Source organism: Haloferax chudinovii (assembly GCF_042663345.1).
Taxonomy (GTDB): Archaea; Halobacteriota; Halobacteria; order Halobacteriales; family Haloferacaceae; genus Haloferax; species Haloferax chudinovii.
Genome location: NZ_JBHTAB010000010.1, coordinates 1 through 55,520 on the forward strand (window position 1 = coordinate 1; position 55,520 = coordinate 55,520).

At 66.6% G+C, this 55,520-nt stretch carries 56 protein-coding genes, 1 tRNA gene and 1 pseudogene (1 of these 58 running past the window's edge); 28 read left to right on the forward strand and 30 right to left on the reverse strand.

Annotated elements, in window-relative coordinates; translation table 11 throughout:
• A pseudogene (locus ACFQI8_RS15560) lies at positions 1-184 on the forward strand (RNA-guided endonuclease TnpB family protein); the annotation flags it as partial.
• Between the two features lie 57 nt (positions 185-241).
• Here ACFQI8_RS15560 and ACFQI8_RS15565 read toward each other — a convergent pair.
• The 6 genes from ACFQI8_RS15565 to ACFQI8_RS15590 all read right to left on the reverse strand — a co-directional run bounded on the left by ACFQI8_RS15565 (position 242) and on the right by ACFQI8_RS15590 (position 6,824).
• Positions 242-433, reverse strand: coding sequence for a hypothetical protein (locus ACFQI8_RS15565; RefSeq protein WP_390246367.1), 192 nt, complete (start codon positions 431-433; stop codon positions 242-244).
• Between the two features lie 152 nt (positions 434-585).
• Entirely contained in the window at positions 586-1,704 is a 1,119-nt protein-coding gene (locus ACFQI8_RS15570; protein WP_390246369.1) for a TrmB family transcriptional regulator, read from the reverse strand.
• A gap of 106 nt (positions 1,705-1,810) precedes the next feature.
• The gene (locus ACFQI8_RS15575) at positions 1,811-2,866 is read right to left on the reverse strand and encodes an ABC transporter permease (RefSeq protein WP_390246371.1); all 1,056 of its coding nucleotides are present in this window, start codon (positions 2,864-2,866) and stop codon (positions 1,811-1,813) included.
• Positions 2,863-3,993, reverse strand: a complete 1,131-nt coding sequence (locus tag ACFQI8_RS15580; protein ID WP_390246373.1) for an ABC transporter permease — start codon at positions 3,991-3,993, stop codon at positions 2,863-2,865. Before ACFQI8_RS15580 ends, ACFQI8_RS15575 begins: the two co-directional genes overlap by 4 nt.
• Positions 3,990-5,558, reverse strand: a complete 1,569-nt coding sequence (locus ACFQI8_RS15585; RefSeq protein ID WP_390246375.1) for an ABC transporter ATP-binding protein — start codon at positions 5,556-5,558, stop codon at positions 3,990-3,992. The genes ACFQI8_RS15580 and ACFQI8_RS15585 overlap by 4 nt, the downstream gene beginning before the upstream one ends.
• A gap of 57 nt (positions 5,559-5,615) precedes the next feature.
• A complete protein-coding gene (locus ACFQI8_RS15590; RefSeq protein WP_390246377.1) occupies positions 5,616-6,824 on the reverse strand; it encodes a BMP family lipoprotein in 1,209 nt (402 codons plus the stop codon).
• 259 nt (positions 6,825-7,083) lie between these two features.
• On the opposite strand from ACFQI8_RS15590, the gene lrp reads away from it, so the two are divergent.
• Positions 7,084-7,545, forward strand: coding sequence for an HTH-type transcriptional regulator Lrp (gene lrp / locus ACFQI8_RS15595; RefSeq protein ID WP_390246379.1), 462 nt, complete (start codon positions 7,084-7,086; stop codon positions 7,543-7,545).
• Positions 7,546-7,554: 9 nt separating this feature from the next.
• Here the strand turns inward: lrp and ACFQI8_RS15600 are convergent, their stop codons facing one another.
• Positions 7,555-9,522 carry a PAS domain S-box protein gene (locus ACFQI8_RS15600; RefSeq protein WP_390246381.1) on the reverse strand — a complete coding sequence of 656 codons (1,968 nt, stop codon included), beginning with the start codon at positions 9,520-9,522 and terminating at the stop codon, positions 7,555-7,557.
• Between the two features lie 280 nt (positions 9,523-9,802).
• On the opposite strand from ACFQI8_RS15600, the gene ACFQI8_RS15605 reads away from it, so the two are divergent.
• The gene (locus ACFQI8_RS15605; protein ID WP_390246383.1) at positions 9,803-10,195 is read left to right on the forward strand and encodes a DoxX family protein; all 393 of its coding nucleotides are present in this window, start codon (positions 9,803-9,805) and stop codon (positions 10,193-10,195) included.
• Between the two features lie 30 nt (positions 10,196-10,225).
• On the opposite strand, the gene ACFQI8_RS15610 is transcribed toward ACFQI8_RS15605, so the two are convergent.
• Positions 10,226-10,348, reverse strand: a complete 123-nt coding sequence (locus ACFQI8_RS15610; RefSeq protein ID WP_390246385.1) for a hypothetical protein — start codon at positions 10,346-10,348, stop codon at positions 10,226-10,228.
• A 290-nt stretch (positions 10,349-10,638) separates the two neighbouring features.
• Here ACFQI8_RS15610 and ACFQI8_RS15615 point away from each other — a divergent pair, with 290 nt between their 5' ends.
• The 9 genes from ACFQI8_RS15615 (at position 10,639) to ACFQI8_RS15655 (ending at position 19,358) form a co-directional block, all read left to right on the forward strand.
• Complete coding sequence (locus ACFQI8_RS15615; RefSeq protein WP_390246387.1) at positions 10,639-11,946, forward strand: DUF8073 domain-containing protein; 1,308 nt, start codon at positions 10,639-10,641, stop codon at positions 11,944-11,946.
• A gap of 457 nt (positions 11,947-12,403) precedes the next feature.
• Positions 12,404-12,595: a hypothetical protein gene (locus tag ACFQI8_RS15620; protein WP_390246389.1), complete on the forward strand. Its 192-nt coding sequence runs from the start codon at positions 12,404-12,406 to the stop codon at positions 12,593-12,595.
• A gap of 496 nt (positions 12,596-13,091) precedes the next feature.
• A complete protein-coding gene (locus tag ACFQI8_RS15625; protein ID WP_390246391.1) occupies positions 13,092-13,697 on the forward strand; it encodes an acetyltransferase in 606 nt (201 codons plus the stop codon).
• Between the two features lie 275 nt (positions 13,698-13,972).
• Positions 13,973-14,173 (forward strand): hypothetical protein, encoded by a 201-nt coding sequence (locus ACFQI8_RS15630; protein ID WP_390246393.1) that lies wholly within the window; start codon positions 13,973-13,975, stop codon positions 14,171-14,173.
• A 772-nt stretch (positions 14,174-14,945) separates the two neighbouring features.
• Entirely contained in the window at positions 14,946-15,218 is a 273-nt protein-coding gene (locus ACFQI8_RS15635; protein WP_390246395.1) for a PRC-barrel domain-containing protein, read from the forward strand.
• A 103-nt stretch (positions 15,219-15,321) separates the two neighbouring features.
• Positions 15,322-15,681: a hypothetical protein gene (locus ACFQI8_RS15640; RefSeq protein WP_390246397.1), complete on the forward strand. Its 360-nt coding sequence runs from the start codon at positions 15,322-15,324 to the stop codon at positions 15,679-15,681.
• A gap of 99 nt (positions 15,682-15,780) precedes the next feature.
• Entirely contained in the window at positions 15,781-17,163 is a 1,383-nt protein-coding gene (locus ACFQI8_RS15645; RefSeq protein WP_390246399.1) for a pentapeptide repeat-containing protein, read from the forward strand.
• Between the two features lie 117 nt (positions 17,164-17,280).
• Entirely contained in the window at positions 17,281-18,180 is a 900-nt protein-coding gene (locus ACFQI8_RS15650) for a cell division protein CdpA domain-containing protein (RefSeq protein ID WP_390246400.1), read from the forward strand.
• A 140-nt stretch (positions 18,181-18,320) separates the two neighbouring features.
• Entirely contained in the window at positions 18,321-19,358 is a 1,038-nt protein-coding gene (locus ACFQI8_RS15655; RefSeq protein WP_465261726.1) for a disk-shape morphogenesis protein volactin, read from the forward strand.
• An 82-nt stretch (positions 19,359-19,440) separates the two neighbouring features.
• Here the strand turns inward: ACFQI8_RS15655 and ACFQI8_RS15660 are convergent, their stop codons facing one another.
• Complete coding sequence (locus ACFQI8_RS15660) at positions 19,441-19,869, reverse strand: zinc finger domain-containing protein (RefSeq protein WP_390246401.1); 429 nt, start codon at positions 19,867-19,869, stop codon at positions 19,441-19,443.
• Positions 19,870-19,991: 122 nt separating this feature from the next.
• On the opposite strand from ACFQI8_RS15660, the gene ACFQI8_RS15665 reads away from it, so the two are divergent.
• Together ACFQI8_RS15665 and ACFQI8_RS15670 are read left to right on the forward strand one after the other, a co-directional pair.
• Positions 19,992-21,176, forward strand: coding sequence for a tubulin/FtsZ family protein (locus ACFQI8_RS15665; protein WP_390246403.1), 1,185 nt, complete (start codon positions 19,992-19,994; stop codon positions 21,174-21,176).
• A gap of 136 nt (positions 21,177-21,312) precedes the next feature.
• On the forward strand, positions 21,313-21,708 hold the full coding sequence (locus ACFQI8_RS15670; RefSeq protein WP_390246405.1) for a histidine kinase: 396 nt from the start codon (positions 21,313-21,315) through the stop codon (positions 21,706-21,708).
• 777 nt (positions 21,709-22,485) lie between these two features.
• Here the strand turns inward: ACFQI8_RS15670 and ACFQI8_RS15675 are convergent.
• The 4 genes from ACFQI8_RS15675 to arcS all read right to left on the reverse strand — a co-directional run bounded on the left by ACFQI8_RS15675 (position 22,486) and on the right by arcS (position 25,718).
• Positions 22,486-22,875 (reverse strand): hypothetical protein, encoded by a 390-nt coding sequence (locus tag ACFQI8_RS15675; protein ID WP_390246407.1) that lies wholly within the window; start codon positions 22,873-22,875, stop codon positions 22,486-22,488.
• 187 nt (positions 22,876-23,062) lie between these two features.
• Positions 23,063-23,371: an ArsR family transcriptional regulator gene (locus ACFQI8_RS15680; RefSeq protein ID WP_390246409.1), complete on the reverse strand. Its 309-nt coding sequence runs from the start codon at positions 23,369-23,371 to the stop codon at positions 23,063-23,065.
• Positions 23,372-23,471: 100 nt separating this feature from the next.
• Positions 23,472-23,738: a DUF8103 family protein gene (locus ACFQI8_RS15685; protein ID WP_390246411.1), complete on the reverse strand. Its 267-nt coding sequence runs from the start codon at positions 23,736-23,738 to the stop codon at positions 23,472-23,474.
• A gap of 222 nt (positions 23,739-23,960) precedes the next feature.
• Positions 23,961-25,718: an archaeosine synthase gene (gene arcS / locus ACFQI8_RS15690; RefSeq protein WP_390246413.1), complete on the reverse strand. Its 1,758-nt coding sequence runs from the start codon at positions 25,716-25,718 to the stop codon at positions 23,961-23,963.
• Positions 25,719-25,830: 112 nt separating this feature from the next.
• On the opposite strand from arcS, the gene ACFQI8_RS15695 reads away from it, so the two are divergent.
• Positions 25,831-26,292 (forward strand): pyridoxamine 5'-phosphate oxidase family protein, encoded by a 462-nt coding sequence (locus tag ACFQI8_RS15695; RefSeq protein WP_390246415.1) that lies wholly within the window; start codon positions 25,831-25,833, stop codon positions 26,290-26,292.
• A gap of 105 nt (positions 26,293-26,397) precedes the next feature.
• Here ACFQI8_RS15695 and ACFQI8_RS15700 read toward each other — a convergent pair whose 3' ends face one another.
• Positions 26,398-28,413, reverse strand: coding sequence for a DUF7282 domain-containing protein (locus ACFQI8_RS15700; protein WP_390246663.1), 2,016 nt, complete (start codon positions 28,411-28,413; stop codon positions 26,398-26,400).
• 319 nt (positions 28,414-28,732) lie between these two features.
• Between ACFQI8_RS15700 and epsC the strand changes: the two genes are divergently transcribed.
• Positions 28,733-29,596: a serine O-acetyltransferase EpsC gene (gene epsC / locus ACFQI8_RS15705; RefSeq protein ID WP_390246417.1), complete on the forward strand. Its 864-nt coding sequence runs from the start codon at positions 28,733-28,735 to the stop codon at positions 29,594-29,596.
• Between the two features lie 51 nt (positions 29,597-29,647).
• On the opposite strand, the gene ACFQI8_RS15710 is transcribed toward epsC, so the two are convergent.
• The 3 genes from ACFQI8_RS15710 to tgtA all read right to left on the reverse strand — a co-directional run bounded on the left by ACFQI8_RS15710 (position 29,648) and on the right by tgtA (position 31,964).
• Entirely contained in the window at positions 29,648-29,953 is a 306-nt protein-coding gene (locus tag ACFQI8_RS15710) for a DUF8036 family membrane protein (protein ID WP_390246419.1), read from the reverse strand.
• Between the two features lie 79 nt (positions 29,954-30,032).
• Entirely contained in the window at positions 30,033-30,308 is a 276-nt protein-coding gene (locus ACFQI8_RS15715; RefSeq protein ID WP_390246421.1) for a winged helix-turn-helix domain-containing protein, read from the reverse strand.
• A gap of 69 nt (positions 30,309-30,377) precedes the next feature.
• Entirely contained in the window at positions 30,378-31,964 is a 1,587-nt protein-coding gene (gene tgtA / locus ACFQI8_RS15720) for a tRNA guanosine(15) transglycosylase TgtA (protein ID WP_390246423.1), read from the reverse strand.
• A gap of 187 nt (positions 31,965-32,151) precedes the next feature.
• On the opposite strand from tgtA, the gene ACFQI8_RS15725 reads away from it, so the two are divergent.
• Positions 32,152-32,433, forward strand: coding sequence for a hypothetical protein (locus ACFQI8_RS15725; RefSeq protein ID WP_390246425.1), 282 nt, complete (start codon positions 32,152-32,154; stop codon positions 32,431-32,433).
• Positions 32,430-33,950: a methyl-accepting chemotaxis protein gene (locus tag ACFQI8_RS15730; protein WP_390246427.1), complete on the forward strand. Its 1,521-nt coding sequence runs from the start codon at positions 32,430-32,432 to the stop codon at positions 33,948-33,950. Before ACFQI8_RS15725 ends, ACFQI8_RS15730 begins: the two co-directional genes overlap by 4 nt.
• A gap of 132 nt (positions 33,951-34,082) precedes the next feature.
• On the opposite strand, the gene ACFQI8_RS15735 is transcribed toward ACFQI8_RS15730, so the two are convergent.
• From ACFQI8_RS15735 to ACFQI8_RS15750, 4 genes are all read right to left on the reverse strand, one after another.
• Complete coding sequence (locus tag ACFQI8_RS15735) at positions 34,083-35,954, reverse strand: SLC13 family permease (RefSeq protein WP_390246429.1); 1,872 nt, start codon at positions 35,952-35,954, stop codon at positions 34,083-34,085.
• 48 nt (positions 35,955-36,002) lie between these two features.
• Positions 36,003-36,776 (reverse strand): CPBP family intramembrane glutamic endopeptidase, encoded by a 774-nt coding sequence (locus ACFQI8_RS15740; RefSeq protein WP_390246431.1) that lies wholly within the window; start codon positions 36,774-36,776, stop codon positions 36,003-36,005.
• Positions 36,777-36,876: 100 nt separating this feature from the next.
• The gene (locus ACFQI8_RS15745) at positions 36,877-37,425 is read right to left on the reverse strand and encodes an NUDIX domain-containing protein (protein ID WP_390246433.1); all 549 of its coding nucleotides are present in this window, start codon (positions 37,423-37,425) and stop codon (positions 36,877-36,879) included.
• A 92-nt stretch (positions 37,426-37,517) separates the two neighbouring features.
• Positions 37,518-38,249 (reverse strand): hypothetical protein, encoded by a 732-nt coding sequence (locus tag ACFQI8_RS15750; RefSeq protein WP_390246435.1) that lies wholly within the window; start codon positions 38,247-38,249, stop codon positions 37,518-37,520.
• Positions 38,250-38,368: 119 nt separating this feature from the next.
• Between ACFQI8_RS15750 and ACFQI8_RS15755 the strand changes: the two genes are divergently transcribed.
• Positions 38,369-39,085 (forward strand): hypothetical protein, encoded by a 717-nt coding sequence (locus ACFQI8_RS15755; protein WP_390246665.1) that lies wholly within the window; start codon positions 38,369-38,371, stop codon positions 39,083-39,085.
• A 30-nt stretch (positions 39,086-39,115) separates the two neighbouring features.
• Here the strand turns inward: ACFQI8_RS15755 and ACFQI8_RS15760 are convergent, their stop codons facing one another.
• Positions 39,116-39,733 carry a class I SAM-dependent methyltransferase gene (locus ACFQI8_RS15760; RefSeq protein ID WP_390246437.1) on the reverse strand — a complete coding sequence of 206 codons (618 nt, stop codon included), beginning with the start codon at positions 39,731-39,733 and terminating at the stop codon, positions 39,116-39,118.
• Between the two features lie 253 nt (positions 39,734-39,986).
• Between ACFQI8_RS15760 and ACFQI8_RS15765 the strand changes: the two genes are divergently transcribed.
• Positions 39,987-40,181: a cold-shock protein gene (locus ACFQI8_RS15765; RefSeq protein ID WP_004041873.1), complete on the forward strand. Its 195-nt coding sequence runs from the start codon at positions 39,987-39,989 to the stop codon at positions 40,179-40,181.
• 305 nt (positions 40,182-40,486) lie between these two features.
• On the opposite strand, the gene ACFQI8_RS15770 is transcribed toward ACFQI8_RS15765, so the two are convergent.
• Positions 40,487-41,728 (reverse strand): ABC transporter substrate-binding protein, encoded by a 1,242-nt coding sequence (locus ACFQI8_RS15770; RefSeq protein ID WP_390246440.1) that lies wholly within the window; start codon positions 41,726-41,728, stop codon positions 40,487-40,489.
• A 118-nt stretch (positions 41,729-41,846) separates the two neighbouring features.
• Here ACFQI8_RS15770 and ACFQI8_RS15775 point away from each other — a divergent pair, with 118 nt between their 5' ends.
• Complete coding sequence (locus ACFQI8_RS15775; protein ID WP_390246442.1) at positions 41,847-42,107, forward strand: type II toxin-antitoxin system HicB family antitoxin; 261 nt, start codon at positions 41,847-41,849, stop codon at positions 42,105-42,107.
• Positions 42,108-42,611: 504 nt separating this feature from the next.
• Here the strand turns inward: ACFQI8_RS15775 and ACFQI8_RS15780 are convergent.
• Together ACFQI8_RS15780 and trmY are read right to left on the reverse strand one after the other, a co-directional pair.
• Positions 42,612-42,684, reverse strand: a tRNA-Pro gene (locus ACFQI8_RS15780).
• Positions 42,685-42,768: 84 nt separating this feature from the next.
• Positions 42,769-43,365: a tRNA (pseudouridine(54)-N(1))-methyltransferase TrmY gene (gene trmY, locus ACFQI8_RS15785; protein ID WP_390246444.1), complete on the reverse strand. Its 597-nt coding sequence runs from the start codon at positions 43,363-43,365 to the stop codon at positions 42,769-42,771.
• A 168-nt stretch (positions 43,366-43,533) separates the two neighbouring features.
• On the opposite strand from trmY, the gene ACFQI8_RS15790 reads away from it, so the two are divergent.
• Positions 43,534-45,432: an ABC transporter ATP-binding protein gene (locus ACFQI8_RS15790; protein ID WP_390246667.1), complete on the forward strand. Its 1,899-nt coding sequence runs from the start codon at positions 43,534-43,536 to the stop codon at positions 45,430-45,432.
• A 96-nt stretch (positions 45,433-45,528) separates the two neighbouring features.
• Here ACFQI8_RS15790 and ACFQI8_RS15795 read toward each other — a convergent pair whose 3' ends face one another.
• The 4 genes from ACFQI8_RS15795 to ACFQI8_RS15810 form a co-directional block, all read right to left on the reverse strand.
• Complete coding sequence (locus ACFQI8_RS15795; protein WP_390246446.1) at positions 45,529-46,560, reverse strand: DUF4350 domain-containing protein; 1,032 nt, start codon at positions 46,558-46,560, stop codon at positions 45,529-45,531.
• Positions 46,547-47,446 carry a S49 family peptidase gene (locus ACFQI8_RS15800; protein ID WP_390246448.1) on the reverse strand — a complete coding sequence of 300 codons (900 nt, stop codon included), beginning with the start codon at positions 47,444-47,446 and terminating at the stop codon, positions 46,547-46,549. The genes ACFQI8_RS15795 and ACFQI8_RS15800 overlap by 14 nt, the downstream gene beginning before the upstream one ends.
• Positions 47,447-47,587: 141 nt before the next feature.
• The gene (locus ACFQI8_RS15805) at positions 47,588-48,364 is read right to left on the reverse strand and encodes an ABC transporter permease (protein WP_188424640.1); all 777 of its coding nucleotides are present in this window, start codon (positions 48,362-48,364) and stop codon (positions 47,588-47,590) included.
• The gene (locus tag ACFQI8_RS15810) at positions 48,361-49,314 is read right to left on the reverse strand and encodes an ABC transporter ATP-binding protein (protein ID WP_390246450.1); all 954 of its coding nucleotides are present in this window, start codon (positions 49,312-49,314) and stop codon (positions 48,361-48,363) included. Before ACFQI8_RS15810 ends, ACFQI8_RS15805 begins: the two co-directional genes overlap by 4 nt.
• A gap of 349 nt (positions 49,315-49,663) precedes the next feature.
• Here ACFQI8_RS15810 and ACFQI8_RS15815 point away from each other — a divergent pair, with 349 nt between their 5' ends.
• The 5 genes from ACFQI8_RS15815 to ACFQI8_RS15835 all read left to right on the forward strand — a co-directional run bounded on the left by ACFQI8_RS15815 (position 49,664) and on the right by ACFQI8_RS15835 (position 53,769).
• Positions 49,664-49,918 carry a hypothetical protein gene (locus tag ACFQI8_RS15815; protein ID WP_390246452.1) on the forward strand — a complete coding sequence of 85 codons (255 nt, stop codon included), beginning with the start codon at positions 49,664-49,666 and terminating at the stop codon, positions 49,916-49,918.
• Entirely contained in the window at positions 49,915-50,952 is a 1,038-nt protein-coding gene (gene aceA, locus ACFQI8_RS15820; RefSeq protein WP_390246454.1) for an isocitrate lyase, read from the forward strand. Before ACFQI8_RS15815 ends, aceA begins: the two co-directional genes overlap by 4 nt.
• Positions 50,945-52,246: a malate synthase AceB gene (gene aceB / locus ACFQI8_RS15825; RefSeq protein WP_390246456.1), complete on the forward strand. Its 1,302-nt coding sequence runs from the start codon at positions 50,945-50,947 to the stop codon at positions 52,244-52,246. Before aceA ends, aceB begins: the two co-directional genes overlap by 8 nt.
• A gap of 211 nt (positions 52,247-52,457) precedes the next feature.
• The gene (locus ACFQI8_RS15830) at positions 52,458-53,039 is read left to right on the forward strand and encodes a DUF4112 domain-containing protein (RefSeq protein WP_390246458.1); all 582 of its coding nucleotides are present in this window, start codon (positions 52,458-52,460) and stop codon (positions 53,037-53,039) included.
• 100 nt (positions 53,040-53,139) lie between these two features.
• Positions 53,140-53,769 (forward strand): twin-arginine translocation signal domain-containing protein, encoded by a 630-nt coding sequence (locus tag ACFQI8_RS15835; protein ID WP_390246460.1) that lies wholly within the window; start codon positions 53,140-53,142, stop codon positions 53,767-53,769.
• Between the two features lie 134 nt (positions 53,770-53,903).
• On the opposite strand, the gene ACFQI8_RS15840 is transcribed toward ACFQI8_RS15835, so the two are convergent.
• Entirely contained in the window at positions 53,904-54,881 is a 978-nt protein-coding gene (locus ACFQI8_RS15840; protein WP_390246462.1) for a DMT family transporter, read from the reverse strand.
• Between the two features lie 247 nt (positions 54,882-55,128).
• On the opposite strand from ACFQI8_RS15840, the gene ACFQI8_RS15845 reads away from it, so the two are divergent.
• A protein-coding gene (locus tag ACFQI8_RS15845) for a tRNA pseudouridine(54/55) synthase Pus10 (protein WP_390246464.1) crosses the window boundary here: on the forward strand, positions 55,129-55,520 show its 5' end (the start). It continues 892 nt past the right edge of the window; 392 of the gene's 1,284 nt are visible here — the first part of the coding sequence; its start codon is at positions 55,129-55,131; the stop codon falls past the right edge of the window.

Below are 55,520 nucleotides of genomic sequence, written 5' to 3' on the forward strand. Positions count from 1 at the left end.
CGATAGGGACGCGAACGCGGCGTGGAACGTCCTTTCTCGCGGTGTGAAGAAGCGGTTAGGAGCGGGACGCTCCGAATCAACGCCTGTGGAGACTGCGCTCCCTGTGGATACCTCGGTATCTGCAAAGTGCGTCGTGGAAACAGGAAGCCCCACCCTCAAGCGCGAGCCGTCAGGCGAGCGGTAGGGTGGGGTAGTTCACTCCGTCCCCGCCGGCAACGCCTCGCACGGGAATGCCTCCGCGTCACTCCGTCCGCGACTGCCGACGGAGTTCGTTGACTACCGTGGGACGCACGATACCCACGCCGAACAGCGCGACGAGTTCCACGACCTCGTCGTGCAGATATTGCTGTGCCAGGTACCACGCCGTGAGCCCGAGGAACATGAACGCGAGCGTCGTCTTCGTCTCGGCGCTCAAAAGCGAGTCACGAGCCATACGCGACGTTCGGGGACATCGCCTGTAAAGCCGACCCACCGGAGGGAAACGGTCGGCCCGCCGCGACCGGGTCCACCGGCCGACGCCGTGAGCGACCCCGACCGCCGAGTCCGCTCGGCGCAGAGACCCGCCGAAACGGGGGACGCCGGTCGTCATCGGTTGAGCGCGTCCGAACGGGCGATGAGTTCCGGAACCGACTGCCCGGACGATTCGACGACGTCGAGCGTCACGCGTCTGGCCTCGTACGGTTCGACGATTGCGCCGGGGCCGCCGACGGTCAGCCGTTCGGTGCCGTCGTCGACGGTGAACGAGTTCTCGATGGGAATCGAGTTCGTCGTCGGTTTCACGAGCCCCTGCGTGATGTCGGTAATCGTCCCCGAGCGCGTTTCGAACGCCTCGTTCGAGTCCGCCGGTCTGAGTTCGACCTCCGCGACGAGCGTGTAGCCGCGTTTCTGATACCGGGTCGCCGCGAAAATCGCGTGTCGGAAGCGGTCGTACGTCGCCGGAAGCTCGTCGGGTTCGTGGAGGTAAATCTCCTCTGCGAGCGGCCAGTAGTTGCCGAGAAACGAGCCCACGAGCGCGGGAGACAGGCGGTCTTCGGTGAAGCTAATCGCCTGGTGGTTCGACCCCCGACCCATGACGAACTCCGGCGGGGAAAACAGCCCGTGGGTTCGGTCGACACAGACGAGCATCGGACCGCCGTCGGCCCAGTAACGGACGACACTGCCGAGCCCCTGCAACGCCGACTCCGAGACGGCGTCGTCCCCGTGGCCGTTGGCGAGGACGAGCGTGAGCACCCCGCGGTCGACGGCGGCCGCCAGTTCGGACGCGAGGTCCGGAAGCAACGACGCCGGCACCGACACGTTGACCTCGTTTTCGGCCTGCTGTACCAGCGACGCGATGCGCTTTTTCACGGTGGACTTGGATTTGATGACCTCGTAGCGACGGTCCTCGCCGGGGTCGGGGTTGTGGATGGCTTCCAGCTGTGTTTCGAGTGAGGACAGCTGGTTTGAGAGCTTCCGGACGACGACCGCAGGGTCGACGGCGCGAATCGTCGTCGGCGTCTCGTGGTCGTTGACCTCGACGAGCCCGCGGTCCTCGAACTCTCCGAGGACGTTGTAGACGTAGCGCTTGGACACGCCGGCGCGCTGGGCGAGGTCGCTCGCTTTCGCCTCGCCCCGTTCCAAGAGCGCGACGTACGTGTCGACCTCCTTGTCGGAAAAGCCGAACGTCTTCAGCCGTTCGCGAACGGTTGGTTCATCGATGGTCACTACCCCGTCTTTCGAGGCGAACGATAATTGAACTGTTCGTTGGTGACAGGACTACGGGCGACGCGGCCGGCGGCGTCGGTTCGACGGCGGCGGCCCCGCGAGAGGGTTACTCTTCGGTGTCGTAGGACTCGCCGACCGCCGACGGCACGCGCGTGTAGCCGACGCCGACGAGGACGACGAGCACGGCGACGTAGGGGAACAGCCCGGTGATGCTCCCCGGAAGCGAGATGCCGATGGTCTGCAGTTGAATCTGGAGCATGTCCATCGCCCCGAACAGGAGCGACGCGCCGTACGTCCCCAGCGGGTTGTAGTTGCCGAAGAGGTACGCGACGATAGCGATCCAGCCGCGGCCGTCGACCATCGTCACGCCGGTTCCGGTGAACCCGCTCCCGATGCCGATAGACAGGACCGCGCCGCCCAGACCGGCCATGACGCCGGAGAAGATGACCGTCGCGTAGCGGACGCGGTTGACGTCGACGCCGGCGGTGTCGAGCGCCTCCGGGTTCTCGCCGGCCGCCTGGACCCAGTAGCCGTAGCGCGTGCGGAACAGGACGACCCAGGCCGCGACGGCGACCACGATGGTCAGCAAGACGAGCGGCGAGGCGTCGAAGAACAGCCGTCCGAGAACCGGAATCTCGGCGAGGACGGGCACCGAAACCGCGTCGATGTTCGGGAGCGAGGGGCTGGAGACGCCGCCCCACAGCACCGTGGCGGCGAACGGCCCGAAGCCGAGCCCGATGAACCAGACGGCGAGGCCGGCGACGATCTGGTTGGCCTCGTACCGAATCAACAGGACGGCGAACAGCGTCGCCAGCACGCCGGAGACGAGTGCGACCGCGATGAAGGCCAGCCAGAGGTGTACCTGCGTGATGCCGTCGCCGCCGGCGAGGAGCCAGGCGACCGCGGCACCGACGAGCGCGCCGAATATCATGAACCCCTCCAGCCCGATGTTGAACACGCCGCTTTTCTCGGCGTACAGGCCGCCGATGGCCGCGAGCGCGATGGGCGTCGCCGCCTGCAGGGCGCGTTCGAGCGCGCCGACCGTCACGAGGTCCGACCCCGGGAGGTCGACGAAAAGCAGGAGCGCGATGACAGCGACGAGCGCACCGAGGACGCCGACCAGCGTCCGGCGGTCGTCGACGAGCGTGCGAGCGGTGCTCATTCGCGGTCACCTCCGAGCGAGGTGTACCGTCCCGCCGCGCGGAACAGCTCCGGCGCGGCGACGAACAGGACGATGAGCCCGATAACGCCGTCGACGAGTTCGCTCGGCACGTCGAGCGTGAAGCCGATGTACTGGCCGCCGGCGTCGAGGCCGCCGAACAGCAGGCCGGCGGGAATCACGCCGAGCGGGTTGTTCGCCGCGAGGAGACTCACGGCGATGGCGTCGAAGCCGAACGTGGGGAACGTGTTGGGGTCGCTGTAGTAGCCGAGAATCATAATCGCGAAGAGCGCGCCGGCGAGGCCGGCGATCATCCCGGAGATGGTCATCGTCCGGACGATCATCCGCTTGGGGTCGACCCCGGAGTACTTGGCGGCGGGTTCCTGATAGCCGCTCGTGACGAGGTCGTAGCCGAAGCCGGTCCGGTCCATCACCAGATAGACGACGGCGACCGTCAGGAGCGCCACCCCGAGTCCGAGAATCGAAAACGACGGGCTCTCGAAGACGAGTCCGGGAAGCCCGACGTAGTCGGGGAACTGTTCGGTGTTCGGCGCGGCCGCCCCCTCCGGGCGGAGGTACGCGTCGAGCAGGAAGTAGACGACGCCCGAGGCGATGAAGTTCAGCATGATGGTCGTGATGACCTCGTTCGCGCCGGCGTACGCCTTCATCATCCCCGGGAGCGCCCCATACGCGCCGCCGGCCGCCAGCGCCAACAGCGCGGCCAGCGCCATCAGCGGAACCGCGGAGATAGACGAGTTCGGGAGCAACGGCGCGGCGAACAGGATGCCGAGGGTGGCCGCGAAGCCGCCGACGACGAACTGGCCCTGCACGCCGATGTTGAACACGCCCGCGCGGAACGCGACCGCGACCGCGACGCCCGTCAGGATCAGCATCGACGACTGCCGGAGCATGAACGCGAGGTTCGAGGCGTTCCCGACCGCGCCGTACACGAGCGACGAGACGAACTCGACGGCGTCGTACCCGGAGGCGGCGACGATGACCGCGCCGATGAACAACGCGAGCGCGGTCGCGACGAGCGCGATGACGACGCGTTCGAGCGCCGAGGCGTCGAGCATGCGGTCGGCGATGCGGTCCGCGAGAGACCGGACGCCGGTGGCGGCGTCGCTCACGCGTCGCCCTCCACGCCGTGTGGCGCGCGTTCGGTGCCGTCCCGAGCCCGGCCGGCCATCAGTAAGCCGAGTTCCTCTTCGGTCACGTCGTCGGGGTCGACGGTGTCGACGACCGACCCCTCGTACATGACGGCCGTGCGGTCCGAGAGCTTCTGGACCTCGTCGAGCTTCGACGAGACGAGGAGGATGGCGACGCCCTCCGCCCGCATGTCCTGGAACCGCTGGTGGATGAACTCGATAGAGCCGATGTCGACGCCGCGGGTCGGGTGGGCCGCGACGAGCACCGACGGGTCGCGTTCGAGCTCGCGGCCGACGATGAACTTCTGTTGGTTCCCGCCCGAGAGCGATTTCGCGGTCGCCTCGGAGTTCCGCGGTCGCACGTCGTACTCCTCGATTATCTCGTCGGCGTGGTCGCCGATTCGTTGCCAGTCGAGAAAGAGCCCGTCGGAGAAGGCGTCCATCGTCTGGTTGCTCAAAAGCGCGTTCCTGACGAGCGTGTAGTCCTGAACGAGGCCCTCTTCGAGCCGGTCGCCGGGGACGTACGAGATGCCGTCTTCGATGCGGCGGCGACGGGACAGCTCGGTGATGTCGCGCCCTTGAAGCGAGACCGTGCCCCGCTCCGGGGTTCGCATCCCGGTGATAGCCTCGACGAGCTCCTGTTGGCCGTTGCCCTCGACGCCGGCGATGCCGAGAATCTCCCCTTCCCGAACCGAGAGACTCACGTCGCGGACCTGTTCGAGCCCGCGCTCGTCGCGCACGGTCACCCCGTCGACGGTGAGCGCGACCTCGCCGGGCGTTCCGTCCGCCGAGTCGACGTCGAACAACACCTCGCGGCCGACCATCATGCGGGCGAGTTCGTTCTGCGAGGTCTCCGCCGCGTCGACCGTCCCGACGGCGCTCCCGTCGCGGAGGACGGTGATGTCGTCTGCGGCGTGCATCGCCTCGTCCAGCTTGTGGGTGATGAAGATGAGCGACCGCCCGTCGGCGGTGAGCGCCTCCATCACGTCGAACAGTCCCTCGACCTCTTGGGGCGTCAACACGGCCGTCGGCTCGTCGAGGATGAGCGTGTCGGCACCTCGATAGAGGCTCTTGACGATTTCGACGTGCTGTTGGATGCCGAGCCCGAGCTCTTCGATGGGCGTGTCGAGATGCTCGTCGACGGAGAAGCCGTACGTGTCGCAGATTTCGGTGATGCGACGGCGGGCCGCCCGCTCGTCGACGAGGCCCCGCGTCGAGGGCTCGTGACCGAGCACGATGTTCTGGAGGACGGTCATGGTGTCGACGAGCTGGAAGTGCTGGTGAATCATCCCGATGCCCGCCGCGATGGCGTCTCTGGGCGAGTCGAACGAACGGGGCTCGCCGTCGATGGCGATGGCCCCCTCGTTCGGGTCGTACAGGCCGTACAGGACGTTCATCAGGGTCGTCTTTCCTGCTCCGTTCTCCCCGATGACGGCGTGAATCGACCCGTGGTCGAGCGTGAGGTCGACGCTGTCGTTGGCGACGACGTCGCCGAAGCGTTTCGTGATGTCCGTGAGCTGAACTGCTGGTGCGGTCGTGTCTGTCATGGGTTGGAGTCTACGCTGTCAGTAAAAACCCTGCGAGGTGGTGCCATGGCGGCGTCGCTAGCAACCGCTGGCGCTACACGGCACGGTGACGTCGCCGTTGATGATGGCCTCTCTCGCCGCTTCGAGGTTCTCTGTGACCACGTCCGGAAGCTCGCCGCCGACCGCCTGCCCTAAGACGACGCGGACGGCCTCCTCTTCGAGACCCAGGATGTTCGCGCCCTGGACCGCCGACCAGTTGTCCTGAACGGTGGCCTCAGCGACCTCGTAGGTCCCCTCGTTGATGTACTTCACCGCAGAGCCCATGATGACGTCTTGGTACTCGGGAAGCGTGACGGACTGGTCCGCGTCGACGCCGATGGCGAACCGGTTTGCGTCCTGCGCCGCCTGGAACACGCCCTGTCCCGCCGCCGACGCGGCGTGGTAGACGATGTCCGCGCCGGCGTCGTACTGCGAGGTGGCGATGTTGTTGGCGGTCTGCGTGTCGGTGTAGTTCCCGATGTAGCCGACCGTGACGTCGAGGTTCTCGTCGACCCACTCGACGCCCGCCCGGTAGGAGCGCTCGAAGGCGTTGATGAGCGAGCCGTCGACGCCGCCGACGAACCCGACGGTGGACGTCTCGGGGTCGAGCGAGTTCCCCTCGTAGGAGAGCTCGCGGGTCGTCATCGTCCCCGCCAACACGCCCGCCTGGAACGACATCTGGTGGTTCGCCCACGTGTACCCCGCGACGTTCGGCTGGTCGATGGAGTCGTTGATTAACATCCAGTTCTGGTCCGGATACGCCTCGGCGTTCGTCTGGAGCGCCTGCGTGTGGTTGTAGCTGACGAGCACGACGAGGTCGTAGTCGGGGTTCGTGCTCTCGGCGAGCCGAGACTGAACCGTCTGGTAGTTCGACTGGTTCGTCTCTTCGACCTGCTGGATTTCGATGTCGTACTCCTCGGCGGCCGTCTGAAGCCCCTGAAGCGCGAGGTCGTTGAACGCTTGGTCGCCGAAGCCGGCCGGACTGGAGACGATAGCGACGTTCGTCGTCCCGCCGTCCGACCCGCCGCTTTCGGTCGTCTCGCCGGTGGTCTCCGAGTCCCCGCCGTCGTCCGCGGCGGTCGTCGTGGTCGCTTCGGAGTCGCCCCCGGAGAGACAGCCCGCGACCCCAGCTATCGCCGCGAGGCTGATTCCCGATTTGAGAACGTCGCGGCGCTCGACGCCTCGCCGTGTCTCCTGAGTCCCTGTCCCATCTGTCGAATCGCCTGCACCAGTGTCCCTTGCTGCCATTATGTTTCCTCAGACTCACTCAGACTTGAGTAACATAAATAATTATGTGCTATTTTCGCATCGTGAACGAGTGAGACGAAAGTGTGAGATAGTCGTTTACCGCACGTCCGCTCGAAACCGGGCGGGGCCGACGACCCGGACGCGCGCGGGAGCGGTCGCGTCCGTTCGACCTAGTTTCTGAACGCGACTGGGCGACGATTCACCGAATCGTCAATTTAGATCGGGGGATTAATCATAATCACACCCAAAAGACTCGGAGATGACCTACGAGAACCTCGATTCCGACCTCATCAACGCGCTCCTCGCAGACGGGCGGCGCAGTCTCCGGAGCCTCGCCGAAGAACTCGACGTGTCGGTGACGACCGTCTCGAACCACCTGCGAGACCTCGAAGACGAGGGAATCATCGAGGGCTACACGCCCCGCGTCGACTACGACGCGCTCGGCTACGACGTGACCGCGGTCATGCACCTCAAAGTGGAGGGGAGCGCCCTCTCGGAGGTCACCGAACTGCTCGCCGCCGAGCCGCAGATGGTCTCGGTGTACGAGGTCACCGGGGACTACGACGTGCTCGCGGTCGGGAAGTTCAGGAACACAGACGACATGAACCGCCAGATCAAGGCGCTGTTGAGCGAGGCCCCGATTCGGGAGTCGAACACGAGCGTCGTCCTCAACGCGGTCTCCGAAAACGATCAGTTCGACCTCGGCGACGACGACGCCTGAGGCGGCGGCTCAGTCGATGCGGAACTCGAACCGCGAACCGCCTGCGGACCCCTCCGAGACCGTCACCTCCCAGCCGTGTGTGGCCGCGACCTGCGAGACGATGTTCAGGCCGAAGCCGGTCCCCTGCGGCGACGTGGTGTAGCCGGCTTCGAACACGGTGTCGCGGTCCTCCGCGGGGATTCCCACGCCGTCGTCTTCGACGAAGAACCCGCGGTCGGTCTCGCCGACGGTGACGGTCACACCGCCGTCGGCAGAGCCGTGTTCGGCGGCGTCGTCGGACGGAGTCCGACTGCCCGTCGAGCCGTGCTCGACGGCGTCACCAGACGCAGTCTGGTTGCCTGTAGAACCATGTTCTACAGCGTCGTCGGATGAACTCCGACTGCCCGTCGAGCCGTGCTCGACGGCGTTCCGAAAGAGGTTTTCGAGGAGTTGCTGGAGTTGGTCGCGGTCAACGTCGACGACGGTGTCGGTCTCGACGGCTAATGTCGCGCCGTCGGTCACTACGTTCTGCCAGCACGTCCGCGCGAGGTCGGACAGCGCGACCGGTTCGACCGTCATGGCGTCGTCGCCGTCGCGGGCGAGCACGAGCAGGTCGCTGATGAGGTCGTCCATTCGGTCCAGCGCGCGGTCGATATCGTCGAGGTGCTCGCTGGCGCACTCGTCTTGAACGAGTTCGAGCCGGCCCATCGCGACCTGCAGTGGGTTGCGGAGGTCGTGACTCACGACGCTCGTAAAACGGTCGAGCCGCTCGTTCTGTTCGACGAGTTCGGCCTCGCGTGCCTTCTGGTCGCTGATATCGCGAATCATCGCGACGAACAGGTCCTCCCCGGCGAGGTTGAGCTGGATGAGGTGCACCTCGGTGGGGAACGTCGTGCCGTCGCGGCGTTCGAGCGCGCCTTCGAACCGCTGTGGCTCGTTCGCCGGGAGGTCCGCCCAGAACGACTCCGAGCGGTCCTGTTCGGAGGTGGGGTCGAGGTCCCAGACGGTCTTGCCGACGAGTTCCGACTCGCTGTAGCCCAGTTCCTCGAACATCCGCTGGTTCACGTCTTGGATGGTGCCGTCGTCTTCGTGAACGACGACGAGGTCCGGCGAGTGTTCGAACAGGGCTTCGAGCCGGGCGGTGTTCGAACGCAAGAGCCCCTCGTAGGTCTTCCGCGGCGTGATGTCGTCTTGGAACCCGACGAAGAAATCGATCACGCCGTCGTCGTCGAAGATGGGCGCGACGCGCACGCGATTCCAGAACTCGGAGCCGTCTTTGCGGTAGTTCAGTAGCTCGGTCGTCACGGGCTCACGCTCCTCGACCGCCGCCCGGAGTTCGTCGACGGCGGCCTCGTCGGTCGCCTCGCCCTGCAGGAACCGACAGTTCCGACCGACGGCTTCGTCACGGCTGTACCCGGTGAGTTCGGTGAACTGCTCGTTGGCGTAGACGATGGGGTTGTCCGCGGCGTGGGGGTCGGTGAGGACGATTCCGATGGGCGCTTCGTCCATCGCCCGCTCTCTGACCGACAGGCGCGTCTCGAGCGGCTCGCTCCGCGGTGTCCGAATGGCCCGGGCGAGCTCGACGGCGTTCTCGATACGCGTGGCGAGGAGTCGGTACTGGGTCGCGTCGTCGCCCTTCCGGAGATAGTCGGTCGCGCCCGCGGAGAGCGCCTCGCCCGCGATTTCCTCGCGCGCCCGTTCGGTAAAGAGGATAAACGGGAGTTTGGGAAACTCATCGCGGACCCGCGACAGCACGTCGAGCCCGTCGAGTTCGGGCATGTCGTAGTCGCAGACGACGCAGTCGAACGCCGCGTCACCGCGCCGAATCCGGTCGAGCGCGACCCGCGGGTCCGACTCGGTATGGACGGTGAATCGCCCGCGCTCGCGTTCCAGTTGCGACGCGACGCGCGCCGCGAAGTCGCGGTCGTCTTCGATGTAGAGGACGTCGATAGACGCTGACACCGAGAGGGAACGCGACGCGTTAGGGGACGAATCCATACACGACGGCACATAGCACCAAGAGACTATAATGGTGATGCTAGGCTAGATGAGGACGTGCCGCAGTCACGGCCGCGCCGGACTCCCTCCGCCCGATGAGAGACCCGTCAAGCGAGAGGCGCGCGCCCGTCGGTACGTCGACCGCACACACCGGTTCGCGCGCTTGCGAGTCCGGCGACGATGGAACCCGGATTCGAGAGGCCGACGTGGGAATAGTAAAAGCGCATCGGCCGGTTCGTAAACAGAGCGCTTATAATTCAGAATCCGCTTTCAAACGGTGATGACAGCCTCCGACGAATCCGAACGCAACACGCCATCGCGGCTCGCCCGCGCGCTCTTCGCGAGCGGCCTCGCCGTCCTGGCGATTCGCAACCTGACCGACCTCGACGGCCGTATCGCCTACGCGGAGGCGAAGGGCGTCCCCGAGGCGGACCGACTCGTCCCGGCGGCGAGCGGCCTGCTCCTCGGCGGGAGTATCGGCATCGGCCTCTGGAAGCTCCCCAAACTCGCTTCCGCGAGCGTCGCGGCGTTCTTCGCCGGCGTCACGCCGACGATGCACGACTTCTGGGCCGTCGACGACGACGCCCGCGACGAGGAACTCACGTCGTTCCTGCAGAATCTGACGCTGTTCGGCGCGGCGCTCGCGTTCTTCAAGCGCGCCTCGAACGAGTAACGCCAAACCGACACCTCCGTTTTTCCGCGGTCACACGTCGATTGTGTCGTCGTCTCCCGCTTCAGCCACGCGTCTGAGCGCGGAGGGGCTGAGCAGTCCGACGGTGACCGACCCGACTGCGATGAGCGGCGAGCCGTCGACGAGCCAGTACACTGCGAAGGGGACGCGACGGGGGCGAGAACCGGTTGGAGGCCGGCGCGTCGGGGACACCCCACCGTTTCCAGTATATCGGCGGCGGCCCCCGGACATCACGTTAAGACGGGTCCGCGTCGTCGGCACCGAGCGGGCGATGGAAGCCAACGAAGAACTCGACCGCGCCGTCGTCGTCGCGGACAGCTCCACCATCGGAAGGCGAGCGAGCGGAAGCCTGTATAGAATATATATTACTAGAAGATGTCGGCGACAATAAACTATATGCGGTGTGACACAGTTGACATCCCCATATGGAAGTGGCAAGGAACGTCCGAGAGCTCGCGGCGGTTCTCGAACAGTTTACGGAGACGACCGGTGCGGTCTGTGAGCTCGAGTTGACGAGCGAGAGGGATTCGGCTGTGAACGGTGCCGTGGCTTCGGTCACCGTCGAGTACGACCTCTCGTCGGAGTGCGCGGTCGACCCGAACCGGCTCACCGTCTCGTCGCCCTCGGCGTCGGTCACAGACGGCCGGCTTCGACTCGGACTCGACGTGGTGCTCGCCCCCCCGGCGAGCGGCGACGCCGACCCGCAATCGGCGTCGACCGGCCACACCGCCGAGTACGACTCCGAACCGACCGAGCCGACGGTCGCTCGAACCGACGGTTCCGGGGCGAACGACGCGGCGGGTGGCGCTCCTGTCGGACCCGGCGCGTCGCCGCCCACGATGGAGTCCAAAGTCCCGTCTGTGAGGGGCGGGCCGTCGGGGGGTGACCGATTCGCACCCGCGTCGACGGGCGACGCCACCGAGGCGGACACGGAGACGGACGCGGACGCCACCGCGACGACAGAGCCAGCGGTGGACGCGGACGCACAAGCGGACGCGGAGTCGGAGCGCGACGCGGTACCGGCCCATCACGACCCGGTTCGGCTTCGGGAGGTCTACGAGACCTGCGAGACGTTCAAGCAGATGACCGCCGAGCTCGGCGTCGACGTGACCCCGCAGACGGTCCGCAACCAGATGATTCAACGCGGGATTCACGAACCGGAATCCTACGGCCCACCGACCGAGACGGCGGCTTCGAGCGGGACAAGCGACGCGGGCGACGAGGCGCGGACACCGGAGCCGCGCGTCGCTGACGGCGAGAGTTCGGCCGAGTCGGAACCATCAGCCGAGTCGGAACCATCAGCCGAGTCGGAACCATCAGCCGAGTCGGAACCATCAGCCGAGTCGGAACCATCAGCCGAGTCGGAACCATCAGCCGAGTCGGAACCATCAGCCGAGTCGGAACCATCTGCCGGAGCGGAACCATCTGCAGGGACGGGAGGCGGGGCCACCGCCGACTCGACGGGGCCGGATGACCTCCCGTCGCTTCCCCCATCGGTGGCCTCCTTCGACTGCTCGACGGCCGACGTGTGTGCGGCCGTCGCCGGCGCGAAGACGCTGTACGAAGTCGAGCGTCACCTCGGACTCGACCGCCCCGAGGTCCGCGACGTTCTGACCGCGCTCGACCTCCTCGACCTCGTCACCGGACGGATGGCCCGGCGCGACCGGTCGGCGGCGAGTCCCGCCGACGTTCGAACACGAGTGCGCGCCGCGCTCGACGGAGATTCCGAGTGAACCGGCCGGACAACCACCGGCCCGACTGGAGGCGGGCGACACGGGGACGCACGCCCGGTTCCAAGAGTCCACAGAGAGCGGGATGCATGCTGTGAGATAGCTCAGAAACCGGAACAGCCGGTCGCTGAGAGCTGACTGCGGCCGTCTCCGACGTGCTTCGACAGGGACGGGTCCGGACGAGTGAGACGGTGCCGTCGCGAACGCGACTGTGGGCCGCCCCGTCCGCGGCGGCCGACGCCGGAAGATACGCCGAACCATCGCGAGAGACGATGAAACATCTTTTTCCATAGTATAATTGAATACTGATATTTTTTGTTGTCCGACCGTGACGTACTCCGCAACTCGGCCGGAAACGCGGTCACCGACGTCAGTGAGTCCGCCCGGGAGACACGTCCAGCCAGACCGGCCAGCGCGTTCGATACCCGGCCGCATGCGGGCCGGAACCCACGAGTCTGCGGTGCGAACGCGACGCGACTCGAACGGCACCGAACGCGACACGGACAGACAGCTCGCGGAGACCGGTACGGCCAACGAGAGCGTCCATCTCTCGTCGCTGTTCCCGGGGTCGTCGCGGAACGTCTCCCGCCCGTCTTCGCCGGTCTCGACGGCCGAGTGGCGGGGTTCTGAGAACGGACTTCCGCATCGGTGACCGCCCGACGACGACGATTCGGGACCCTCCACTCGACGCCGGACGACGACGATTCGGGAGACTCTCGGGCGAGCGCCGATGCGCTACCTCCCATCCGATTCAGGCGGGTCGCCGACCGTCTCTTCGAATGTTTTACTCTTAGATGATATTTTTTAGTTTCCTATCATTTTATTAGTATTTTCCAGAACGCGGCTCCCGACCGAGAGCCGTGAGCGTTCCCGGCTCCGCGTCCCGTCGAATCACCCCGAACACGTCAACACGTTTCAGTCGTACTGTGACGTCGGTATTGATGTTAGAACTCACGACGGCGACACTCCCCGCCATCGCGGCGCTCCCGGGTGGGGTCGGACGCCGGGTGCGGTGTGAGGGCTGAGTGGGCGTCAACTGACAGATTTCCCCGTCGACGGCCTCCGTAGTCGCGGTTCGCGGGGTTGACGCACGGACTTGCGGGAGTCTGTGTCGAATCTTTATCTGTGTGGGCGTCTAGCAGGGAGGTATGAACGGCCCGGACACCGCGGACGAAACGAGCTTCTATTTCGACTACGAACTGCAGGTCGATGCGACCCGCGACGCCGTAGCGAAGCTCGCTCGTGAGGTCCTCCAGTACGAGTGGGCCGACTACCTCCGCGCGTCGCCGCCGGCGGGCGCACACGCGTGGCACGCCCTCGATTCGGGGCGACCGTGGGGCCGCGTCACCCCCGCGGCGTGGGAGCGCGGCCGCGACAGCGGCTACGACCTCCACTTCGAGCACTACCCGACGCCGCGCGCCCTCGAGCGCGGGCAGTTCCGGCTCGAACTCCACCTCGAAGACGGCGTCCACGGCGACGCCGACTTCTCCGGTGACTCGCCGTACGCGGCGCTCCGCGACCGACTCGTCGCGGCGCTCGACGAGGCGCGCGACGAGCACGACGACCTCCCGTCCGGCGAGTTCGGCACCGGGCGGACCCTCTGGCGGGTCGACTCCCACTTCCTCGCGGGCGACACCGTCGCCTACTACGAGGCGCTCCGCGAAGCGCTGTCGGCGCACGACCCGTTCGTCGACGCCGTGGCGGCCGTCCTCGAGGGCGAACTGCCCGACTGCGACCCGTTCGAGCGCGACTGACGCGCCGGGGCGACCGCCGACTCGCGGTGCGTGCCGAACCCGGCGAGTGCCAACAGGGACGCGGCGACGCCCGGATTCCGCCCCAGTTGGTCCCCCGGTCGGAGCCGACGGGCCGGGGTGCGTGCGGCCGAATCAGGGGCGCGCCCGGCAGTTCGAAGCTGTCCGGAGAAGAAAGTACACAATCAAGCCATCAGTACCGATATATAGCTACATTTGCGCACAGAGTGTCGGTGACTGCGAAAGAATTATACTATTTGTCGCCTGTCTGTGAAACGATGACAGACGCACTCGAAGTCGCCCCGCACGTGATCACGGAGGGGTCGACTATTCGGCATTCGACGCTGTGTACGGAACAGACAGTGGTGGAGATCGAAGCCGAGACCGTCCGGACGATATACGACGACGAGGAGTTCGTCTACCCGCGCGACCAGCTCGCGCTCGACCTCTCGGTCGGTCGGTTCGAAGTCGTCTCCTAACCCCGCTTCGGGGCGGCGCGGTCGTGGGGACCGTCGGCCGCAACCAGTCGGGCGAGAAAATTATCGGCGCGTTCGACCTCGTGATTTCGTCGAGTCCGAGCGTCGGGACGGTGTACAAGCGCTTCCGCCGCATGGGCGACGTGGCCCTCGACGAGGGTGCCGACGAGGACTCGGACGCGCTGGGCGCTGACATGTCCGAACTCCGCGGCACCGAGCGGCTACAGGACGTCCGCGAATCTGTGTTACGACCGACGAGAAGCGAGACGACTGAACGCGCGAGCCGTCGAGCGGGACGCATCGCGCTTCCGAGGCCGACTCCCCGGCGGCCTACCGCCCGCCCTCTCCGAACTCGCTCGACAGGATACCGGGGAGGTCGGTCAGCCAACTGCCGACCGCGCAGACGACCATCACGCCGACCGTGCCGAGAGCCGCCGCGGGCGCTCACGGGAGACTCGTCGGGACGCGAGGATGGCCAGTCGGCCTCGGTAGTGGTGGTGGGTCTACGGAAGGAACACCGAGGCTCGGTTGGTCCTGACCAGATAGATATCTCTTAGGCGCTTCTAAAAATATATCGGAGCCCACGAATATCAGCCGCGTACAACGTCGAACAAGGGCGTTCGGGTCGTCGAGCGGTCGGTCGGCCGCGGCCGGTCGCCCGCGGCGGCTTGGTGACACGTCGTCCCGGTCGGTGGTCGGCCGCGGCGGTCGGAGAACGGCGATACTGTCCGTTCCGACCGAGGTATTTTTGATTGACACGTCCGATAGCGGAGGTATGGTTCCCCAGTTGTCGTCGGGTATCGCACCGATTCCGAGCATCGAAGGCCGCCCCGTGTACACCGCCTCGGGCGAGCGATTCGGCGAGGCCGTCGACCTCTGTGTCGACCTCGACAACGACCGCGTGACCGCGCTTCTCGTCTCCGTCGAAGACCCACCGGAGGAGTTGGAGGTCGGTCCGCGCGGCGTCCGGGTTCCCTTCGAGTCCGTGCGCGGGATGGCCGACATCGTCGTCTTGGCGGGCGACCCGGCGCTCGGGGGCGCCGACTGACCGCGGCGGCTCCGCGTTCGACCGCCCGCGCCGACGGCGAAAACTCGTCGTCGATGAACAACTGTGTAGATACGTTGATACGAGTGGATAGAGTAGGCGAGTTGTGAGTTTCTACGAGTCGATTCACCAGTTCGTGGGCGAACGCGAGACGCTCCGGTCGGTCAACCACTACGAGGAGATGACGGTGCTCCTGACCGAGACGCGACTCGTCCAGATTCGACACGACGGCGCGCAGGCGACCCCCGAGAAAGTGCGAGAGGTGCGGACGATACAGCTCAACCGGCCCGGCTTCGCCGACTGCTCGGTCGAACTCGAATCGGACCGGACGGTCGTCGGCTTCCGCGACGGCACCGGCGAGACGGTTCGGATGGTCGCGTTGCCCGCCCGCGACTTCGAGTTCGCGGCGACGTTGTCGGCCGTCCTCGGCGATGCGGAAGTCGGCGCACCGTTCGCCGGGGAGTAACCCGAGCGACCGCGGCGGGGACAGCCGCGAGCCCGAGGAGGCGACGCGTCCGACATCGTGACAATCTATTTACGTGATACCGACGAACGGTCGAGTGACGTGGAACACGCCGGTCGCTGTGCCTACGAGCACGTCTTCGACGCCGCCGACGAGAGGGATGCCGACGAGTCGCCGCCGGTGTGGCGGTGTCCGCACCCCGCGAGCGACGGCACCGACCGCTGTCTCTTCCATCGCCCCGTCGAGGAAACGCGGCCCGCGGCCGTTACCGAGGCGCTCCGCGAGGCGGTCGAAGACGACGCGCGGCCCTCGGCGTTCGTCGGCGGGGCGTTCGAGCACATCGACCTCGCGGGGGTAACGCCCGGGTCCGGCGCGTCGCTGGACTTCCGCGGCGCGATGGTGAAAGCGGATATCGACCTCCGCGACGCGACGCTCGACGGCGCGCTCCGCCTCGACCGCGTCTCGGTCGGCGGCGCGGTGTGCATGCAACGTCTCGACGCGCCCGAGGCGGTCAGCTGTCGCCACCTGCAGGCCGGCGACCGCTGGGTTCTCTGCGAGGCGCGCTTCGGCGCGCGCTTCGACGCGACCGGCTTCAGCGCCGAGACGGTCGTGGCGACGGCGGCGCGCTTCGAGGGCGGGGCGACGTTCAGGAAGGGCGTCGTCGACGCCGACGTCTCCGTCGCGGAGGCGTACTTCGGCGGGCCGGCGTGGTTCTCCCACACCCGACTGGACGGCCGCCTCGACCTCGGGAGCGCCACGTGCGACCATCGGCTCTCGCTGGCGCACTGTCGCGTCCGCGGGGACGTCGTCGCCGCGGCGGCGACCGTCGACGACGGCCTCTCGCTCGAACACCTGACGGTCGACGGCGCACTCGACGCGACCCGACTCACGGTCGACGGCGGTATCGACGCGACGACCGCCGCCTTCGGCGACCGGGTCGACTGCACGGGACTCACCGCTCGCGGCGGGACCGTCGACTTCACCCACAGCGCGTTCGATGGGCCGGTCTACTTCGACAACGCCTCGGTCGAGGGCCGGGCGCTCTGCTTTCGGAGCGCGCGGTTCGAGTCGGGGCCGGCGTCGTTCGTCCGCGCGACCGTCGACGGGGGGCTCGACCTCTCCGATGTGGTCTGTTCGGCCGAGTCGCCCGTCCGGTTGGTCGAAGCCGCCGTCGAGGAAAGCGTCGTCTGCGACCACGCGCGCTTCGGCGACGAACTGTTCTGCTCTGGCGTCCGCGTCGCCCGCGACGTGGACCTCTCGGACTGCACCGTCGGAACGCTCACCTTCGGCGTCGAAATCGGCGGGCGACTGGATTTCGCGTACGCCCACGTGACGGACGCCGCGGCGTTCGGCGACACCGTCGTCCACGGGCCCGCTCGGTTCACCAGCGCGCGGTTCGACGCGGACCCCGCGCTCACCGAGGCGACCCTCGACGACACGGTCGCGGCCTACGATGTGACCGTCGAGCGCGCCGGCGGACCGTGACGTGAGTCGGGCGGGGTCGGGTCGGGTCGGGTTGGGTTGGGTCGGGTTGAACGCCCGGCCGCAGTCCGACCCGAGTCCGGCGAACATTATATATCGCGCGGGAGAATGGTCTCAGGTATGTCGAGTGACGGGCAGAACACCCTCATCGCCCTCTACCGACGGTACGTCGACGCCGACCCCGACGAGACGACCGTCTACGCGGGCTTCGCGCTGTTCTTTACGGCTATCGGACTGCTCGCCGTCGCGCTCGCGGCGGTGGTGTGGAGCGGCGGCATCCCGCCCGAGAACATCTTCAAGTACGAACTCCGCGAGGTCGCGGGCGTCACCGGCGCGCTCGGGATTCCCCTCCTCCTCGCCTCCGTCGTGGTCTTGCTACCCTCGCAGTACCGGTTTCCGAAGCTCCTCGCGGGCGCGGGACTGGTCGTCTGTGCGGTCGCCGTCGTCCAGTTCGTCGGCGCGTACCCCCACAACTGGAACGTCGCCGCGAGCGCCGACCGGAGCGGCCGCATCGTCGGTATCTACTCGCTCGGCGCGGTGGCGGTCGTCGCCGCGAGCGGCACGTCGCTCGTCGGCTTCCAACTCGCCCGCGCGAGGACGAGCGGTCCCGCCGCGGACGCGAGCGACGCGGAGTCCAACACGGGCGACGGGGAAGACGAGGAAGCCGTCGCCGCGCAGGTCCGCCGCGACATGGACGATGCGCTGTCGGACAGCGAACTGTCGTGGGGCGGCGTCCGCAAGACCGAGACCACCCGCCTGAAGCTCGACACCGCCACCGTCGACGACGTGGACCGCGCGGGCTTCGAGAACGCGAAGGCGACCGAGACGCGCGGCGGGGGCGTCGACGACGCGGTCGCCGGCCTGCAGGGGCTCCGCGGCGGGAAGACGGATACGGCGGTCGGCGACAGCACGGACGACCAGACCGCCGCGCTGGCCGAGTTACGGAAGCGACAGCAGGCCGAGGCCGAACGCGAGGACACCGAAGGACTGGTCGACCGGATTCGCGGACTGTTCTCCTGAGCCGTCGCGGGCCGTCGGTCGGGAAGTGATACGGGGTCTGTTGGCGAGTGACTCGGTATCGGTTCGGCGTCGGTCCATCGGCCGAACCGAATCGCAAAAGCGCATACAGATTTATGCGACAGCCCTGCGACGCGTGAGGTATGGCGAAAGGCCTTGACGTAGGTACCATGAACATCCTGTCCGCGAGTCAGGATGGAAGTGAGACCGTATTTGTCCAGCAACGAAACTCGTTCGTCGAAATCGACTACAGCGACATGGCGGAGCAGATGCTCTCGCGGAGCGACGTGCTCCACATCCGCAAGGACGACAAAGTGTACGTCGTCGGCGACGACGCGCTCAACTTCGCCAACATCTTCGGCAAGGAGACGCGCCGACCGATGCAACACGGCATCCTCTCGTCCGAGGAGTCCTCCGCGATTCCGATGATCAAGCTCATCATCGAGCAGGTCGTCGGCTCGCCCTCCCGACCGAACGAGCGCCTGTTTTATTCGAGTCCCGCGGACCCCATCGACTCCGACCTCTCGACGCTGTATCACGACAAGACGCTCGAATCGATGCTCGGCGACATGGGCTACGACCCCGAACCCATCAACGAGGGGATGGCGGTCATCTACAGCGAGCTCGCCGACAACAACTTCACCGGCCTCGGCGTCTCCTTCGGCGCGGGCATGACGAACATCTGTCTGGCGTACTACGCGGTGCCGGTCATGCAGTTCTCCATCGCCCGCGGCGGCGACTGGATCGACCAGCAGACCGCACAGGCCACCGGCACGGCCGTCGACAAGGTCACGTCCATCAAGGAAGACGACTTCCAGCTCGACTTCCGCACCGACGTCGGCGGCGTCGAGGGCGCGCTGTCGATTTACTACGAGAACCTCCTCGACTACGTCATCGAGAACATCGAACGCGAGGTCGACGAGGAAGACATCGAAGAGGGCCTCGACGTGCCCGTCGTCGTCACCGGCGGCACCTCCAGCCCCGAGGGCTTCGAGGAACTGTTCGAACACCACCTCGAAGACTCGACGATTCCGTTCTCGGTCAACGAGGTTCGGAGCATCGACCGCCCCCTGTACAGCGTCGCCCGCGGCTCGCTCGTCGCCGCCCGCTCCGAAGAGGAGTCCAACGGGAGCGCCTCCGAGCCCGAACCGGAAGCCGAAGCCGCGCCGGACTCGAACTGAGCGCCGACCCGAGCTGACGCATCCGACCGGACAGTACGTCACGACCGGGGTCGACGCGCCGCCGGCGACGCGCGAGCGCGCGTCACTCGTCGCCCGCGCGGTCCCCGCGGTCGCCGTCCTCCCCGTTTGTCAGTTGCGAGTCGGTGGACTCGCGGTCGGTGGCTTCGTCGTCATCGGCATCGACCACGTCTTCAGTCGCGTCGCCGCTCTCGTCTTCTGCGCCGGCCTCGTCGCGCTCGGCTTCGGTCTCGCCGTCGCCGTCGGTCGACTTGCCGCTATCGGCTCCGCCAGCACCGCCCGCGTCCGCGTCCCAGTCCCCGTCCCCCTCACGCGCCTCGCGGACCGCTCGCTCGCGGAAGCGGGCTATCGCGTCGTCCCACGACTCTCGGCTCGGCGCGTCGCGCTCGTGGACCGTCTCGACGCCGACGAAGCCGCACCGCTCGCAGTAGCGCGCCGCGCGGCCGTCGAGAGAGAGCGTCGAGAGGGGCTGTGAACACCGCGGGCAGGTCATGGCGTCTGCGGATGGTTCTCGCGCGGGTCGTATAGAACTACCCCGTCGGCGGCGCGTCCGAGTCAGGCTGTGGCAGTATGCTAACAGAAGATTCACCACTGATGACGTGTCAAAGAGGGACGATGAAGGTCCTCTGTTTCGGTGTGGGGCAAGCGGGTGGAAACGTCCTCGACGCCCTCCTCCGGTACGAACAGCGCACGAACGCCGACTACGTCGTCGATGCGGTCGCGTACAACACCGCGTCGGCCGACCTCCGCGGCCTCGACCTCGTTCCCGAGGAGAACCGCATCCTCTTCGGCGCGGACGAGGTGAGCGGTCACGGCGTCGGCGCGGACAACGAACTCGCCGCGGAACTCGCCGAGCGCGACAGCCGACAGCTCTTGCGGGGCACCGACGGCGCGCCGACCTCCACGGCCGACGCCTTTCTCATCTTCGCGGGCCTCGGCGGCGGGACGGGGAGCGGCGCGGCCCCCGTGCTCGCAAAGCACCTCAACCGCGTCTACGAACAGCCCATCTACGGCGTCGGCGTCCTCCCCGCCGCCGACGAGGGCGCGCTGTACTCGCGCAACGCCGCGCGGTCGCTCAAGGCGTTCGTGGACGTGACCGACCACGTGTTCGCGTTCGACAACGGCGCGTGGGCCGAAAGCGGCGAGGACGTCGCGGCGGCCCACGAGTCGATGAACGAGGAACTCGTGCGCCGTCTCGGCATCCTCTTCGCCTCGGGCGAGGTGGGCGAGTCGGAGAGGGTCGGCGAGAGCGTCGTCGACTCCTCGGAGGTCATCAACACCCTCCGCGGCGGCGGCATCTCGACTATCGGCTACGCGGCGAGCGAACTCCCCGAGAGCGACGGCGGCGGCGGCTTCAGCATCTCGGGACTCTTGGGCGGAGGGTCGTCGTCGTCGGACGACGTCGACTCCATCAACCGCATCACGACCCAGACGCGGAAGGCGGTGCTCGGGCGACTCACGCTCCCGTGCGACGTCGACTCCGCCTCCCGCGGACTGGTCGTCGTCAGCGGCCCGCCCGAGTGGCTCAACCGGAAGGCCATCGAGCGGAGTCGGACGTGGGTCGAAGAACAGACCGGGAGCATGGAGGTCCGCGGCGGCGACTACCCGCTTCCGGAGTCGAACCACGTCGGCGTGCTCGTCCTCCTCGGCGACGTGTCGAGGAGCGACCGCGTGGCCGAGATTCGGTCGACCGCCGTCGAGGCCGAGCAGGACCGCCGCGAACGGGAGGTGGGCGACGCCGCCGCCAGCGAAGACAAAACGGAGGCCGTCGTCGACGACCGCCTCGACTCCCTGTTCTGAACCGACGACCGACGACCAATCGACGACACCGGCGGTCAGTCCAGCGTTCTCCCGCCGGCCTCGACCACCGTCGGCGTCCGGAATGGTCTCGGGTCGGAGAAAGTGTCAAATACTCCCTCGCCGAACAGTCGGACGCGTGTCCGAGACTAGCATAGCGGCGACGCCGCGCATCCTCGCCTACGGTCCGCCACCGGCGGGTCCGATAGCGACAGAGCGCGACGTAGACGTCGAGTTCGTGAGGTCGAGTCGGGAGTTGTTCGAGCGATTGACCGAGGGGCCGGTGCATCTCGTCGTCTGCCTCCACGCCCCGCCGACGTTCGACGGCGTCGAGGCGGTCAAAGGGATTCGCCGGTTCGACGCGACGGTTCCGGTGGTACTGGCGTCGCGGGTCCGCAACACGATGCTCAACCTGCAGGCGATACAGTCGCAGGTCACCTGGAGCGTCGGTCTCGAGGGCGACGTGCCCGTCGAAGAGGCGCTGTCGGAGCTCGTCGTCGATGCGAGCGAGTGGGTGGCGCGGCAGGCAGAGTAGCGAAACCACGTCCGTCGAGCCCCGCCCGAAGTCGAACCGCGGTCAGTCGTCGGTCGTCCGGGAGGTCGCGAGCGCATTCCTACAACAGTTCTTCGGCGCGGTCGCTGTGGGTTGTGGCCCGGACGAAGGCGTCTTCGGTACGACGAGGAGACGAACGTTCCGCCATGGCGTGTGCTACGATACCGACGAGCATAGTCGTTTCAGTAACTGTAATAGCGTTATAACCGTTACACCACTGCCGGGTTGTTCGATAGGCTGACAATCAGAATCATTTATATATTCGAAGCCATTGTGTTCAACTGGATGCATCACCGTACAGAGTAACCCCTCGGACGCATCCACCTGACCGAACTCATCCCCCTTCCCCCCCTTCCCCATTAGGTTCGGTCACCCTTCACGGGGCGCGCTAACGATTTACTAGCGACTGTCGTATCGACACCCATCGGAAGAGCCGACGGTCGAGCGAGCACGACCGCCTCGAATCTCGACCCCCATCATAGTGCTGACTATGCAATATTGTGTGAGAATGAAAGATCTCTGATCTTTCAATATACAGTTTTATTTTCTGATAAATACCTCTTTTTGTTGGATTTCTACAGTATATTGGCAAATATATCTATTATTCTCCTCTATCTTTATTTTATTTACCTATTTCTAGTATAATTTAATACTATCTATTTGGCAATACAGGATTATAGTGTCTATGATACGCACAGCTACTATTAGGAAGACGTTCGGTTCGAAAACAGACCATCAGTCGGTACCGCGGACGCCTCGCTACTTGCCGAATCTGATGCCGTCTTCGACCAATCGGAGGTTCCGCTCTCGGTCGATATGCGGTTTCAGCCATTCGTACTCCTCGATTTGGAGGATGAGGTCTCCCTGGAGGTTCCGCCACGCGATGGCGTAGATGGGCGACTGCCCCCACGCGCGGAGTTCGGGGATGAACTCGTCGTAGCGCTCGTAGTGGTCTTCGAGGCGTTCGAGCGCGTCGACGACGTAGCCGGCGGCCTCGGACTCCGTGTCGGCGCCCTCGATGGCGCGGTTCAGCCGCGTTTCGAGCCCCTCGACGGCGCGTTGCATGTCCTGTGCCGCCGTGTCGTCCGCCTCTGGAAGCGAGTCGATGATGGGTTTCGGAACGCCGAGCGAGAGTGGTTCGACAGCCATGTCTCGAACTGGGCGGCAGGGCGGCAAAAAGGCGGCGACGGCCGCACCACGCCGCGGGCGGTTGCCGACACCGCAGACGCCGCCGGGAGCGCGGGACCGAGCGGCGTCGCCACTCCTCGCGAGAAACAGCGCACCGGGGTGCCTCCGAAGGCCGTCCCGACCTCCGGTTGCGGCGCGTCGTTCTCTGTTAGGCGTCCGTCTCGTCGGTCCGCGCGCTGAGTTCGGAGTCGACGAGAGCGTCGAAGTCGACGCCGTCGGCTCGGTACTGGTCGCGGTTGTCGAGGACGACCAGCCCCTTGTCCGTAATCTCGTACAGCCCGGAGTTCGGCGCGGGCCCGACTCGCGCCAACAGGCCGTAGTCCGCGAGAATCGGCAGTCGCGTGTTGATGTACGAACGGTTCTTATCGAGGATATACGAGAGATTTACGGCGGTGTTCCGCCTCCTATCCGCAAGTGCCTCGAGGATGTCGAAGTCAGTTGGGACGGCCAACTTCATACACGGTTGTTCGTAGCCGCTGTTAAATAAACAACTTATGTGAGAGGGCGTCCGGTCGGAGTCGCGCGGCGAGGACAACGGCGCGGCGGCCTCGGTCGGGTTACCGGTGTTCGAGCGCGTCGCGCGCGAGGCGCAAATCCTCGAGAATCCGCGCGTGTCGGTCGATTGCATCGTCGATGTGTTGGGCCGTCGCCGCCGTGTCGAGACCGGCGTCCCCGTGGTACTGCACCCGCAACAGATGCGATTCCAAGGCGCGCGAGGTCGAATCGCTCGCCGCCAACAGCGCTTTCGTAATCGTCCAGTCTACCGCTCCCTCGTCGGGAAGGTCGTCGAACTCCGTTCGCCCCTCGTGTCGTTCTACCATCATTGCCAACGTTGGGCCGGGATGCTACTTAAAGTTATAGTGACATGATATTTCCGCCATAATCGGGTTCATAGAAAACCCGATATAATCCCCATTTAGCGGCGTTCAAAGACTGATTAACCACCGCAATACGAATCGTCAGACAGATGTTATGTTGAGAGTATCCGCGGCGTGTCGGGCGGTTTTCGGGTCGAGTCGGAGACCCCTCTCCGAACCGGGGTCGACTTACCGCTCTTCGACGTGGCGGATTTCGACGCCGACGCCGCGCGTGGACTCGACCAGTTCGCGCCCGCCCATCTCCGCGCGCCCGATGGCGAACGCCTTCGGTCCCTCGACGACGACTTCGTCGCCCGGGCGGATGTCCGAATCGGCGTCGACGACGCCCGGCGCGAGCACCGAGCCGTGCGGGACGAACCCGTCGATTTCGACCGTTTTCGTCGGCGCGTCGCTGTCGCGCCACACCGTCGCGCCTTCGAGCGTGAAGGAGAGCACGCCGTACTGCGGGACCATCGTCGCCAACTGCACGCCCGCGTCGTTCCACACCTGTAGCTTGGGGAACCGACTCGTCATCTCCAACTCCACGTCCGCAAAGAGCGCGTCGCCCGCGTCCGGGCCGAGTTGGTAGTCGGCGATGGCCTTCACGACGTTGTGCTCGCGCTCCTCGCGGGTGAACTTGGGTTCGCCGTCGAGCGTCCGCATGAGGTTCCCGATGGACTCCGTCGTCGTCGGGTGTTCGGAGACGGTGAACTCCACGTCGAGGCCGAGGTCGTCCGCGACGCGCTCGACGATGTCCGTGTACGCGCCCGGCGGGACGTGCGCGATGATTCGCGGGTAGTCGTTGCGCTCCAGGTAGCGCCGGAGCACCGCGGCGACGAACGACTTCTCGTCTTCCGACCAGTCGCCCGTGACGACCGAGTCGTAGTGCTGGGCGGGGTAGGTGAGTTCGAGCTCCTGCGGGACGACGCCGATTGGCGAAGTCATCGACACCATGTGCGCGCGGTACTGGACGGCCTCCTGAAACTGCCGGTGGCTCTGTGACTCGCTGTAGGGTTTTTTCGCCGAGCACGGCAGGAGCACGAGCGGGTTGTCGAAGCGGTTCCGATAGCGCTTGGTCACGCGGTCGGCGAACCGCTGAATCTCCACGCGGTCGATGGACTCCTCGGAGGCCGCGGTGAGTTCCGAGTCGCGGATGACGGGGACCCGCTGTTCCATGAAGCTGTACTGCTGGTCGAACCGCCGGAACAGGGCGGTCAGCCACTGGTCGTGGCGGGCCTGCCCCTCTACGTAGTCGCGGAGCCGACCGTCGCGGACGCGGCGTCGGACCCGCGCGAGTTCGGCGCGCAGGGCGTTGGCGTTGTGGTCGGTGGCGTCGGCGCGGGTGAACTCCGAGGCGGGCGTCCGGCAGGCCTCACAGGCGCAGGGGAGTTCGTCGAGGTCTTCGAGGAAGTACTCGCCGTCGCTGGTGAGGTAAAAGCCCTCCAGTCCGCGGGCGCGAGCGAGCGTCTCGTCGACGAGGTCGACACCCGCGAAGACGAGAAGCGAGACGTTCCGGGGCGTGGCGACGCCCGAGAGCATCAGCGCCGTGTCGGCGGGGAGGTTCTCTTTCGCCTCGATAACGTTGTCTCGGAAGGCGCGAGCGTGGCCGACGAAGCCCTGCGCGTCGGAGAGGATGTAGGCGTCAGCGCCGTAATCGTCGGCCGTGTCGGCGGTGACGACGGCGGCCGACGGGAACTCCACGGCGGGGTAGTCCACGGCGAACGACTCGCGCACCTCGTCGGCGCTCCCCGCGGGAAGCGAGCGGTGGGGAAGCACGGTCAGCGCGTCGTCGGAGCCGTCGGGAAGCTCGCGCTCGGCCGCCCAGAGACTGCCGGCGTCCGCGAGCACGTCGTCCGCGACCGCCGGCGTCGTCACCGAGTCGGAGAGCCGCAACTCCCCGATTCGGGCGGCGCCGTCGCGGGCGTGAACCTCGAAGTAATCGGTCATACCCGCTTTCGGCCCCCGATAGGCAATTAACTTGTCTTCTGCGGGCGCGGCCGGCGACCGGGACCGACCGCTCGGCCTACACGACTTAGCCCCCCGCCCCCGAAGGGACGGTATGGACGCCTCCGACCCCACCGGCCCGTGGTCACGTGCCCGCGTCGACGACTTCCTCGCCGACGCGGCCGTCCCGGTTCGGCTCTCGTGTCGTACCCCGGCGGACGACCTCTGGATGCTCTCTTTGTGGTACGAGTGGGACTCCGAAGCGGCCGAACTCCGGTGTGCCACCGCGGCCGACGCCGACGTGGTGCGATTCCTCCGCGCCCGCGACGACGTGGCGTTCGAAATCTCGACGAACGACCCGCCGTACCGGGGCGTCCGCGGGCGGGGGACCGCCACCGTCGAACCCGACGCGGAGAAGGCGGTGCTTCGACGGCTCATCACGCGCTATCTCGGCGACACCGACTCGGAACTGGCGAAGCGATTGCTCTCGCCCGAGCGCGACGAGGTCCTGATTCGGATTCGTCCCGAGCGAGTACACACGTGGGACTACGCGGCGCGGATGAAACAGTCGAAATAACCCCAACGCGGGGCGCGTGCCGCGCGGGGGTGGCTTTTGACCCGCGCGGCGTACGAAAAAGGGTGCCTCTGTGTGGTGGTGGGCCGGTGCGTCGTCAGCAGGGGGTTACCGACGCCGGGCGGCGACGAGCGCCGCCGCGACGAGCGCGACGAGGGCCACGACGAGACCGAAGCCGGGCGCATCGGTGGACGACTCGGTCGTCGTCTCCATCGACTCGCCTGCCATCTCGGTCGTGGGTTCGTCGGTCATCGTCTCGCTCGACTCGTCGGTCATCGAGTCGGTCGGTTCGTCGGTCATCGTCTCGGTCATCGTGCCTTCGACCGTGTAGTCGGCCGTGGTGACGACCGCGCCGCCGGCGGCCACGTAGGGACCGTCGTTCGCGCCCTCACTGGTCACGAAGTCGTAGGCCTCGTTGCCGTTGGTGTCCATGTGCGCCATCGGGACGATGGTGCCGGACTCCTCGAACGGCGCGTCGAGGCTGATTTCGACGTTCTCGTGGGTGCCGGGTTCGAGGTACGCGGAGGTGCCGCGGACGCTCTCGAACACCGCGCCTTCCGTGACCGTCGCGTCGTGGACCGTCACGAAGCCGCCGTCGTGGAGCGTGACGGAGTCGACGGTGACGGTCGTGCCGTCGCCGGACTGGTCCATCGCGGTCACGACCGCGTTGACCGAGGTGTGGGCGCTGGCGACGACCGCGCCGCCGTCAGCCGTGAAGGGACCGTCGGCCTCGCCCTCGCTGGTCACGAAGTCGTAGGCCTCGTTGTCGTTGGTGTCCATGTGCGCCATGGGGGTGAGCACCTGCGAGGAGCGAATCGGCTCGTCGAGGGTGACTTCGACGTTCTCGTGGACGCCGGCCGGGAGGTACATCGAGGTGCCGACCACGCTGTCGAACACCGCGCCGCCCGACAGCGACGGGTCGTGAACCGTCACGAAGCCGCCCTGCGAGAGTTCGACTCGGTCGACCACGACGGTCGCGCCGTCCGAGGTTTTCGTCGTGTAGTCGACGCTGGCGGAGACGGTCGCGTTGCCGCTGTCGACGACGGCGCTCCCGTCGGCCGTGTACGGGCCGTCAGCCTCGCCTTCCGACTCGGGGAAGGTGTAGGTCTCGTTGCCGTCGGTGTCCATGTGCGCCATCGGGACGACGGTGGTCGTCTCGTTCAGCGGCGAATCGAGCGCGACCCGAACGTCGCGGTGCAGACCGGGGTCGAGGTACGCGGAAGTGCCGCGGATGCTCTCGAACACCGCGCCCTCGGTGACCGTCGCGTCGTGAACCGTCACGAAGCCGCCGTCGGGCAGGTACGCCGAGTCGACGACGACGGAGTAGCCGCCGGTGGCCTGCGCGGTGTAGTTCACGCTCGCGGTGTCGGAAGGCGTGGCCATCGCGGTGTCGACGACGGCGCTCCCGTCAGCCGTGTACGGGCCGTCGGTCTCCCCCTCGGACTCGGGGAAGGTGTAGGTTTCGTCGCCGTCGGTGTCCATGTGCGCCATCGGGACGAGCGTCGTGTTCTCGGTCACGGGCGCGTCCAGCTCGACGCGGACGTTCTCGTGGACGCCGGCCGAGAGGTACGCGGAGGTGCCGCGGATGCTCTCGAACACCGCGCCCTCGGTGACCGTCGCGTCGTGAACCGTCACGAAGCCGCCCTGCGAGAGTTCAACGCGGTCGACCACGACCGAGTCGCCGGTCGTGGGCTGGTCGGACATCGAAACGGTCGCGCTCGCGTCGACCGTCGCGGTGTCGACGACAGCGCTCTCGTCGGCCGTGTACGGGCCGTCGGCCTCGCCGTTAGCCGCGACGAACGAGTAGACGCGGTCGCCATCGGTGTCCATGTGGGGCATGGCGACGAACGTGCCGGACTCGTCGACGGGTTCGTCGAGGTGGACGGTCACGTTCTCGTGGGTGCCGGCGTCGAGGTACGCCGACGAGCCGACGACGCTCCCGAGGACGTTCCCGTCCGTGACGGAGGCGTCGTGAATCGTCACGAAGCCGCCGTCGGGGAGCGTGACGGAGTCGACCGTCACGGTCGTCCCGCCCGTCGCTTGGTTATCGAAGGAGACGGACGCGGTCTCCTGTTGTGCCGCTGCGGCCGCCGGGATGCCCCCGACGACCACGACGAGTGTCATCAACACTGCGAGTGTGCGTCGCATGTCTCAGAGGGGGACGAGTATTTAAAAGAAGATTTTCCGAACTGTCACCCAAATCTCTCCCCGATGTGTCCCCAGTCGCCCGATTTCGGCGGCCAGAAGCCTTATCCGGTGGTCGGAGAGCGACCCAATCGTTCGGGAAAACGCGCCGACTAACGGGCGGTGTGTCGAGGCGGGTCGAAGCCAAGTTGGAGCGGGGTGAGACAGGGTCGAGCGCCCGACCCGGGACTCGAAGGCGGCGAATCGGGCCCGATGAGACGAGGTTAAATACCGCTCGTCCACCAACTACCGCTATCGGATGTCCTACACCTACACGGGCGACGCGCACCTCGGGCTCGCGGCGTCCTACCGCGCCGACGACGACCCCTTCCCCACGGACACGTCGCTTTCGTTCCCGCGCCGTGACCACCTGCGAGAGGACGTGGACCTCATCAAGCGCCTCCTGTTCCCGCGGTGTTGGAACGCGGGGCCGTGGGTCGCAGACGAGGGGATACTCCGCGACGCCGTCGCCAACTTCGGCGCGCTCTGCTACTCGGGTATCGACCCCTACACGGACGAGGACCCCGCGCCAATCGTGGACGAGGTCGTCAGGCGACTCCCCGATATCCGCGAGACGCTGAAGAAAGACGTCGAGGCGGCGTACAAGGGCGACCCCGCCGCGCGCGGCTACCTCGAAATCATCAGGTCGTACCCCGGCGTGCAGGCGATTGTCGTCCACCGCGTCGCCCACGCCTTCTACGAGGCCGGCGCGCTCGCGTACGCCCGCGAACTGGCCGAGTACGCGAAAATGGAGTCGGGCATCGACATCCATCCCGGCGCGACCATCGGCGACTACTTCTTCATCGACCACGGCACCGGCGTCGTCATCGGCGAGACGACGACCATCGGCGAGTGGGCGCGCATCTATCAGGACGTGACCCTCGGCGCGCTCCACTTCGAGGAGGACGAAGACGACGAACACTCGCTCAAGAAGGGGTACAAGCGTCACCCCGACATCGGCGACAGCGTCGTCATCGGCGCGGGGACCAAGGTGCTCGGCGCGGTCTCCGTCGGCGACCACGTGAGCATCGGCGCGAACTCGTGGGTCACCGAAGACGTGCCGGACCACACGAGCGTCTACATCTCCGAGCACCCGACTCACGAGCGGAAACACCGGGACTGAGCGGGCGGGGGCGGAAGAAAAACCAGCAGGTAACGGAACTGCGCGGCGTGCTCAGTCGAACGTGATCCACGCGAGGAACGCGAGGCCGACCATCTCGAAGACGTGCAACAGCATCATCAGTCGCCAGGCGATGACGGGCACGTCGGTGCTGAACCACCCCGAGAGCGTCGGGTCGAGGATGTACATGTAGAACGCGAGCGCGTTCTCGGCGAGGAGGAACACCCCGAACACGAGGAGGCCGACGGCGTGTTTGGACCTGAAGGTCAGGTAGTTTCGGGCCCACACCGCCGACAGCGCGAGGAGCACGACGACGTTGACGCCCGAGGAGACCGTCGCGACGTCCACCCAGATACTCATTCGTTCTCTCCTTTCCCCGTCATCCTGATATACGCTTTCCCAAATCTTTCCATAATCACCGCGTCCCTGTCTCGCACGCTCAGTCTATCCGCTCGACGATTGTCTCGACGGTCTCCCAGTTGGCGCGACACCGCGGCGACGGGAGGTAGACCGCGCCGTAGTCGTCGCCGCTTCGCTGGACCACGTCGTTGTCCATGAGCACGTCGAGGTGGTGTCGGACGGTCTTGTAGTCGAGGTCGAGCGTCTCGGCCAACTGATTGGCGTTTCGGGGCTGTTCCTCGACGGTCTTGAGGATACGTACACGGTTTTCGCCGCCGCGGGTTCCCGTGAGCACGTACCAGAGAACAGCCTCCATCGTGTTCGTTGATACGTCGGGTGAACCTAAGAGCATCGACCGACAGACGCCGACGCGGCCGACCGGCGGCTACTCGTCGGTCGACTCCGAATCGTCGTCGCCCTGGTCGACCGCCGTTCGGTCGTCCCCCACGGCCGCGTCGCCCTCGTCACTCTCGTCGCCCTCGGCGGCCAATCGCTCGGAGACGGTCGACAGCGACTCCAACTCGACCGAGCCGGGGACGCGGGCGAGCGCCGACTCGGGCCAGTCGTCGTGCGCCAGCGTGAACGCCGCGTCGGGGTTCTCCTCGACCAGCCGCGAGACGCCGCGGGCGGCCTGCTCGTAGGCGTCGCGGTCGAGGCGCTCGGGCACCTCGGCGGTGAGCGGGTACGTCTCGGAGAGCGACCGGGGGAACGGGCCGAACGGCGGGACGACTCGCCACGTCGCGTCGAAGTCGTCGCCGGAAGGGGTTCCGCCCTCGGTGAGGAGGACGCGGCCCTCGGCGGTCAGGCGGTCCATCCGGGCGTGGTGGCGAGCGACCTCGGGGCGATGGGCGCTCTCGTTGGAGGCGTAGAAGAACGCGCCCTTCGAGGCGGGGTCTTCGCGTTCGAGCTGGTCGGCGTGGTCGAGGAGGGCGCGGTAGCCGTCGAGCATCGCCGGGTGCGAGCGGGCGCGCTCCTCGACGAGTTCCATGAGGTCGCCGTCGCGGATGGCCTGCTTGATGCGGCGGAGTTCGGCGAACGTGACGTGAAGGTTGTGCTCGGCGAGCAGTTGCTCCTGTCGTTTCGACCCCTTCGCGCGCAGGTCGTCCGGCGAGTACTCCGTACAGATGGGACAGGTACATGGGAGGTAGTCGAGGTTTTCGAGGTGTTCGGTCCCGCGGACCGTGAGATAGCGGCCGTCGCGGGCGTAGAGGGCGTAGGCGGCGGAATCGAACAGGTCACAGCCGAGCGCGACGGCGAGCGCGAGCATCATCGGGTGGCCCGCGCCGAACAGGTGGACCGGCGCGTCGACGCCGAGGCCGCGTTTGGCGGCCGCGACGGCGTCGACCATGTCGTCGTAGCGGTAGGCGTTCATCATCGGCACGACCGCGCCCACGGGGAACACGTCGAGGTCGGTCGCGTCGGCGTGGCGACCGGCCTTCTCGCGGAGGTCCGGATAGGTCGACCCCTGGACGGGGGCGTTGACGAGCATCTCTCCCGTGTCGGCCGCCTCGGCGTCGGCGAGGGCCTGCTTCGTGAGTTCGAGGTCCGTCTCGGCCTGCTCGCGGGCCACGTCCGGCGGCGTCGGGATGTCGACCGGCGTGGCGATGTCGGTGCCGATGTCCCGCTGGAACTGGAGAATCTCCTCGGTCGTCGTGTCGATTTCGCCGTACTCGGCGAGCTGGAACGACCCCGAGTCGGTCATGATGGCCCCGTGGAAATCGAGCATCTCGTGGAGGCCGACGTCGAGCGCCTCCTCGCGGAGGTGCTCGTTCGTCTTGATGATGTAGGAGTTGGTGATGAGGATGTCCGCGCCGAACTCGGACTCCAGTCGCGCGGGCGAAATCGTGTCGATATTGGGGTTGACGACCGGCAGGAGCGCCGGCGTCTCGACGGTGACCCCCGCACGCGGGACCGAAAGGCGGCCGATACGGCCGGCGAGGTCCCCGTCGCGGAGTTCGAAGTGGTCGCGCATGGAGTGGCGTTTCCCGAGCGCGGCGGTAAGGGTTGCGTTCGCGGGCCAGCCGACGGCGAGAAAATAGACGCACGACGATATCTCAGCCCATTCATCGAAATATTCTAGAAAAACGCATAGTAGAGATATCAAACGTGATTTTTTGGGCGAACAGTTTACAAAGAGATTGACTCAATCGAGACGGTAGATGTTAGCCGACTTATCGCCACTCGAAGTAACCGCGCTCGCCGTCGCCCTCGTCGGGCTGATACCGGTTATCACGCAGTACAGAGCCGAGACGAAGCTGTTCACCGTGGGGTACGTCCTACTCGTTGTCGGGATGGTCGCGACGAACGTCGAGGCGCTGTTCCTCGGGTCGGTGCTCAACTTCGTCGAGCACGCGTTCGGCATCGGTCTCGCGGGAGTCACGTTCTTCGCGGCGGCGTACCTGCGCCGGAAAAACGTCATCAACGGCGGTGACGCCTCGTGATAATCGACGCGCTGTTCGACGCGATTGGAGCCCTCGGGTTCATCGGCGCGGCGGTGCTGGCGTGGCTCAACTACCGCGACACCGAGGCGGAAGCGTCGTTCTGGCTGACGTACGCGTTCGCCTCCGTGCTGGCGATTCTGTGGATGGTCAGCCTCACGATGGAAAAGCTCGGCATCTACACCGAGATATTCAACCTCGTGACCTCGCCGCTCATGACCGCCACCGTCGCCGTCTTCGCCATCGGCGGCACCGCGACGCTCGCCATCGTCGCGGACATGAAGGAACTCGTCGACGACGCCGACGAACGGCGGCGCGAACTCGACGCGCTCACGACGGACCTCGAACGGCAGGCCGAGAGCTACGGCGATGCGATGCAGACGGCCGCCGACGGCGACCTCACCGTCCGCGTCGACGCCGAGAGCGACAACGACGCGATGCGTCGCATCGGGCGGGGCTTCAACGAGATGGTAGAGGCCATCGACTCGGTCGTCGTCCGGATACAGACGTTCGCCGAGCAGGTCGACGACGAGAGCTCCGAGGTCACCGCGAGCGCGGACGCCGTGAAGACGACGAGTACGGACGTGGCGAACAGCATCGAGGAGATTTCGGCGGGCAACGAGACGCAACACCGGAACCTCAACGCCGCGGAGTCCGAACTGAGCAACCTCTCTGCGACCATCGAGGAGATCGCCTCCTCCTCCGAAGAGATCGCGCGGCAGTCCGAACAGACCGTCGGACGCGCCAAGGAGAGCCGCGAAGCGGCCAGTTCGACCATCGAGAAGATGGAGCAGTTGGAGTCGCGGTCGACCGAGACCGTCGCGGAGGTCGAGGACCTCCAGCAGTCGGTCACCCAGATCAGCGAGGTCGTCGACCTCATCGACGACATCGCCGAGAAGACGAGCATCCTCGCGCTCAACGCCTCCATCGAGGCGGCGGGCGCGGGCGACGCCGGCGAGGGCTTCGCCGTCGTCGCCAGCGAGGTGAAGACGCTCGCGGAGGAGACCGCCGAGGCGACCCAGGAGGTCGACTCGCTCATCGGCGACATCGAGCAGTCGACCGAGAACGTCGCCGAGGACACCTTCGAGACGCAGGCGGAGGTCGAAGCCAGCCGCGAGACCGTCGGCGAGACCGTCGACGTGCTCGAAGAGATCGTGCATAAAATCGAAGACAGCAACGACTCCATCCAGTCTATCAGCAGTGCCACCGACGAGCAGGCGCAGTCGACCCAAGAGGTCGTCACGATGATGGACGAGATAACGAACCTCAGCGACCGGACGGCGTCCGAGGCGCAGAACGTCTCCGCCGCGGCCGAAGAGCAGACGGCGGCGACCCAGCAGATTGCGGCGTCGTCCTCGTCGCTGTCGGAGCGCGCACAACAGCTCAAATCGCTCGTCTCGCAGTTCGACTCCGGGCGTGCGACGGGCGGCGTACCGGGCGGCGAAACGGCGACGCCCGCGGCTTCGGCCCCGAACCGAGCGATGCGGGCCGACGGGGTCGGCGACGACCGCCCGAACTGACCGCCGACCGGCGCGTGCGAGCGCCCCGACGAACGTTTTTCCGCCGGCTCGCCGAACACCCGAGACGAAACCCGTCAACGGGGTTGAACTCTGCTGTAGTCTCGACGCACTCCCGGCCGGAGGGTGACACACCTACGCGCCGATGCCCCAGAAGAACGCGATGCCGGCCACGGTGACAAACGACAGGAGCAACTGCAGGGGCGCGCCGACGCGGAGGAAGTCCGAGAACGTGTAGCCGCCGGGACCGTAGACGAACAGGTTCGTCTGGTAGCCGACCGGCGTCATAAAGGCCGTCGACGCCGCGAAGGTCACGGCGAGGACGAACGCGAACGCGTTCGCCCCGATTGATTGGGCGGCGCTGGCGGCGACCGGAATCATGAGCACGACGCTCGCGTTGTTCGAGATGACGCTCGTGAGCAACCCGGTCGCGAGATAGAACACCCACAGCACGCCGATTGCGGGGAGGAACGTCGCGGTCGAGGCGACGGCGTCACCGAGGAGCGCCGCGGCCCCCGTCTGTTGGAGCGCGACGCCCAGCGGGATGACGCCCGCGAGGAGGAAGATGACATTCCACTCGACCGATTTGTACAGTTCGTTCGGCTTGAGGACGCCGGTGAGAATCATCGCGACCACGCCGCCGAGCGCCGAGACGACGATTGGGAGGACGTTGAACGCCGGGAGCGCGACGACCCCGGCGATGATGGCGACGGCGAACGGCGTTTTTTCGGTTCGGTAGTCGACGTCGTCGAACTCGTGGGCGACGATGAAGTCCTCGTTTTGGACGAGGCGCGTGAGGCTGTCGGGCGGGGCCTGCACGAGTAACGTGTCGCCGACGCGGATGTCGATGTCCTCGAACCGGTCGCGGACGACCTTCCCGCGGGTCCGAAAGGCGAGCACGTTCGCGTCGTAGCGCTGGCGAAACGTCGAACTGGCGAGGCTCTCGCCGACGAGAAACGAGCCCGAGGGGACGACGACTTCGACCATGACTGGCTCTTGTTCGCCCGGGTGGAGTTCGCTCTCCGAGCGGGGACCGCCGACGAACGTGAGCCCCTCCGAGCGCATGATTCGTTCGAGCGTCTCCCGGTTCGTGCGAAGCCGGAGCGTGTCGTTCTCGTGAATCTCCTTGCGGGCCAGCGGTTCGAGGAACTGCTCGCCGTAGCGGATGAGCTGTAACACGTCGATGTCGAGATGGTCGCTCCCGAGGGCCTCTTGGACGGTCTGGCCGATGAGCGACGAGTCCGCGGGAACGACCACGTCGGCGAGGTACTCCTGAAGCGCGTACTCCTCGACGAGGTCGTCCTCGGCGGGCACTCGCTTGGGGAGCAGGCGGACGCCGACCGTCATGAGGTAGACCGCGCCGACCGCGAAGACGATAACGCCGAGTTTGGTGAACTCGAACATCCCGAAGGCGTGGAGACCGAGGCCGGGCGACTCTCGCCCGAGTTGGGCCGCGATGTCGCTGGCGAGGATGTTCGTCGAGGTCCCGATGACCGTCAGGGTGCCGCCGAGCATCGAGGCGAACGAAAGCGGCATGAGGAGCTTCGACGGGGAGGTCTTGCCCTTGTGCGCGAGGTCTGCGACGACCGGGACAAGGATGGCCACGACCGGCGTATTGTTGATGAACCCCGACACCGGGCCGGTGACGCTAATCGTCGCGGCGAGTTGCTTCGTTTGGCTGTTGCCGGCGTACTCGGCCATCTTCCGCCCGATGTGCTGGACGATGCCGGTTCGGTTGACGCCAGTGCTCAGGATGAGCATCGCCAGCACGGTGATGGTCGCGGGGCTGGCGAACCCCGAAAGCCCCTCCTGCGGGGAGATTCGCGTCCACGGCTCCAGCACCATCAGGAGGACCATCACGACGATGGCGGTCACGTCGATGGGGAGCCACTCGGTGGCGAACAGGACGAGAGAAAGAAGGATGAGCGCGAAGACGACGAGCATATCGCCCGTGACGGCCGCCGGGACAAGTCCCTCGACTACCGACACGAGTGTGGAAAAGAACACGTCTGTTCGAGGGGATAGCGAAAGAAAAAAGCTGGTATCGGCGGCCGCTCAGAACAGCAGTCCGGTCGGAACCCCACCGGGGTTCATCTCGGCGAATCTGAACACGAGGTACGCCAGCGAGAACAGCGTCGCGTTGTACGCGCCGTGGATGAGCGCCGGGACGGCGATGTTGTCTGTCAGTTCGTACGCCGAGCCGAAGACGACGCTCGGGAGGAACAGGATACCGATAGTGACGAGTCGGCCGCCCGCGCCGCCGGTCAACGCGACGTAGTGAATCGCGGCGAAGATGGCGCTGGCGAGGGCGATGCCCGCTACCGGGCCGAACGACTCGCGGATGCGGTTCTGGACGACCCCGCGGAACAGCAGTTCCTCGCCGGGGCCGATGAGGAGGAACGACGCCGGCACGAGGAGCAACAGCACTTCGGGGTCCTGCGCGGCGATTTCGGTCACCTGGTTCGACCCCGCTTGGACGCCGAACGTCGAGACGAGGAACGCCCCGACGAACGCCGCGGCGAGCGCCGTCACGTAGCCGAGAACGACCGCGACGACATCGCGGAGCGACGGGACGGCGACGCCGAAGTACGAGGTCCCGAGGCCGCGGTACCGGCTGTAGACGAGGGCGACGCCGCCGAAGGCGATGCCCTGCAAGAGGACCAGCGAGATGACGATGAGCGCGAGCGGTGTCAGTTCGACCCCCGCGCTCAGCGCCGCGAACTGCGTGGTAACGACAAGTATCGTTCCGACGACGAGACCGCCGCCGCCGAGGGCGATGGCCGCGAGGAAGGACCGAGCGAGGTCAGGGAGACGCGTCGTAGTAGCCACAGGCGACCAGTTAGTGCGCCGGCGTCAAAATCCTTCTCGCCTCGGAACGAGTTTCGAGGGGCGAACGCGACGCGGGCGACCGGACGCGCCACGAGGCGGACTACTCGCCGGCGAGTTCGTAGTAGAGTACGCCGAGGACCGTCCGCGCGTCGCGGACCTCGCCCGCGAGGACGGCCCGCTTGAGGTCGTCGTAGCCGACCGTCGTCGGGCTGATGCTCTCGTTGAAGTCGAGGTTCTGGTCGGCGCTCGGCTCGCACCCGCGCGCGACGAAGTAGTGGTGGACCGAGTTGGCGATGCCGTTGGTCGGCTCGACGGTCGCGAGCGGCTCGACCGCCTCGGCCTCGTGGCCGGTCTCCTCTGCGAGTTCGCGCCGGGCGGCCGCGGCGTAGTCGTCGTCGTCCGGTTCGGTGCCGCCGGCGGGGAGCCCGCGGTTCGTCCGGCCGACGGCCTGTCGCCACTCGTCGATGACGACCACGTCGCCGTCGGGCGTGAACGGCAGGATGACGACCGCCGCGGGTTCGTCGACGTAGTGGAACTCCGTCTCGGTCCCGTCGGGGAGCCGAACGTCGTCCATGCGGACGTCGAAGCCGGGACACGAGTAGTCGATGCGCGTGTCGGTGGTCTCCCACGCGAGGTCGTCGTCGCTCATGACAGCACGTGACGGCGGTGCGTGCAAAAACGTCGCGGTCGGGTGCCCACCAGTCGGAAACGTGGCACCGGGTGGTGACCGCGTCGGCCGAGCTACCCCGCGTCGTCGAACGAGACGGTGGCGAGGTCGGCTTCGAGGTCGTCGACGTATTCGTTGTACGCCGCCACGAACTCGGCGAAGTCGCCGGCGAGTTCGCGCACGTCGGGCGCGGCGGGCGGTTCGTACTGCGACAGCAGGTAGATGCCGGCCTCGCCGCCGACGCGGAGGTACGACGCCCGCGGGCCGTCCCACTTCAGCTCCCAGCGCGTGCCGCCGACCCGCTGAGTGAACGTTCCGTACTCGCCGTCGAAGCGATTGAGTTCGCCCGCCATGGTGTCGGCCACCTCGCGGATGGTCGAGACGAGTCGGTCCCGCTGGGCGACGATTTCTTCGGTCGTCGTCACCGCGGGGAACTCCGTCGGCACGTCGTCGAGGACGCCGTCGAGCGACTCGACGTGGTCGTTGTACGCCGCAACGAACGCCGGGTAGTCCTGCATCGCCGTTGCGAGCGCCTTCGGCTCCGGCGGCTGTTTGGTCGAGACGACGTACGTCTCGCCGCCCGACTTCCCCTTGAACCGGAGGTACTCCAGCGCGCCCGCCTCGTACTTGAGCGTCCACGTCCCGCGGCGCGTCTTGAACGTCTCTTGGCCGTAGTCGCCGCCCTGGAGGATGGCGAGTTCGCGCGCGATAGTCCCCGCGTGGGCCTCGACCGCGGCGACGACCTCGTCGCGGTTGGCCGCGACGTCGTCGACGCTCGTGATATCGAACGAGAGGGCGTCAGTCATGGTCGGGAGGTGGATGGTAGAGGGGATAAGTGCGTCCGTCGCCGGTTTTATCACCGATAGTACACGTCTCGAACGTGATGAGCCAACACAGGGCAACGATTGGTGGGACAATCGGGGGCATGGCACGACGGGCGAACCCGGCCTTTGCGGGCGGCATCGTCGCCATCTCGGTGGTCGCACTCGCCTACGCGGTGACGGTCGGGTCGCTCCAGCAACACACGTTCGTCCACGTCATGGCGGGCCTGCTCTGGACGGGCACCGACCTGTTCATGGGGGCGATTCTCGGACCGGTCATCGGCGGGCTGACGGACGAACAGAGCGCCGCGGTGTTCGAGCGCCTCACGCCGAAGACCTCGTTTTTCCTCCCGTCGATGGCGCTCGTCACCATCGCGGGCGGCATCACGCTCGCCCAGCGCCTCGGCGTGTTTCCCCACGCCGAACCGTGGCTCGCGCTGTTCACCGCCGCGAACCTGATTCCGATCTGCCTCCTGCTCGGACGCCGGCTGAACGCCTGGCGCGACCGGCGCTGGCAGGTCGTCTTCGCCGTCGCCACCGTCGGGTCGCTCGCGTGGGTTGGGACCACCATCGGCGACTTCCAGATGACGACCCCGGCCATCGTCGTCGCGCTCGTCGTCGTCACTATCCTCTCGGTGCAGGGGTTCGGCTTCCTGATGCCCGGCGAGATACGGATGTACTTCGAGATGACCTCCGACGACCCGGACCCCGGCGTCATCTCCGCCATCGGAAAACAGAACGCCATGCTCGGCGGCGTGCAGGGACTGTTCCAACTCGTCCTCATCGCCGACATGGTGTACCTCCGCTACGGCGGCTTCTGAGGTGAACGCGGGGCGGCCGCGCTCGGGGCCTCACTCGGTCCGCCGGAACACCCGGAGCGTGTCGCGGTCGCCGTGCTCGCAGTCGACCTGCTCGAAGCCGAACTGCGTGAACACGGCCGCCCAATCGCGGTAGTACAGCGGGAAGTCGTACTCCTCGTCGTTGACGCCGCGGTCCTCGGGCGGAACCGACTGGTCGCCCTCGTTTTCGACGGTGACGACGTAGCGTTTCGCGCTCCGCGCGAGCGCCTCGAACACCCACGCGTCGTCGGGGTGGACGTGCTGAAGCGTCTCGACGGAGTAGACGGCGTCGAACTGGCGGGGGTCGAACTCGTCGACGACCGCCTCGATTGCGTCGGCGTAGAACGTCCCGCAGTCGGCGAGGTCGGGGTAGGCGTCGGCCATCACCTCGAAGCAGTCGGGGTTGATGTCGACGCCGTGGAGGTTCTCGAAGCCGTGTTCGCGGAGGTGCGAGAGGTGCCGACCGGGACCACAGCCGAGTTCGAGAATCGACGCCGAGGGGTCGAGACGCTCCTCGAACACCCGTCGAATCGACTCGCTCGTCTCGTTCGGCCCGTAGTACGCGTAGTACTCCGGCGAGAACTCTCCCGACCGGTCTGCCCACTTCCGACGAACGTCGTTAGCATCCACGGTGTCGGAGACCGACCGGCCACGCGTAAAGCATCGTCGGCTGGGGACAGACGCGTCCGAGAAGAGAATTTCCAATGCCACAGAATGTCTCGGAATCGTCGACGAATCACGGGTAGAGTGCCGGAGAGAACCGACATATCGGAACACCCGTCTACAAACATCGACGATTCAGAAAAAGATTCAATAAAATGACCTCCATGACAGCACGACCCTCACAAGTCTTATCCGTAAAGGGCGTGTGTGTTCAAAAGCAATGGCGAAAGGAAACGTTGATTTCTTCAACGACACTGGCGGCTACGGTTTCATTTCGACGGACGATGCTGACGACGACGTGTTCTTCCACATGGAAGACATCGGCGGCCCGGACCTCGAAGAAGGCACGGATGTGGAGTTCGACATCGAGCAGGCCCCCAAGGGCCCGCGCGCGACGAACCTCACGCGCCTTTAAACTAATTTAGTACGCCGCGTTTCGCGGCAGAACGATAACTCACATTTTGCGTATATCCGACCGGCGAGCGACGCGTTCGCAACCCGTCGGCTACGCGAACTATCCACTCACCACGCAGAGCGTGTCGGCCGCGCGGGCCTGCTCGGAGCGACGCCGCGGCGGTTCGAGTCGGCGGTCGGTCAAACGCGGGTCGGTCCGTCATCTGTTTAGCTGGTGGCGTCGAGGACGGAACAGATATCTTGTGCCGCCCGGCGAGAGCGCGGGTTCGGGGCGGAGAGTGGCCGACGAGCCGGCGGAGAGGCCACTCAGAAATCGCCGTTGATGATGTCGGCGACACGCTGGCGGTCGAACAGCTGTTCTTCCGCGGGGATTTCGGGGTACGGGCCGCCGTCCGAGGTCGGCCACTCGCCGAACTCCTCGGGGTAGAACTGCTTGGCGCTCATCTCCAGTTGGAAGAGGTTGAGAATCGGGCCCTGATAGCGCGCACCCTGCGGGTAGACGTGCCCGTTCTGGACCGCCGAAATCTCCGCGGCGACGGGGTCGTCTTCGAGCGTCGCCCGGAGGTCGTTCATGCTGACGTTCGGTTGCATCCCGCTCAGGAAGAGCACGACGTCGGGGTCGGCCTCCAACAGCGCCTCGAAGTCGACGGTCGACCCCGACTCGATGGAGCCCTCGAACGCGTCGTGCGGTTCGAGCGGCCGGATGTGCGAGGTCAGGAAACCGGGGTTGCCGACCGTGTACGCCCACACCTGCGTCTCGATGTCGGACGCGGTGAGCAACACGACGCTCGGGCGCTCGTCTTCCGGCGGGAGCCCGTCCTCGATGGTGGCGAGCACGTCGGTGCGGACGGCCGTGAGCGCCTCGTAGCGTTCTTCCTCTCTGAGTACCTGCGCGACCTTCCCGAACTGCTCCCACAGCGTGTAGTACTCGTAGTCGCCGGTCCACTCGTCGGTCGGCGACGCGTGACGGGCGCTCAGCGAGTTCCCGAACCACGGCGAGATGTTCTCGGCGACCTCCTCGATGTCGCCCATATCCCACTGTTCGAGTTGGACGACCCACGCCGGGTCGGCCAGATGCACGTCGCTGTCGAGTTCGTAGAGCTTCTCCTTGCTCGTCTCCCACGAGGGGTACAGGTCCGCCCAGTCGACCTCGACGCCGGGGAGCCGCGCCGTGAACTGCTTCCACGTCGCGTCGTAGTACGCCGGCCCGTTGACCGCGTTGACGTCGTCGCCGCGGCCGAGCGCGAACGCCATCCCCGCGTGGTGGGAAAGCCGCGTGAAGATGCTCCGGGGCGACTCGTCGAACTCCACGGTGCCGACCGGTGACATCGTCACCGAGTACGACGCGTCCGCGGGCGTCTCGGTCTCCGTTTCAGTGGCCGTCTCGGTCGCGGTCTGCGCCGCCGCCTCGGTCTCAGAATCCGTCGTTGACGCCGAATCGCTCCCCCCGGTACAACCGGCGAGCAGACTGCCTCCGACGGCCGCGCCACCGTACTTCACGTAGTCGCGCCGCGTCAGTCCCGCCCGTGGCGTCTCGTCGTGTCCCATATTTTTTAGGCCAGCCTAAAATTAATAATTGCTTCGGTTCTCGGGCGGTTGAGAAGGGGTCTGCACGGAGTTACTCCCCGTCCGAACGCTTATCCTCCGAGACCGATTCGAATTCAGTATGGCTAGTGCGACCCGTGATGACAACGGCGAGGGGGGCGTCGGGTTCATCCACGAGGATGACGGCAGTATCACCGCCCGAGACATCGAGACGGGTATCGCATCCTTCGGCAAGACGAACTCCGAAGCGCTCCGGATGCTCTCGGAAGCACTCCTACTGCACGAAGGAGGTGGCGAACCCGTCACGGACGAATATCTCGAGGAGTTGGGACTCAATCCCGACGAGTTCGACGATAGAGAGCTTCCGGACTTCATGCAGTAACGTGGCGCGAACAACGTTTTCCGGCCGGGAAATCGTGAAGGCGTTGACCCGTCATGACTTCGAACCTGCTGGTCGAACTGGGAGCCACGTTCAGTTGCGGTACAACATTCCGACCGGAACGCTCCAGTCTATCGCCAAGCAGTCGGGGGCGAAGCGTTTCCACTCGTGGTGCGAGTGGATCGAACAGACGCTGTAACTTTCAGTCGCCCGACAACCGTTTCGGGGGACTCGCACACGCTACGCGGTGCTCGTTGGTGTTGAAAGGGGTAGTGATGGGCCACAGTGACTCGCTTCGCTCGTCACAAGCACCCGCGTACTTCGTTCGCGGGAACGGCTCAGATTCGAGTCCAGCGAGACCTCGTCTCGCCTCTTCACGCTCGCTATGCTCGCGTGAACCACGGTCACTCACTTCGTTCGTTCCCTGATTCGAATCTTCGCCGGGTGAAATCTCTCACACCTTTCAGACCACTCGCTGTCGCTCGTTAGCGTTGAAAGGGGTAGAAATGGGCCGGCTCAGATTCGAACTGAGGTTACGGCCACCCGAAGGCCGAAGGATACCAAGCTACCCCACCGGCCCGCATTTTGAGGCAAGCCACCGTCGCGTTTAACAGTTGTGATTACGGCCCACCGTCAGACGGCGTGACACACCGCCGAGCCCGACTCAGTACCGCGAATAGCCCGCGGTGTCGAGGTAGTTGTGCGCGACCGTAATCGAGTGGTCCCCGTGGAGAATCTCGGGGCCGAGGCGAACTCGCTCGTCGGCGGCGGCCGCCAGCAACTCGGCCTCCTCGTCGGTGAAGTCGTGGTGGTCCGAGAGGACGAAAAGCGGGTTTGCGGGCGGTTCGACCTCGACGACGGGGTCGCCGTCCTCGTGGAGTTCGACCACGGTCGCGTCGCGGGCGGCCTCCTCCAGCGTCGCCTCGAAGCCCATCCGGCGGATGGAGACCCCCGGCGACGACTCGGCGGGCATGTGGCCGATGGCCTCTTCGCGTTTCTCCAGCGCCTTGCGAATCAGGGCGGCGGTGGAGCGCTCGTCGGGGTTGAGTCGGCGGAGTTCCGACCCCTCGAAGCGGACGGTGTACTCGTCCCCGAGGACGAGGTGGACCCGAACGTCCTCGCGGATGTCGTGCGAGAGGAAGAACGCGGCGTTGACACAGCGGCAGAGCACGTCGAGGCGGCCGGCCCCGCCCGCGATGTCGTCGAGCGAGAAGTCGGGCGTCGTCGGCGCGTCGTGGCCGATGACGATGAATTGGCGCATGAATCCGACTCGGCGCGTCGGGGCCTTATTGCTGTTCACTCGCGCGGGGGAGCGGGCGGGTTGGAGCGAAGCGACGCCCGCAGTGGACGCGAATTACCCCGACCGCGCACGTCATATCCGCCGGACGCTTACCTCAGGTAAGTGAGCCTCAAAGCCGGGCGCGACCCGATGGTCCGCCTGTTCGCCGAATACGGTCGCGAGAACCTCGCGTGGTTCGTCGTCGGGCTACTGGCGAGCGTGCTCGGGCGACTCGTCGCGGTCGTGCCGGCGCTCGTCCTCGGGGTCGCCATCGACGCGGTGTTCTTCAGAAACGCGGCGTACGCCCTCCCGTTGGTCCCGTCGTCGTGGGTGCCGACGACCGTCTCCGGGCAGTTCTGGCTGAGTTTCTGGCTCGTCATCGGGGCGTTCGTCGGCGGCGTCGCGCTCTCGTGGGTGCAGGGTCTCGGCCTCGCGGTCTACTCGAACCGCGTCCAGCACGCCGTCCGCGTCGACACCTACGACACGCTCCAGCGCCTCGACATGGCCTTCTTCGACGACAAACAGACCGGGCAGGTGCTGTCGATTCTCGACGGCGACGTGCGAAACCTCCGGACGTTCCTCGACAGCACGCTCTCGGGCGGCCTCCAGTTGGTCGTCGCCGTCGTCGGCATCGCGGGGGTGCTGTTCTACCTGAACGCCCAACTCGCGGTCGTCACGCTCGTGGCCGTCCCGCTTTTGGCCGTCTTCACCGTCTGGTTCATGCAGAGGATTCGGCCGCTGTACCGCGGGCTCCGTGAGAGCGTCGGCGCGCTCAACACCCGCATCGAGAACAACGTCTCGGGGATGGAGGTCATCAAGGCCTCGGCGACCGAGGACTACGAGACCGACCGCGTCGCCGACGCCTCCATGGACTACTACCGGCGCGCCCTCGCGGTCGTCAGGCTCGACTACCTCTACCAGCCATCGATGGAGCTTCTCGCGGGCGTCGCGTTCGCCGCCACGTTCGCAATCGGCGGCGTCTGGCTCATCTTCGGCCCGCCCGCCCCCTTCACCGGCGACCTGCTGGTCGGCGAGTTCGTCACCTTCCTGTTCATGACTCAGCGGTTCATCGACCCGCTTTCGGGTGCGGGCCGCATCGTCAACTCCTACGAGAACGCCCGCGCCTCGGGCGAGCGCATCTTCGGGCTGGCCGACCGCGAGGCCGTCGTCCGCGACGCGCCCGACGCCAGCGCCCTCGACGCGGTCGCCGGCCGCGTGGAGTTCGACCGCGTGTCGTTCGCCTACGCGACCGGTCGCGAGGTGCTCCGAGACGTCTCGTTCACGGCCGAGCCGGGCGAGACCGTCGGGCTCGTCGGCCCCACGGGCGCGGGAAAATCCACCGTCGCGAAGCTCCTCCTCCGGCTCTACGAACCCGCGGACGGCGCGGTTCGCGTGGACGGCCGCGACGTGCGCGACGTGCGCATCAGAGACCTCCGCGAGGCCATCGGCTACGTGAGTCAGGACGTGTACCTCTTCGACGGGACGGTCAGGGAGAACCTCCTGTACGGGGCGTTCGACGCCACCGAGGCGGAGATGGTCGCGGCCGCGAGCGCCGCCGAGGCCCACGAGTTCGTCTCGCGGCTCCCCGACGGCTACGACACCCGCATCGGCGAGCGCGGCGTGAAGCTCTCGGGCGGCCAGCGCCAGCGACTCTCCATCGCCCGCGCGATGCTCCAAGACCCGCGGATTCTCGTCCTCGACGAGGCGACCAGCGCCGTCGACACCGAGACTGAACTGCTCATCCAGCGCGCGCTCGACCGGCTCTCTGAAGGCCGGACGACGGTCGTCATCGCCCACCGGCTCTCGACGGTCCGCCGCGCCGACGCCATCGTCGTCCTCGACGAGGGCGAAGTCGTCGAGTCGGGCACCCACGACGAACTGGTCGAACTCGGGGGGCTGTACGCGACGCTCTGGGGCATTCAGGCCGGCGACGTCTCCGGCGTCTCCGCGGACATCCTCGCGCGGCTGGTCGAGCGGAGCCGCGCGGCCGACGACGCCGACGCGACCCGCATCGCCGACAGGGTCGCCGACGGCGGCGACGACGCCTGACGGGAGCTCAGCAGTCGCTCGGAGGCGAGTGAGAAAAATTCGAGTTCCGGGACGAGAAAGCCGGTTCCCGGCTTCGGTCGCGTCGGTGCGGCTCAGTTACGCCGGCGTGGGCGTGGGACCTTGGGTCGGCGCTGAGCCCGGCGCTGAACCGGCCGGAGCGCCGGATTCGGGCGTGGCCGGTTCGGGCGCGCCGGCTTCCTTGTCGCCGGAGACGAGGAAGTCCGCGAGGTTACCCACGAGCACCTCGTTGTCCGCTTCGTAGGCCGACTCGGGCGCGAGGAAGTCGGCGTCGCCGATGGCGACGACCGTCTCGCTCTGGGCGGCGACCGTGTACGGACCGGGCTTGCGAATCGACTCGACGCGGGTCTCGCCGCCGGAAACGAGCGCCGGCGAGACGCCGTCGGCCGAAATCGAAAGCGGCGCGGCGTCGCGGAACACGACCTCGTCGACGCCCTCGGTCAGGGCGGTGTCGCCCTCGGGCGCGGCGTAGACGTTCTCGTAGTTGAGGTAGTAGTCGTGCATGTTGTACAGCGACGAGGAACCGAACGTGACCCCGTAGTCGGAGGTCAGGCCGGCGTCGCCGCCGGTGGGCCCGGACGACACCGAGACGGTGACGAGACCGAGGATGCTCGTCGTGCCCGCGGACTGCGGGTCACCGAAGAGGGCGACGCGGCCGCCGGCGTCTTCGAACTCGCGCAGACCGTCGAGCTGGCCGCTGGTGTACGGGCGTTCGGGGTTGACGACGACGAAGGCGTCGGCCCGCCGGAGCGAGGCGTTGAAGTTCCGCTGGGCGTCCTCGCGGGTGAGGTACTTCACCTGATGGCCGTTGGCGACGAGGGTGTCGACGAGCGGTTGCACGTCGGACTCGCTCACGTCGTTGCCGTGGCCGACGTCGATGAGGACGGTCTTCGGCGCGGCGTTCGAGTCCATCGTCACCTCGCCCGATTCGGGGCCGGGCGTGGCGACGAGTTCGTCCGCATCGAACGCCTGTTTCGCGGCGTTTTGGGTGTCTGCCGAGTCGTTGCCGCCGAGTTGGACGGCGTAGGGTGCCACCGCGGCCCCGACCAAGATGAGGCCGAGCGCGACCGCGAAGACGACCGCCCCGCCGAGTAGGTTACGCTGAGACATTGCCGATCACCTCGTCTTCGTACTGCACCTGTCCGTACACCATCAGGAACTGCGGGGCGCGAACGCCGTCGTAGCCGATGGGACTCTGGTCGATGACGACCGTCGAGTTACCGCGCTGGGAGCTGAGGAGGATGATACCGGACCGGGTCGGCGGCTCCTTCTCGACGACCTCGTAGTTTTCGAGGCCGGCCTCCGAGGCGGCGCGGTCGATGGCCGTCTGGAGCGTGCCGATGTCGTCGGCGTAGCCGTTCTGCGTGGCGCGAGCGCCCGTGTAGACCTTCGCGTAGGCGACCTCCTCGCGCGACAGCGAGAGGTCGTCGCCGCGGTGGTCCATGACACTGCCGACGAAGGCGTGTTTCAGCGTCTCAATCTGGGCTTCGCGTTGGTCGACGGTCATCGAGGCCTTGTCCGGGCCGGTGCGAATCTCGTTGGACGTGCCGCCGATGGGGGCCGACCCGCGGACGCCGACGCTCCCGACTATCGAGGAGGGCGTCACGTAGATGCTCTCGGAGGGGAGCATCGTGTAGTACGCGCCCGACGCGCCCGTGCCTTGGACGCTGGAAACGACGGGCATCTCTTGGGCGGTCCGGTTGACAGCCATGTACATCCGCTCCGAGGCGGCCGCGGAGCCGCCGGGGCTGTCGACCTGTAGGACGACCGCCTGTATCGATTCGTTCTCTCGCGCTTCGTGGAGGTCCTCTTCCAGCTGGTCAGCTGTGTAGGAGGTGATGGTCCCGTCGACCGAGATGACCGCCACCCTGTCGGGGGTGGGCGCGGCCGCGTCGTAGACGACGGGGGCGAGGAATGCTCCAACCAGGACGGCCGCGACGAGGGCGAGGACCGAGATGGTCCGCGTCGACGCCGCGGAGGAGGGTTTTGATACCATACTGCGGACGAGAGTTCTAGAGCCGGTGTCAAAACAGTTGTCATTTGAAAAGACAGTCTTGCGAGCAAGAATGTCGGCGAGCGTCGGTTTCGTCAGTGAAGCCGCGACGCCGAGACACCGAAAACGGGAGTCGTGACCCACTCAGTCGGTCAGTCCGTAGCCGCGCCGGAACAGCACGACGTTGAGACCGACGACCCCGAGCGTGAGCGCCGTCAGCACGCCGAGAGAAAGGTTCGGGTCCACCTCGGTGACGCCGAGAAAGCCGTAGCGGACGCCGTTGACCATGTACACCATCGGATTGAGGAGCGACGCCTGCTGGAAGGTCTCGGGAATCTCGTTGAGCGAGTAGAAGACGCCGCCGAAGAACACCAGCGGGCGGAGGATGAACTGGTTCATCATCGTCAGGTCGTCGAAGTCGTCGGCCCAGAGGCCGCCGACCACGCCGAGCCCCGCGAACAGCAGGGTGATGACGAGCATGAACGCGACGAGGTAGAACGGCTGGGCGACGCCGACAGAGGTGAAGAACGCGCCGATGAGGGCGACGAGCGCGCCGACGAGCACCCCGCGGGTCGCACTGGAGAGGACGTACGCGCCGACCATCGAGGAGTACGACAGCGGCGAGGTCAGCGCCTCCTCGATGTAGCGGTTCCAGCGGCCGTGAAAGATAGAGAACGACGCGTTCTCGAAGGCGTTGGAGACGGCCCCGAGGACGATGAGCCCCGGGAGGATAAACAGGATGTACGGGACGCCCGCGATCTCGTTGATGCGCTCGCCGAGAATGACGCCGAACACGGAGAAGTACAGCACGTTCGTGATAAACGGCGGGACGAACGTGTTGCGCGGGCGGCGGACGAACCGGAGGACTTCGCGGCGAAGCAGGGCGTAAAAGCCGGTCACGTCGAGGCTCGTGAGGCTCATTGCTCGACCTCCGCGGTGGCGCGGCCCTCGCCCTGTCTCGTCATCTCGACGAACACCTCTTCGAGCGACGTGCGGGAGATTTCGAGGTCGACGATTTCGTGGCCCTGTCGGTCGAGCGCCTGCACCACGTCGGGGGCGACGAGACCGCCCTGCTGTGCCGTCACGACGAGGCGGGTGCCGTCGAGTTCGACGGCCTCGACGCGGTCGTCGTCGGCCGCGAAGTCGGGCACCGCCGTCGGCGGGTCGCGGAGTTGGACGATGATGTCGTCGGTGCCGCGGTCCATCAGTTCCTCGGGGCTGGCGACCTCGATGACGGAACCGGCGTCGAGGATGGCGACCTCGTCGCAGAGGCGTTCGGCCTCCTCGATGTAGTGGGTCGTGAGCAGGATGGTCGTCCCGCTGTCGTTGAGGTCGACGATGGTCTCCCACAGTTCGTGGCGCAGTTGCACGTCGACCCCGGCGGTCGGCTCGTCGAGGATGAGCAGGTCGGGGTCGGTGATGAGCGCCCGCGCGAGCATGAAGCGGCGTTTCATCCCGCCGGAGAGCCAGTCGAAGCGGGTGTCGCGCTTGTCGTAGATGCCGACGCGCTTGAGCACCTCGTCGGCGCGCTCGCGGGCCTCGTCGTGCGGAATCCCGTGGTAGCCCGCCTTGTGTTCGAGCACTTCGCGGATGGGGAAAAAGCGGTCCACGTTGAACTCCTGCGGCGCGAGGCCGATGCGGTCGCGGGCCTCGCGGTAGTCGTCTTCGACGTCGTAGCCGAAGACGCTCGCCTCGCCGCCGGTCTTGCGGACGAGGCCGACGAGGACGTTGATGAACGTCGTCTTGCCCGCCCCGTTCGGCCCCAACAGCCCGAAGAACGACCCCTCCGGAACGTCGAGGTCGACGCCGTCGAGGGCGCGGACGTCGCCGTAGGACTTCGTCAGGTCGCGTATCTCAATCGCGGATGCCATTCGTTGGTGCGTCGTCGGGCGTGGACGCGATTAAGCGTAGTGTCCGCGGAACGCCCCGTCACGAGGTGACACGACCGGTCGCCAACCGGAACCGACGCCGAGAACACTCGACTCGACGACTCCATGGCAGGTTGTGACATATCAAATTAGGGCCTAATATGCGTCTGTACAGAAATAAGTCATTAACTAATATTATCATTATCAATCATTAACTATTAGTAGTTCTCGGCAGTCGAACCGGGTGAGGAGACAGCCGATGGTAGTATCCGAAGCACACCACGCATCCGACCGCTCGACGACCGCGACCCGCCCCGACCGCTACCGACCGCCGACACCACCGACGTAACCGATGACAGACCGCGACAACACGACCCGAACCGACACGACGACCCGCACGCCGACCACCCCTCGCTCGACGACGACTCGTCCTCGCGCCGCGCGGCGCGACCCCAACAACGAGGAGAACATGGACGCGCCGCTCGTCCCCTTCATCCAACGGCCGGGTGCGGACGACGAGCTGACGACGATTCGGCGCGAACTCGCCGCGCTCCGCGCCCAACTGAACCGCATCGAGCGAACGATGCAGTCCACCGACACCCAATGAACCCGACCGAACTCGACAGCGACGTCTTCGCACAGGATGTTGACAACCAGAAGGCCCGCGAACTGCGGGAGATGCTGAACACGCAGGACTTCGTGTTCGCCCCCGGCATGTACCACGCCCTCGACGCCCGCCTCGCCGAGATGACGGGCCACGACGCCGCCTACATGTCCGGCTACTCGACGGTCCTCGGGCAGTTCGGCTTCCCCGACTTGGAGATGGTCACGATGACCGAGATGGTCGAGAACGCAAAGCGCATGGTCGAGGCGACGAACCTGCCGGTCATCGCCGACTGCGACACGGGCTACGGCGGCGTCCACAACGTCCGCCGCGCCGTCCGCGAGTACGAGAAGGCCGGCGTCGCCGCCGTCCACATCGAAGACCAGACGACGCCCAAGCGCTGTGGCCACATCGCCGGCAAGCAAATCGTCTCCCGCGAGAAGGCCCGCGCCCGCTTCGAGGCGGCGGTCGACGCCAAGCAGTCGGAGGACACGGTCGTCATCGCCCGCACCGACGCCTACGGCTCCTCAAACGGCGACTGGGAGGAACACCTCGAACGCGGCCGCATCTACGCCGACGCCGGCGTCGACCTCGTCTGGCCCGAGATGCCGAACCCCTCGCGCGAGGACGCGGTCGACTACGCCGAGGAGATTCACGAGACCCATCCGGACCTGAAGCTCGCGTTCAACTACTCGTCGTCGTTCGCGTGGTCCGACGAGGAAGACCCGCTGACCTTCCAAGAGCTGGGCGACCTCGGCTACAAGTACATCTTCATCACGCTGTTCGGCCTTCACTCGGGCGCAAACGCCGTCTACGAGGACTTCAAGAGGCTCGCCGAACAGGACGAAGAAGGCCAGTTCGACCTCGAACAGCGCTACCTCGACCACCCCACCGAGAGCCACCACGAACTCTCGTTCGTCTCGCGGTATCAGGACATCGAGACGCAGTTCGACCCCGAGGCGCGCCGGCGCATCGAGGAGTCCGAAGGGTTCAGCGAGGAGCAGGCCGACCCCATCACGAGCAACGACGATGACTGAGCGCAGACACGACCGCGAGTTCGTGCGGACGTTCTTCACCTCGCCGACGGCCGTCGAGGGCGAAGCCGACTCCGCGAAGATGCTCCGACGGGCGGCCGGCCTCCGCGGGATGCAAGCGCCCGACGTGTGGGTCCCCGACAACGAGGACGCCACCGCGCCGTCGATGCGCGACGAGGGGGCCGAGAACATCGTCGAAGTCGTCGCCGAACATGGCGCGGCGTTCCCCGGCGAGATTCACCCGCGGATGGTCTGGCACCGCGACAGCCCCGAGACCCGGTATCAGGGCTTCCAGCACATGCTCGACATCAGCGACCCCGAGCGGGGCGCGGTCGAGCACATCGACGGCTTCGTCATCCCCGAGGTCGGCGGCATCGACGACTGGAAGAAGGCCGACGAGTGGTTCACCATCGTCGAGAACGAACACGGCCTCGACGAGGGGAGCCTCGCCATGTCGGTCATCATCGAGAGCGGCGCGGCCGAACTCGCCATGGGCGACCTCCGCGACGAGATGGGCAAGCCGACGAACAACCTCGAACGGCTGTTCCTCCTCGTCGACGGCGAGGTCGACTACACGAAGGACATGCGGGCCATGACGCCAACCGGCGAACTGCCGGCGTGGCCGGAGCTTCGGCACAACACCTCCCGCGGGGCCAGCGCCGCCGGCTGTATCGCCGTGGACGGCCCCTACGACGACATCCGCGACGTGGAGGGCTACCGCGAGCGCATGACCGAGAATCAGGCGAAGGGGATGCTCGGCATCTGGTCGCTCACGCCCGGCCAAGTCGTCGAGGCAAACACCTCGCCGCTCCCGCCGAAGGCCGGCAGTTGGCTCCTCGACGCGGTCGGCGAGGCGGTCGAGCTCGCGTCCGAGGACGGCGTCGAGGTGTACGACGGCGACCGCCTCTCGCTCGAACCCACCGACGGCGGCTACGAACTCCGCGTCGGCGGCGACGCGCGGGAACTCACCGCCGACGAACTCCGCGAGGAACTGCTCGGCCTGACCTCGTACGTCCCGAGCATGGACGACATCGTCGACTCCATGGAGGAGTTCGAGGCGGCCAAGGAAGCCGGCCGCGGCGCGATTGCCATGACGCAGTCGGCGACGCTCCGCATCGGCGGCACCGAAATCGACATCGAAAAAGACCGGATGTGGGACGAGGCGACCTATCAGGCCGCGATGACGCCCATCAGCCTGTTCCAAGACGTGTACGAACACCGCCCGGACCAACACGAAGAACTGGAAGAACGCTACGGCGCGGGCGTCGTCGAGCGCGCGATGGAGGTGGGGCTCTGAGCGCGGCCACCAACCACAGGGGTTCCGCCGTCGGCCCCGGTTCCGGCTTGGTCAGACGACGGCGTCCGGTTTCGTAGCTCTGCGACGCGCTCGCCCGAACCGTGGGGGCGACGCGTCGCGTTCTTTTTGTGGTCCCGCGTGCGGTCCGTTCCGACTCGACAGGGCTCCGGCCGACGCTAGCCTCAAGTTCCGCCCGCGCGACTCGGCGCGTGTGGACGATTCGAGGGACACCCCGGCGACGACGGCGGCGGAACGCGGCGCTGACAGCGGCGATGGCGAAGCGCTGGAACCCGACGCAGTCGTCGACTTCGAGTCGGCGGGCGTCGGCGACGAGGAGACCCTCGCGCGGCTCCGCGCGGTGAGCTTCTACCTCGACGAGGCGTTCGAGATTCCGGGGACGAACTACCGCGTCGGCCTCGACCCGATACTGGGACTCGTGCCGGGAATCGGCGACGCGACGGCCTCGGCGCTCTCGGCGTACATCCTCGTCGAGGCCGCCATGCTCGGCGTGCCGCGGGCGACGGTCGCGCGGATGCTCGGCAACGTCGTCCTCGACGCGACCGTCGGCTCGCTCCCGCTCGTCGGCGACGTGTTCGACGCGGCGTGGAAGGCCAACGCCCGAAACGTCCGCCTGTTGGAGGCCCGGTACGACGACGCCTCCCCCACGGCCAAGGCGGCCGACCGGCGCTTCCTCCTGGCCGCGGTCGTCGCTATCGCCCTACTTCTCGTCGCGCTCGGCGCGGCCACGGCGCTCGTCGCCCTCTGGGTGCTCGGACAAGTCGGATTATTGTAATTACTCGATATACGAACTATGAGAACCCGTTGTGTGCGTCGTTATCGAGCCCCAAACTGTAAACTACAAGACATATATAGGAGCTTGCAAATCGTGGCGTATGGAACGACGTACTTTCCTCAAGAGCGTCGCCGCGACGGGAGCCCTCCTCACCACCGCCGGTTGTATGGGCGGTGGCTCCGAGTCACAGCCGACCTCGGGTAACGAGACGGGTAATGGCACCGCCGGGGAGACGACGACCGAGGCCGAGTCCGCCGAGGTTCCCGACCCCGAACTCGCCTTCCGCACGAACGGCGGCGTCCTCCGCGTCGTGCACATGGGCGGCGAGAAAATCACCGACGAGTCGACGAGCGAGGTCTACGTCGCCGTCGACGACGAGCGCGCCACGACGTGGGTCGACGACAGCGAAGAGACCGAAAACTTCCCCGTCTCGGTCGGTAACTTCCAGAAAATCGAGTCCGCGGAGACCGGTTCGACGGTCGAAGTCGTCTGGGTCGGCACCGGGGGTACCGAGGAAGTCCTCGCGACCCACGAAGTCGCCGCCGAGGAGACCGCGACCACGACGACGACCAACGAGACGACTACGACCACGACGACCAACGAGACGACTACGACCACGACGACCAACGAGACGGTCACGACCGCGAACGAAACCGCGACCGCGACGGCCACCGAGACGACGACGGCGAACGAGACGACCACGTCGTCCGGCAACGAGACCAGCAACTGAGACCGGCGCCCGGCGCGGACGCCGGCGTCGGACGCGACGGGGCTTTTTTCGACTCGAACGGGGTTCGACAGTCGCGCAGTCACGCTCGAAGCGACGGGGCCGCGAACCCCCGCGGGGTCGGCGGTGGAGCCGACTCAGTCGTCGGCCGGGAGGGCGTCCGGGTCGGTCGTCGGGTCGGACGCGACGAGGCCGGTGCGGACGCCGAGGCGGTGACCCAGCGGGCCGAGCGCGTCGCGCTTCATGAACGCGAAGCCGAGGAGGATGAGCGCGAAACCGGCGACGGTGACGGGACCGATGCGCTCGCCGAGGAACGCCCAGCCGGAAACGGCGGCGACGACCGGTGTGACGTAGTTGACGAGGCTGATTTCGACCGCGCCGATGCGGTCGAGCAGGACGAAGTAGGCGATGAAGCCGACGGCGCTACACAGCACGGCCAAGAACAGTAGCGCGGCGACGACGACCGGCGACCACGCCACGCTCGCGAGACCGGGTTCGCCGAGGACGGGGCTCGTGACGTGGAGCATGCCCGCGCCGAGGAGCATCATCCACGCCTGCATCGCGACGACCGGCGGGTTCCCGGGCAGTCGCTTGACGAGCACCGAGCCGAACGCCCACGCCGCGGCGGCGAGAAACAGCAGGACGACGCCGAGCAGTTGGCCGCCGACGGACCCGGACGCGAGGGCGATGAGTACCGTTCCGGCCAATCCCAGCAGGACGCCGAGGAAGCCGAACGCGTCGAGGCGCTCGTCGGGGAGCATCGGCCACGCGAAAAGCGGCGTGAGAACGGGCGCGAGGCTGATGACGATGGCCGAGACGCCGCTCGTCACGTACCGCTGGCCGGAGAACAGAAGCGAGAAGTGCGCGCCGATGAGGAGCGCGCCGCCGACGGAGACGACGAGCCACTCGTCGCGGCCGCGGGGTCGCCAGTCCTCCGCCGCGAGCAGGCCGTAGACGAACAGCACGACGCCGGCCACGTCGTACCGGAGGGCGGCGAACAGCACGGGCGGGAGGGCGTCGAGACCGACCTCGATAGCCATGAAAGAGGTCCCCCAGAGGACCGCGATGGTCGCGAACAGTGCGAGCGTCCGATTCGTTTGCGTATTGAGAGACACGAGATATCGACCGTAGACCCGGGCGTTGAAGCGGCTACCACGCCGCCGTACATCAAATTTCTCGGAGCCGAGATAGCACACCACTCGGGTCGTGTTGACAACCGCCTCGGCTCGACGAAACCCTGACGAGGCCGTCGGCGACGACGGGTCGCGCGGGGCCGACGCGACGACTGCGATGGCGACGCGGTGAGCCGGCGACGCGCCGAACAAAGTAAGCTAGTTACGCGCGCCCCGATAGAGACCGAACATGAGCATCCTTGAGGACGCGCGAGCGCTCGCCGAGAGCGGGCCGGTCTGCGACGCCTGTCTGGGCCGGGCCTTCGCCGAGCGCAGTTTCGGGCTGACGAACGCCGAGCGGGGCAAGTCGCTCCGGGTCGCCGCCGCCCTCGACGACGACGAGCCGTACGAGGCCGTCGACACCGAGGACTGCTGGGTCTGTGAGGGGGCCTGCGCCGAGTTCGACGACTGGGCGGAACGCTGTGCAGAGGCCATCGAGGACGTTGAGGTCGGGACGTATCAGGTCGGCACCCGCGCACCGCCGCTGGTCGAGGAGAACGAACTGCTCCTCCGCGAGGGCGCGGGCCTGCCCGAGGACGCCGGCGAACTGTTCAAATCCGAGTTCAACCGCGAGGTCGGAAA

Excerpts from the sequence above, each read along its gene's own strand:
- ACFQI8_RS15565 (WP_390246367.1), bottom strand. The coding sequence starts at position 433 with ATGGCTCGTGACTCGCTTTTGAGCGCCGAGACGAAGACGACGCTCGCG.
- ACFQI8_RS15575 (WP_390246371.1), bottom strand. The coding sequence starts at position 2,866 with ATGAGCACCGCTCGCACGCTCGTCGACGACCGCCGGACGCTGGTCGGC.
- ACFQI8_RS15585 (WP_390246375.1), bottom strand. The coding sequence starts at position 5,558 with ATGACAGACACGACCGCACCAGCAGTTCAGCTCACGGACATCACGAAA.
- ACFQI8_RS15590 (WP_390246377.1), bottom strand. The coding sequence starts at position 6,824 with ATGGCAGCAAGGGACACTGGTGCAGGCGATTCGACAGATGGGACAGGG.
- lrp (WP_390246379.1), top strand. The coding sequence starts at position 7,084 with ATGACCTACGAGAACCTCGATTCCGACCTCATCAACGCGCTCCTCGCA.
- ACFQI8_RS15600 (WP_390246381.1), bottom strand. The coding sequence starts at position 9,522 with ATGGATTCGTCCCCTAACGCGTCGCGTTCCCTCTCGGTGTCAGCGTCT.
- ACFQI8_RS15605 (WP_390246383.1), top strand. The coding sequence starts at position 9,803 with ATGACAGCCTCCGACGAATCCGAACGCAACACGCCATCGCGGCTCGCC.
- ACFQI8_RS15615 (WP_390246387.1), top strand. The coding sequence starts at position 10,639 with ATGGAAGTGGCAAGGAACGTCCGAGAGCTCGCGGCGGTTCTCGAACAG.
- ACFQI8_RS15625 (WP_390246391.1), top strand. The coding sequence starts at position 13,092 with ATGAACGGCCCGGACACCGCGGACGAAACGAGCTTCTATTTCGACTAC.
- ACFQI8_RS15630 (WP_390246393.1), top strand. The coding sequence starts at position 13,973 with ATGACAGACGCACTCGAAGTCGCCCCGCACGTGATCACGGAGGGGTCG.
- ACFQI8_RS15635 (WP_390246395.1), top strand. The coding sequence starts at position 14,946 with ATGGTTCCCCAGTTGTCGTCGGGTATCGCACCGATTCCGAGCATCGAA.
- ACFQI8_RS15650 (WP_390246400.1), top strand. The coding sequence starts at position 17,281 with ATGTCGAGTGACGGGCAGAACACCCTCATCGCCCTCTACCGACGGTAC.
- ACFQI8_RS15655 (WP_465261726.1), top strand. The coding sequence starts at position 18,321 with ATGGCGAAAGGCCTTGACGTAGGTACCATGAACATCCTGTCCGCGAGT.
- ACFQI8_RS15660 (WP_390246401.1), bottom strand. The coding sequence starts at position 19,869 with ATGACCTGCCCGCGGTGTTCACAGCCCCTCTCGACGCTCTCTCTCGAC.
- ACFQI8_RS15665 (WP_390246403.1), top strand. The coding sequence starts at position 19,992 with ATGAAGGTCCTCTGTTTCGGTGTGGGGCAAGCGGGTGGAAACGTCCTC.
- ACFQI8_RS15675 (WP_390246407.1), bottom strand. The coding sequence starts at position 22,875 with ATGGCTGTCGAACCACTCTCGCTCGGCGTTCCGAAACCCATCATCGAC.
- ACFQI8_RS15680 (WP_390246409.1), bottom strand. The coding sequence starts at position 23,371 with ATGAAGTTGGCCGTCCCAACTGACTTCGACATCCTCGAGGCACTTGCG.
- ACFQI8_RS15685 (WP_390246411.1), bottom strand. The coding sequence starts at position 23,738 with ATGATGGTAGAACGACACGAGGGGCGAACGGAGTTCGACGACCTTCCC.
- arcS (WP_390246413.1), bottom strand. The coding sequence starts at position 25,718 with ATGACCGATTACTTCGAGGTTCACGCCCGCGACGGCGCCGCCCGAATC.
- ACFQI8_RS15695 (WP_390246415.1), top strand. The coding sequence starts at position 25,831 with ATGGACGCCTCCGACCCCACCGGCCCGTGGTCACGTGCCCGCGTCGAC.
- ACFQI8_RS15700 (WP_390246663.1), bottom strand. The coding sequence starts at position 28,413 with ATGACACTCGTCGTGGTCGTCGGGGGCATCCCGGCGGCCGCAGCGGCA.
- epsC (WP_390246417.1), top strand. The coding sequence starts at position 28,733 with ATGTCCTACACCTACACGGGCGACGCGCACCTCGGGCTCGCGGCGTCC.
- ACFQI8_RS15710 (WP_390246419.1), bottom strand. The coding sequence starts at position 29,953 with ATGAGTATCTGGGTGGACGTCGCGACGGTCTCCTCGGGCGTCAACGTC.
- ACFQI8_RS15715 (WP_390246421.1), bottom strand. The coding sequence starts at position 30,308 with ATGGAGGCTGTTCTCTGGTACGTGCTCACGGGAACCCGCGGCGGCGAA.
- tgtA (WP_390246423.1), bottom strand. The coding sequence starts at position 31,964 with ATGCGCGACCACTTCGAACTCCGCGACGGGGACCTCGCCGGCCGTATC.
- ACFQI8_RS15725 (WP_390246425.1), top strand. The coding sequence starts at position 32,152 with ATGTTAGCCGACTTATCGCCACTCGAAGTAACCGCGCTCGCCGTCGCC.
- ACFQI8_RS15745 (WP_390246433.1), bottom strand. The coding sequence starts at position 37,425 with ATGAGCGACGACGACCTCGCGTGGGAGACCACCGACACGCGCATCGAC.
- ACFQI8_RS15750 (WP_390246435.1), bottom strand. The coding sequence starts at position 38,249 with ATGACTGACGCCCTCTCGTTCGATATCACGAGCGTCGACGACGTCGCG.
- ACFQI8_RS15755 (WP_390246665.1), top strand. The coding sequence starts at position 38,369 with ATGGCACGACGGGCGAACCCGGCCTTTGCGGGCGGCATCGTCGCCATC.
- ACFQI8_RS15765 (WP_004041873.1), top strand. The coding sequence starts at position 39,987 with ATGGCGAAAGGAAACGTTGATTTCTTCAACGACACTGGCGGCTACGGT.
- ACFQI8_RS15770 (WP_390246440.1), bottom strand. The coding sequence starts at position 41,728 with ATGGGACACGACGAGACGCCACGGGCGGGACTGACGCGGCGCGACTAC.
- ACFQI8_RS15775 (WP_390246442.1), top strand. The coding sequence starts at position 41,847 with ATGGCTAGTGCGACCCGTGATGACAACGGCGAGGGGGGCGTCGGGTTC.
- trmY (WP_390246444.1), bottom strand. The coding sequence starts at position 43,365 with ATGCGCCAATTCATCGTCATCGGCCACGACGCGCCGACGACGCCCGAC.
- ACFQI8_RS15790 (WP_390246667.1), top strand. The coding sequence starts at position 43,534 with ATGGTCCGCCTGTTCGCCGAATACGGTCGCGAGAACCTCGCGTGGTTC.
- ACFQI8_RS15795 (WP_390246446.1), bottom strand. The coding sequence starts at position 46,560 with ATGTCTCAGCGTAACCTACTCGGCGGGGCGGTCGTCTTCGCGGTCGCG.
- ACFQI8_RS15800 (WP_390246448.1), bottom strand. The coding sequence starts at position 47,446 with ATGGTATCAAAACCCTCCTCCGCGGCGTCGACGCGGACCATCTCGGTC.
- ACFQI8_RS15805 (WP_188424640.1), bottom strand. The coding sequence starts at position 48,364 with ATGAGCCTCACGAGCCTCGACGTGACCGGCTTTTACGCCCTGCTTCGC.
- ACFQI8_RS15810 (WP_390246450.1), bottom strand. The coding sequence starts at position 49,314 with ATGGCATCCGCGATTGAGATACGCGACCTGACGAAGTCCTACGGCGAC.
- ACFQI8_RS15815 (WP_390246452.1), top strand. The coding sequence starts at position 49,664 with ATGACAGACCGCGACAACACGACCCGAACCGACACGACGACCCGCACG.
- aceA (WP_390246454.1), top strand. The coding sequence starts at position 49,915 with ATGAACCCGACCGAACTCGACAGCGACGTCTTCGCACAGGATGTTGAC.
- aceB (WP_390246456.1), top strand. The coding sequence starts at position 50,945 with ATGACTGAGCGCAGACACGACCGCGAGTTCGTGCGGACGTTCTTCACC.
- ACFQI8_RS15835 (WP_390246460.1), top strand. The coding sequence starts at position 53,140 with ATGGAACGACGTACTTTCCTCAAGAGCGTCGCCGCGACGGGAGCCCTC.